The sequence below is a fragment of the Arthrobacter sp. D2-10 genome (genome assembly GCF_054161285.1).
This window is the reverse complement of the sequence record NZ_CP096431.1, coordinates 1,433,919-1,491,435: the sequence shown is the minus strand read 5'-3', so window position 1 is coordinate 1,491,435 and position 57,517 is coordinate 1,433,919. Positions and strand designations below refer to the sequence as shown.

Annotated in this window: 52 protein-coding genes and 1 tRNA gene (2 of these 53 only partly in view); 12 read left to right on the top strand and 41 right to left on the bottom strand. The window is 63.6% G+C overall.

The window, feature by feature from the left end; all coding sequences use genetic code 11:
- The 18 genes from M1D74_RS06945 to dinB form a co-directional block, all read right to left on the bottom strand.
- On the bottom strand, window positions 1-432 hold the 5' portion of the coding sequence (locus M1D74_RS06945; protein ID WP_309072164.1) for a cell division protein SepF. Its footprint begins 81 nt before the window's first position; 432 of the gene's 513 nt are visible here — the first part of the coding sequence; the start codon lies at window positions 430-432; the stop codon falls past the left edge of the window.
- Between the two features lie 87 nt (window positions 433-519).
- A complete protein-coding gene (locus M1D74_RS06940) occupies window positions 520-1,269 on the bottom strand; it encodes a YggS family pyridoxal phosphate-dependent enzyme (protein ID WP_458116945.1) in 750 nt (249 codons plus the stop codon).
- The gene (locus M1D74_RS06935) at window positions 1,262-1,978 is read right to left on the bottom strand and encodes a polyphenol oxidase family protein (protein ID WP_309072828.1); all 717 of its coding nucleotides are present in this window, start codon (window positions 1,976-1,978) and stop codon (window positions 1,262-1,264) included. Before M1D74_RS06935 ends, M1D74_RS06940 begins: the two co-directional genes overlap by 8 nt.
- A 3-nt stretch (window positions 1,979-1,981) precedes the next feature.
- On the bottom strand, window positions 1,982-3,178 hold the full coding sequence (gene ftsZ / locus M1D74_RS06930; RefSeq protein ID WP_309072829.1) for a cell division protein FtsZ: 1,197 nt from the start codon (window positions 3,176-3,178) through the stop codon (window positions 1,982-1,984).
- 181 nt (window positions 3,179-3,359) lie between these two features.
- Window positions 3,360-4,316 carry a cell division protein FtsQ/DivIB gene (locus M1D74_RS06925; protein ID WP_458116944.1) on the bottom strand — a complete coding sequence of 319 codons (957 nt, stop codon included), beginning with the start codon at window positions 4,314-4,316 and terminating at the stop codon, window positions 3,360-3,362.
- A complete protein-coding gene (gene murC, locus M1D74_RS06920) occupies window positions 4,313-5,716 on the bottom strand; it encodes a UDP-N-acetylmuramate--L-alanine ligase (protein WP_309123701.1) in 1,404 nt (467 codons plus the stop codon). Before murC ends, M1D74_RS06925 begins: the two co-directional genes overlap by 4 nt.
- Window positions 5,713-6,849: an undecaprenyldiphospho-muramoylpentapeptide beta-N-acetylglucosaminyltransferase gene (gene murG, locus M1D74_RS06915; protein ID WP_309072792.1), complete on the bottom strand. Its 1,137-nt coding sequence runs from the start codon at window positions 6,847-6,849 to the stop codon at window positions 5,713-5,715. Before murG ends, murC begins: the two co-directional genes overlap by 4 nt.
- Window positions 6,846-8,237: a putative lipid II flippase FtsW gene (gene ftsW, locus M1D74_RS06910; RefSeq protein ID WP_458116943.1), complete on the bottom strand. Its 1,392-nt coding sequence runs from the start codon at window positions 8,235-8,237 to the stop codon at window positions 6,846-6,848. Before ftsW ends, murG begins: the two co-directional genes overlap by 4 nt.
- A complete protein-coding gene (murD, locus tag M1D74_RS06905; RefSeq protein WP_458116942.1) occupies window positions 8,237-9,805 on the bottom strand; it encodes a UDP-N-acetylmuramoyl-L-alanine--D-glutamate ligase in 1,569 nt (522 codons plus the stop codon). Before murD ends, ftsW begins: the two co-directional genes overlap by 1 nt.
- Window positions 9,787-10,890, bottom strand: a complete 1,104-nt coding sequence (gene mraY / locus M1D74_RS06900; RefSeq protein WP_309070889.1) for a phospho-N-acetylmuramoyl-pentapeptide-transferase — start codon at window positions 10,888-10,890, stop codon at window positions 9,787-9,789. Before mraY ends, murD begins: the two co-directional genes overlap by 19 nt.
- On the bottom strand, window positions 10,887-12,410 hold the full coding sequence (locus M1D74_RS06895; RefSeq protein ID WP_309070888.1) for a UDP-N-acetylmuramoyl-tripeptide--D-alanyl-D-alanine ligase: 1,524 nt from the start codon (window positions 12,408-12,410) through the stop codon (window positions 10,887-10,889). The genes mraY and M1D74_RS06895 overlap by 4 nt, the downstream gene beginning before the upstream one ends.
- A 6-nt stretch (window positions 12,411-12,416) precedes the next feature.
- Window positions 12,417-14,018, bottom strand: a complete 1,602-nt coding sequence (locus M1D74_RS06890) for a UDP-N-acetylmuramoyl-L-alanyl-D-glutamate--2,6-diaminopimelate ligase (protein ID WP_458117154.1) — start codon at window positions 14,016-14,018, stop codon at window positions 12,417-12,419.
- Between the two features lie 58 nt (window positions 14,019-14,076).
- A complete protein-coding gene (locus tag M1D74_RS06885) occupies window positions 14,077-15,867 on the bottom strand; it encodes a peptidoglycan D,D-transpeptidase FtsI family protein (RefSeq protein WP_309070887.1) in 1,791 nt (596 codons plus the stop codon).
- 34 nt (window positions 15,868-15,901) lie between these two features.
- A complete protein-coding gene (locus tag M1D74_RS06880; protein WP_309070886.1) occupies window positions 15,902-16,567 on the bottom strand; it encodes a hypothetical protein in 666 nt (221 codons plus the stop codon).
- The gene (rsmH, locus tag M1D74_RS06875; protein WP_458116941.1) at window positions 16,564-17,553 is read right to left on the bottom strand and encodes a 16S rRNA (cytosine(1402)-N(4))-methyltransferase RsmH; all 990 of its coding nucleotides are present in this window, start codon (window positions 17,551-17,553) and stop codon (window positions 16,564-16,566) included. Before rsmH ends, M1D74_RS06880 begins: the two co-directional genes overlap by 4 nt.
- Window positions 17,554-17,783: 230 nt before the next feature.
- Complete coding sequence (mraZ, locus tag M1D74_RS06870; protein ID WP_309070884.1) at window positions 17,784-18,215, bottom strand: division/cell wall cluster transcriptional repressor MraZ; 432 nt, start codon at window positions 18,213-18,215, stop codon at window positions 17,784-17,786.
- A gap of 284 nt (window positions 18,216-18,499) precedes the next feature.
- A complete protein-coding gene (locus tag M1D74_RS06865; protein WP_458116940.1) occupies window positions 18,500-18,877 on the bottom strand; it encodes a DUF3040 domain-containing protein in 378 nt (125 codons plus the stop codon).
- 211 nt (window positions 18,878-19,088) lie between these two features.
- Window positions 19,089-20,333, bottom strand: coding sequence for a DNA polymerase IV (gene dinB, locus M1D74_RS06860; RefSeq protein ID WP_309070882.1), 1,245 nt, complete (start codon window positions 20,331-20,333; stop codon window positions 19,089-19,091).
- A gap of 93 nt (window positions 20,334-20,426) precedes the next feature.
- Here dinB and M1D74_RS06855 point away from each other — a divergent pair, with 93 nt between their 5' ends.
- Complete coding sequence (locus tag M1D74_RS06855) at window positions 20,427-21,536, top strand: polyprenyl synthetase family protein (protein ID WP_458116939.1); 1,110 nt, start codon at window positions 20,427-20,429, stop codon at window positions 21,534-21,536.
- A 29-nt stretch (window positions 21,537-21,565) separates the two neighbouring features.
- Here M1D74_RS06855 and M1D74_RS06850 read toward each other — a convergent pair whose 3' ends face one another.
- The gene (locus tag M1D74_RS06850; protein WP_309070880.1) at window positions 21,566-21,919 is read right to left on the bottom strand and encodes an Rv2175c family DNA-binding protein; all 354 of its coding nucleotides are present in this window, start codon (window positions 21,917-21,919) and stop codon (window positions 21,566-21,568) included.
- Between the two features lie 272 nt (window positions 21,920-22,191).
- On the opposite strand from M1D74_RS06850, the gene M1D74_RS06845 reads away from it, so the two are divergent.
- Window positions 22,192-23,733: a LysM peptidoglycan-binding domain-containing protein gene (locus tag M1D74_RS06845; RefSeq protein ID WP_309070879.1), complete on the top strand. Its 1,542-nt coding sequence runs from the start codon at window positions 22,192-22,194 to the stop codon at window positions 23,731-23,733.
- 123 nt (window positions 23,734-23,856) lie between these two features.
- On the top strand, window positions 23,857-25,929 hold the full coding sequence (locus M1D74_RS06840) for a protein kinase domain-containing protein (protein ID WP_458116938.1): 2,073 nt from the start codon (window positions 23,857-23,859) through the stop codon (window positions 25,927-25,929).
- Window positions 25,930-25,991: 62 nt separating this feature from the next.
- Here the strand turns inward: M1D74_RS06840 and M1D74_RS06835 are convergent, their stop codons facing one another.
- Both M1D74_RS06835 and M1D74_RS06830 read right to left on the bottom strand, forming a co-directional pair.
- Entirely contained in the window at window positions 25,992-27,362 is a 1,371-nt protein-coding gene (locus M1D74_RS06835) for a class II 3-deoxy-7-phosphoheptulonate synthase (RefSeq protein WP_458116937.1), read from the bottom strand.
- Between the two features lie 66 nt (window positions 27,363-27,428).
- A complete protein-coding gene (locus tag M1D74_RS06830; RefSeq protein WP_458116936.1) occupies window positions 27,429-28,382 on the bottom strand; it encodes a lysophospholipid acyltransferase family protein in 954 nt (317 codons plus the stop codon).
- A gap of 153 nt (window positions 28,383-28,535) precedes the next feature.
- On the opposite strand from M1D74_RS06830, the gene M1D74_RS06825 reads away from it, so the two are divergent.
- Together M1D74_RS06825 and M1D74_RS06820 are read left to right on the top strand one after the other, a co-directional pair.
- The gene (locus M1D74_RS06825; RefSeq protein WP_458116935.1) at window positions 28,536-29,300 is read left to right on the top strand and encodes an alpha/beta hydrolase; all 765 of its coding nucleotides are present in this window, start codon (window positions 28,536-28,538) and stop codon (window positions 29,298-29,300) included.
- Window positions 29,297-29,755: a hypothetical protein gene (locus M1D74_RS06820; protein WP_458116934.1), complete on the top strand. Its 459-nt coding sequence runs from the start codon at window positions 29,297-29,299 to the stop codon at window positions 29,753-29,755. Before M1D74_RS06825 ends, M1D74_RS06820 begins: the two co-directional genes overlap by 4 nt.
- Before the next feature lie 37 nt (window positions 29,756-29,792).
- Here the strand turns inward: M1D74_RS06820 and M1D74_RS06815 are convergent, their stop codons facing one another.
- Window positions 29,793-30,923, bottom strand: a complete 1,131-nt coding sequence (locus M1D74_RS06815) for an ROK family glucokinase (RefSeq protein ID WP_458116933.1) — start codon at window positions 30,921-30,923, stop codon at window positions 29,793-29,795.
- 155 nt (window positions 30,924-31,078) lie between these two features.
- Between M1D74_RS06815 and M1D74_RS06810 the strand changes: the two genes are divergently transcribed.
- Window positions 31,079-32,899 carry an AMP-dependent synthetase/ligase gene (locus M1D74_RS06810; RefSeq protein WP_458116932.1) on the top strand — a complete coding sequence of 607 codons (1,821 nt, stop codon included), beginning with the start codon at window positions 31,079-31,081 and terminating at the stop codon, window positions 32,897-32,899.
- A 1-nt stretch (window position 32,900) separates the two neighbouring features.
- On the opposite strand, the gene M1D74_RS06805 is transcribed toward M1D74_RS06810, so the two are convergent.
- The 3 genes from M1D74_RS06805 to M1D74_RS06795 all read right to left on the bottom strand — a co-directional run bounded on the left by M1D74_RS06805 (window position 32,901) and on the right by M1D74_RS06795 (window position 39,193).
- Complete coding sequence (locus M1D74_RS06805) at window positions 32,901-34,313, bottom strand: mycothione reductase (RefSeq protein WP_309070871.1); 1,413 nt, start codon at window positions 34,311-34,313, stop codon at window positions 32,901-32,903.
- Window positions 34,314-34,316: 3 nt separating this feature from the next.
- Entirely contained in the window at window positions 34,317-35,717 is a 1,401-nt protein-coding gene (locus M1D74_RS06800) for a MinD/ParA family ATP-binding protein (RefSeq protein WP_458116931.1), read from the bottom strand.
- Between the two features lie 74 nt (window positions 35,718-35,791).
- Window positions 35,792-39,193 (bottom strand): pyruvate carboxylase, encoded by a 3,402-nt coding sequence (locus M1D74_RS06795; RefSeq protein ID WP_458116930.1) that lies wholly within the window; start codon window positions 39,191-39,193, stop codon window positions 35,792-35,794.
- Window positions 39,194-39,431: 238 nt separating this feature from the next.
- Here M1D74_RS06795 and M1D74_RS06790 point away from each other — a divergent pair, with 238 nt between their 5' ends.
- Complete coding sequence (locus M1D74_RS06790) at window positions 39,432-40,259, top strand: ParA family protein (RefSeq protein ID WP_309123691.1); 828 nt, start codon at window positions 39,432-39,434, stop codon at window positions 40,257-40,259.
- 199 nt (window positions 40,260-40,458) lie between these two features.
- Here M1D74_RS06790 and M1D74_RS06785 read toward each other — a convergent pair whose 3' ends face one another.
- From M1D74_RS06785 to gcvH, 5 genes are all read right to left on the bottom strand, one after another.
- Window positions 40,459-41,052, bottom strand: coding sequence for a MerR family transcriptional regulator (locus tag M1D74_RS06785; protein WP_309072683.1), 594 nt, complete (start codon window positions 41,050-41,052; stop codon window positions 40,459-40,461).
- Between the two features lie 184 nt (window positions 41,053-41,236).
- The gene (locus M1D74_RS06780; protein ID WP_309072684.1) at window positions 41,237-41,746 is read right to left on the bottom strand and encodes a bifunctional nuclease family protein; all 510 of its coding nucleotides are present in this window, start codon (window positions 41,744-41,746) and stop codon (window positions 41,237-41,239) included.
- Window positions 41,747-41,755: 9 nt separating this feature from the next.
- Window positions 41,756-42,505 carry a transcriptional regulator FtsR gene (gene ftsR / locus M1D74_RS06775; protein WP_309072685.1) on the bottom strand — a complete coding sequence of 250 codons (750 nt, stop codon included), beginning with the start codon at window positions 42,503-42,505 and terminating at the stop codon, window positions 41,756-41,758.
- An 8-nt stretch (window positions 42,506-42,513) separates the two neighbouring features.
- Complete coding sequence (locus M1D74_RS06770) at window positions 42,514-42,993, bottom strand: FHA domain-containing protein (protein ID WP_309072686.1); 480 nt, start codon at window positions 42,991-42,993, stop codon at window positions 42,514-42,516.
- Window positions 42,994-43,070: 77 nt separating this feature from the next.
- Window positions 43,071-43,457 carry a glycine cleavage system protein GcvH gene (gene gcvH, locus M1D74_RS06765; protein WP_309072687.1) on the bottom strand — a complete coding sequence of 129 codons (387 nt, stop codon included), beginning with the start codon at window positions 43,455-43,457 and terminating at the stop codon, window positions 43,071-43,073.
- Window positions 43,458-43,670: 213 nt separating this feature from the next.
- Between gcvH and M1D74_RS06760 the strand changes: the two genes are divergently transcribed.
- The 3 genes from M1D74_RS06760 (at window position 43,671) to M1D74_RS06750 (ending at window position 46,415) form a co-directional block, all read left to right on the top strand.
- Window positions 43,671-44,720, top strand: coding sequence for an ATP-dependent DNA ligase (locus M1D74_RS06760; protein ID WP_458116929.1), 1,050 nt, complete (start codon window positions 43,671-43,673; stop codon window positions 44,718-44,720).
- A gap of 293 nt (window positions 44,721-45,013) precedes the next feature.
- The gene (locus M1D74_RS06755) at window positions 45,014-45,466 is read left to right on the top strand and encodes a DUF6318 family protein (protein ID WP_458116928.1); all 453 of its coding nucleotides are present in this window, start codon (window positions 45,014-45,016) and stop codon (window positions 45,464-45,466) included.
- A 151-nt stretch (window positions 45,467-45,617) separates the two neighbouring features.
- The gene (locus tag M1D74_RS06750; protein WP_458116927.1) at window positions 45,618-46,415 is read left to right on the top strand and encodes a hypothetical protein; all 798 of its coding nucleotides are present in this window, start codon (window positions 45,618-45,620) and stop codon (window positions 46,413-46,415) included.
- Between the two features lie 4 nt (window positions 46,416-46,419).
- Here the strand turns inward: M1D74_RS06750 and ligD are convergent, their stop codons facing one another.
- Together ligD and M1D74_RS06740 are read right to left on the bottom strand one after the other, a co-directional pair.
- The gene (gene ligD, locus M1D74_RS06745) at window positions 46,420-47,442 is read right to left on the bottom strand and encodes a non-homologous end-joining DNA ligase (protein ID WP_458116926.1); all 1,023 of its coding nucleotides are present in this window, start codon (window positions 47,440-47,442) and stop codon (window positions 46,420-46,422) included.
- A gap of 60 nt (window positions 47,443-47,502) precedes the next feature.
- Window positions 47,503-48,342 carry a siderophore-interacting protein gene (locus M1D74_RS06740; RefSeq protein WP_458116925.1) on the bottom strand — a complete coding sequence of 280 codons (840 nt, stop codon included), beginning with the start codon at window positions 48,340-48,342 and terminating at the stop codon, window positions 47,503-47,505.
- Window positions 48,343-48,435: 93 nt separating this feature from the next.
- Here M1D74_RS06740 and M1D74_RS06735 point away from each other — a divergent pair, with 93 nt between their 5' ends.
- Entirely contained in the window at window positions 48,436-48,948 is a 513-nt protein-coding gene (locus M1D74_RS06735; RefSeq protein WP_458116924.1) for a PadR family transcriptional regulator, read from the top strand.
- Entirely contained in the window at window positions 48,948-49,745 is a 798-nt protein-coding gene (locus M1D74_RS06730; protein WP_458116923.1) for an alpha/beta fold hydrolase, read from the top strand. The genes M1D74_RS06735 and M1D74_RS06730 overlap by 1 nt, the downstream gene beginning before the upstream one ends.
- A gap of 62 nt (window positions 49,746-49,807) precedes the next feature.
- On the opposite strand, the gene M1D74_RS06725 is transcribed toward M1D74_RS06730, so the two are convergent.
- From M1D74_RS06725 to M1D74_RS06685, 9 genes are all read right to left on the bottom strand, one after another.
- Window positions 49,808-49,881, bottom strand: a tRNA-Pro gene (locus M1D74_RS06725).
- A gap of 95 nt (window positions 49,882-49,976) precedes the next feature.
- Window positions 49,977-51,509, bottom strand: a complete 1,533-nt coding sequence (der, locus tag M1D74_RS06720) for a ribosome biogenesis GTPase Der (RefSeq protein WP_309071167.1) — start codon at window positions 51,507-51,509, stop codon at window positions 49,977-49,979.
- Between the two features lie 17 nt (window positions 51,510-51,526).
- Window positions 51,527-52,225 carry a (d)CMP kinase gene (cmk, locus tag M1D74_RS06715; protein WP_309071168.1) on the bottom strand — a complete coding sequence of 233 codons (699 nt, stop codon included), beginning with the start codon at window positions 52,223-52,225 and terminating at the stop codon, window positions 51,527-51,529.
- Window positions 52,222-53,334, bottom strand: a complete 1,113-nt coding sequence (locus tag M1D74_RS06710) for a prephenate dehydrogenase (protein WP_458116922.1) — start codon at window positions 53,332-53,334, stop codon at window positions 52,222-52,224. Before M1D74_RS06710 ends, cmk begins: the two co-directional genes overlap by 4 nt.
- A gap of 3 nt (window positions 53,335-53,337) precedes the next feature.
- Entirely contained in the window at window positions 53,338-54,378 is a 1,041-nt protein-coding gene (locus M1D74_RS06705; RefSeq protein ID WP_309071170.1) for a pseudouridine synthase, read from the bottom strand.
- A 23-nt stretch (window positions 54,379-54,401) separates the two neighbouring features.
- Complete coding sequence (gene scpB / locus M1D74_RS06700) at window positions 54,402-55,061, bottom strand: SMC-Scp complex subunit ScpB (protein WP_458116921.1); 660 nt, start codon at window positions 55,059-55,061, stop codon at window positions 54,402-54,404.
- Entirely contained in the window at window positions 55,045-55,971 is a 927-nt protein-coding gene (locus M1D74_RS06695; protein ID WP_458116920.1) for a segregation and condensation protein A, read from the bottom strand. Before M1D74_RS06695 ends, scpB begins: the two co-directional genes overlap by 17 nt.
- A 16-nt stretch (window positions 55,972-55,987) precedes the next feature.
- The gene (locus tag M1D74_RS06690; protein ID WP_204535418.1) at window positions 55,988-56,875 is read right to left on the bottom strand and encodes a ParA family protein; all 888 of its coding nucleotides are present in this window, start codon (window positions 56,873-56,875) and stop codon (window positions 55,988-55,990) included.
- Between the two features lie 252 nt (window positions 56,876-57,127).
- Window positions 57,128-57,517: the 3' portion of a cation:dicarboxylate symporter family transporter gene (locus M1D74_RS06685; RefSeq protein WP_309071172.1), read on the bottom strand. The gene runs 1,038 nt beyond the window's last position; 390 of the gene's 1,428 nt are visible here — the last part of the coding sequence; its start codon lies off the right edge, out of view — the gene reads right to left on this strand; its stop codon occupies window positions 57,128-57,130.

The window sequence follows — 57,517 nt, the reverse complement described above, 5'->3', positions numbered from 1 at the left end:
CAGGAAAACCTTGTTGGTGACACGCTCGATCGAGCCATGGAGTCCAAAGACAAGACCGGCGGAGAAGTCAACGAGGCGCTTGGCGTCAGCCTCGCCCATGTCGGTGACGTTCATGATGACGGGAATGCCGTCACGGAAGCTCTCACCGATGATCTTCGCGTCGTTGTACGAGCGCGGGTGCACCGTGGTGATCTGGCGGAGCGATGAGGAATCCTCACGGGCGGACTGTGCACGCTTGATGGGAGTAACCGGGGCGCGGTACTCCTCGGGAGCCGCTTTGGTCACCGGCGCAGCCTCCACATGGCGCTCGTCACGGTCGTAGTCCACGGAGTAGTCCTCATTCCTGTGAGATGTCTTGGGCTCGGGTTCATAGTGCTCGTCACCGTCGGCGAGCCCAAGGTAGATCATTGTCTTGCGCAGTGCGCCAGCCATGGTAGCTCCTGTCATTCCTTTGTCATGCATCCATCAGGCATGATGGTCCAGGACGCCCCCTTGACGCCCGCGGTTACAGCTTTGACGCTACCCCAAGGGAGGGCGAGCACCGAGGACATCTGAGCCGACTCGCAGGTGTGTCGCACCTGCCTCGATCGCCTGTTCAAGGTCCCCGCTCATACCGGCCGAGATGCCCGTCGCCTGGGGATAGCGCGCGACGACGTCCGCTGAGATCCCGGCCAGCCGGCTGAAGGCGCGGCGTGCGTCTACCCCAAGCGGCGCGACCGCCATGACGCCTGCCAGCCTCAAATGAACGGCGTCGTCAATCCGTGCGGCGACATCGAGCACGGCAGAAGGGGGGGCTCCCCCACGCCCGGCATCATCCCCGGACAGGTTCACCTGCACATAGCAGTCCAGCAGAGAAGGTGGGGCACCCGAAGCATGCTGCGGTGACGGGTCCAAGAGTTCAGCACGCCGGACCATCGCCTTCTCAAGTGCGTCAACCAGCGAAAGGCGATCGACGGAGTGTACCGAGTGCGCATAGTTGACCACGGATCGGGCCTTGTTTGTCTGCAGCTGGCCAATGAAGTGCCAGTGTAGCCGCGGGTCAGCGACTGCTAGCGCTTTAGCGGCTGCCTCCTGGTCCCGGTTCTCGCCGACGTCCAGGACTCCAAGCTCGGACAGCAGCACGACATCCTCGGGCGGGAAGAACTTGGTCACCACGATCAGCGTTGGCCGGTCCGTTCTGCCGCAGGCAACGGTCGCGCTCTCGATACGATCGTTGACCCGCCGCAGGTTGGATTCGAGTTCCGAGCGTCTGTCCGATGTCTCAGCCATGAGGCCACACCAGCCCTGCAAGTCGGCCAACCGGCCGACCCTGTGCGACCGCGCGGTGTGAGAACAGTTGCTCGTTCTCGAGGGTGCACCACGTGGCATCCCTGCCGGGTTCGCGCACCTCAGCTCCCGCCGCTTCGAGCTGCCCGCGAACTCCGGCCGGCAGGTCGAGGGCAGGCGTGCCCCAGCTTGTGATACTGGAAGTCGAGGGCACCTCCCGCGCAACCGAGTCGCGCATCTCCGCTGGAACTTCGTAGCACCGCCCGCAGACGGACGGTCCGATCCATGCGGCGATCGAGCCTGCCCCACGCCGACGAAGCTCTTCGACTGTCAACCCGACAATGTTTCCCTCTACGCCCTTACGCCCGGCATGCGCCACAGCTGTCGCTGCTTCGCCGTGTGGACCGCGGCCGACCAGTACCACCGGTACACAGTCTGCGACCAGCACGGCGAGGGCGTTGGTACCTGCAGGACTTACCAGTGCGTCTGCCTCCGGCGCGGGACTGTACCCAGCCTCAGCGATAACCGTTGAGTGAGTCTGGGTCATGAAGTGCAGAGCACCAGGAGCGACGCCGATTTCGGCCTCAAGAGCCCGCCTGGAAACAGCAGCGGCACCCGGGTCACCGCCGACCCGAGGAGCGAGATTACCCGCTCCTCGATCGGTGAAGGCAACCCGGATGCCGGGTGCTGCATCAAAGGTCCGGAAGAACACCGCTTACTTCAGGAAGTCCGGAACGTCCAGGTCATCCGAGCGCCCGGTGGAGTAATCAGGCTCCACGACCGCAGGCAGGTCCACATCGAAACCGGCATCTCCGGGAACATCATTGCGCCGTCCGTTAGCCGAATGCTGCGACCAAGCGCCGTAGCCCGCTCCCGCTGCCACGGTCTGCGGAGCAGGGGCTGACTCCCGTCCGATGGCGGGAGCAGACGCGGGCTTGGCAGCCGGGGCAGGCTGCGAGGTGGCATCCACCTGGTCGAAGCCCGCCGCAATAACGGTGACACGCGCTTCATCACCCAGGGCATCGTCAATGACAGCACCGAAGATGATGTTCGCCTCGGGGTGAGCCACTTCCTGGACCAGGCGAGCGGCCTCGTTGATCTCGAACAGCCCGAGATCGGAACCACCCTGGATGGAGAGCAGCACGCCATGGGCGCCGTCAATTGACGCTTCGAGGAGCGGTGATGCGATAGCCAACTCGGCGGCCTTCACAGCGCGGTCCTCGCCGCGGGCGGAACCGATACCCATCAGGGCTGACCCTGCACCCTGCATGACTGACTTGACGTCGGCGAAGTCGAGGTTGATCAGCCCGGGTGTGGTGATGAGGTCAGTGATGCCCTGGACGCCGGAGAGCAGCACCTGATCCGCCGAGCGGAAGGCATCCAGCATTGACACGTTACGGTCGCTGATCGAGAGCAGACGGTCATTCGGGATGACAATCAGGGTGTCCACTTCGTCTCGCAGGGTGTCGATCCCGGTTTCCGCCTGGTTTGACCGACGGCGCCCTTCGAAGGTGAACGGGCGGGTCACCACGCCAATGGTCAGCGCGCCAAGCGAACGAGCGATACGAGCGACGACGGGCGCGCCACCGGTACCCGTCCCACCGCCCTCACCGGCGGTGACGAAGACCATGTCCGCCCCGCGGAGGACCTCTTCGATCTCTTCTGCATGATCCTCGGCAGCCTTGCGGCCGACTTCCGGATCCGCTCCGGCGCCCAGGCCGCGGGTGAGCTCACGGCCGACGTCGAGCTTCACGTCGGCATCGCTCATGAGCAAAGCCTGCGCGTCCGTGTTGATGGCGATGAACTCCACGCCGCGCAGGCCGACCTCGATCATTCGGTTGACGGCGTTCACGCCACCGCCGCCGATGCCTACGACCTTGATGACGGCCAAGTAATTCTGCGGTGCTGCCACGTCCTGTGTCCCTTGTTCGATCTGTGCGCTGGTTGGGTCTTGTGGGCTGGAGGTTCCAACCTTCGACCTGACAAACATTCACCTTCAACTTGAGAGTTAATGTTATGTCAAGTAACTTCTACTGAGACGCTAGGTGCATGGTCTCCGGCATGCAACGACCGCTCCCGCGTGTCGGAAAACTTCACCTGGTAACCGGGCGGGACGGCGTGCTGACGTCGTACACATTCACCGGTGGGTCCTGGGCTTTCATGGTCAGCAGCGCGGCAACTACCCGGGCCTTCTCATTGTTCGACTCCGCGCTCCCCCAGAAGATTGTCTTGCCGTCCGTCAACTTCAACTCGACCGAATCGATTGACTTCGCGGAAGCATGCACCAGCCGCCCCCTGATGTCCGCAGGCAATGCGGCAAGTACGTCCGCGATCGAGGAAAAGACCTTGCTGTTGACGGCATCCGTGCCGCCGTCGATCAGCGGGAGTGCAACAGCTTCCCGGTCCGGCACGCTACTGAGCTGCCTGCCCTCGGAGTCGATCAGGACGAAGCGCCCGTCGTTCTCCAGGATTGCGACCGGCACTCGCTCCACTACTGTGACGCTGAGGGTGGAAGGCGGCGCGGCGGCCACTGACACATCTTCGATGGGTGGGAAGTCTGCGAGCAGCGCACGGACGTCGTCGTCGCCTATCTGGGTCAGTGAGATACCCATGAGCGGGGCAAGCGCCGCAGCTATCTGGTCCTCGGGGACCAATTGGTTTCCCTGGACCTCCAGGGTCCGTACGGCCAACGCAGGTGAGAACACCACGTAGGCGATCAGACCGCCGACGAGCAATACAGCGGAGATGATGGCAGTCAGCCACCATCTTCTCCGCTTACGTCGCGGCGGTTCCGGGAACGCTATGACAGTGCCGGCATCCAGCTCGCGGTCCAGGAGGGCGACCGGCGCCTCCTTCGATGCCGAGATGCGTTCCTCGCGCAGGGTGTCGATCTGCCGGGCGGGAACGTGTTTCTCGGCAGTGATGGACTTCTCGGCACTGATGGATTTCTCGTCAGCGATGGATTTCTCGGCAGTGATGGTGTCATCCGTCGAGAACCGGCGCTGCCGGGGCCGGGCAGGTCCAGGCTTGCGCGGAGGTCGGGGGGTCACTGGGAGTCTTCCTTACGCGCGAGGAGATCGACCAACAGCGGACCGAAGCGGGTTACGTCACCCGCCCCGACGGTCAGGATGATGTCGCCGCTCCTGGCCGACCCGACGATGTCCTGCATTGCTGCGTCGGCGCTCGGAGCGTACCCGCCGGGTACGGTCAGTCGGTCGCTGATCAACCGGCTGGTAACGCCCTCCACGGGATCCTCCCGGGCGGCATAGATATCGAGGACACGCACGGAATCGGCAAGTGACAGCGCAGCCGCGAACTCTTCGGCGAACTCCTGCGTGCGCGAAAACAAATGCGGTTGGAAGAGCACGTGCACGCGGTACTCCCCCGCGACAGTCCGGGCGGCACTGAGTGCGGCAGCAACTTCGGTGGGATGATGCGCGTAGTCGTCGAAAACCCGAACGCCGCCGGACTCCCCCTTCGCTTCGAAGCGTCTCGCTGCACCGGAGAAGGATGCCAGGCCTGCGGCAGCTGCGGCGGGATCCACACCCAGCTCGAGTCCCACAGCGAAAGCAGCGGCAGCATTGAGGACGTTGTGCCGGCCGGGGACCCCAAGTTGCAGCTCCTGCTGGCTGTCGAGTCCATCCACCGAGAAGGAGAGAACGCTGTTCGAGGTACTGCCCAGTGCCCGAGTGTTACTGATCCGAACGTCTGCACCTTCGTTGTATCCGTACGTCCTCACCCGACGCGAAGCGGCGGTTCGCTCAGCTAGTGCGGCAGCTCCGTCATCGTCATGACAGGCAACCAGCACGCCGTCCCCGGCAGGCAGCAACGCCGCAAACTGATCAAAAGAGCGGTACACCGCATCGGCTGACCCGTAGTGGTCCAGGTGATCGGCCTCAACGTTGGTGACCACGCCGATGTGCGGACGGTAATTGAGGAAGGAACCGTCGGACTCGTCCGCTTCGGCGACGAACACCTCCCCGTCCGCCCACTCGGCATTGACGCCCAAAGCGGCGACCTCACCGCCGATCGCGAAGGACGGATTTGCTCCGGCAGCCTGCAGCATGACGGTGATCATTGCCGTCGTCGTCGTCTTGCCGTGCGTGCCGGCAACGGCAACCACCGCGCGTCCGTCCATAGCGGCGGCCAGCGCCTCTGAGCGGTGAAGGATCCGTAGTTCCCTGGCTTCCGCCTCCACGAGTTCGGGGTTCGACCCGCGGATTGCGCTGGACACAACGACGGTGTCGGCGATTCCCAGATTCGCCCCGTCGTGGCCGACGTGCACACGTGCACCGAGCGCGGCGAGAGCCTGAAGACCACGTGAGTCGGCGGCGTCGGACCCTGAGACCTCGACACCACGGCCGAGGAGCACTCGCGCCACGGCCGACATTCCGGCTCCACCCAGCCCAATGAAATGGACGCGGCCCAGGTCCCTAACAGCAGTACTCATGAGCGGCCTCCGGCAGCATCGATAATCAGCTTCGCCATGCGCTCATCGGCGTCCCGCACGCCGAGCGGCGCAGCGGCCATGGACATGCTCTCGAGTCGCTCGGCGTCCTGTACCAGGGGCAGGGCTTCGGAGAGGAGCCATTCAGCACTCAGCTGCCGGTCCTCGACCATGAGCGCCCCTCCGGCAGCAACCAGTTCCGCGGCATTACGCCGCTGTTCCCCGTTGCCGTGCGGCAAGGGCACGAAGACAGCGGGCAGTCCAACGGCTGCAACTTCACAAACCGTCGCGGCCCCTGCGCGCGCCAGCAGCAGGTCGGCTGCTGCATAGACGTTCTCCATGCGATCCACGTACTCGATCTGGCGGTAGTTCCCAGTGGTGAGGAGCGCACCGTCGGTCCCGGTCACCTGCTTTCCGCGCCCGGTGATGTGAAGCACCTGAACCCGGTTGTCCGCTTCAACTACCTTCTGCGCGGCGGCAGCGACTGCGCGGTTGATGCTCGCTGCTCCCGAAGACCCGCCGGTAACGATCAGCGTGGGGCGGACAGGGTCCAGGCCGAGCTCCGCACGTGCTTCTGCGCGCTGTGCAGCGCGGTCAAGTGTCGAGATTTCCGGCCGCATCGGCATTCCAACCCACTGCTCGCCCGGCAGGCCTGTGCCTTTGAACGCCACCGCGACAGTGTGTGCGATGCGCGCCCCCAACCGGTTGGCCAGCCCTGGGTGCGCGTTCGCCTCGTGGATGACCACCGGGACGCGGCGGATCCTCGCTGCAAGGTAGAGGGGCGTGGACACGTATCCACCCACACCCACGACGACGTCGGCCCGCGCGGCGTCGACGATTTTCAGCGCCTGTTGCACGGCCCGGACCAGACGAACCGGAAGCTTCAGCAGGTCGATGCCCGGACGGCGGGGCATCGGAACGCGCTCGATGGTTTCGAGGCGGAATCCTGCGGCCGGCACCAGTCGCGTCTCCATGCCGGCAGCCGTACCGACGGCGACAACGCGGGCGTTCGGGCTTGCGGTGACGAGGGCACGGGCGATTGCGAGCAGGGGGCTGATGTGCCCGGCGGTACCCCCGCCGGCAAGGACGACCGACAGGGTGGCGTCTTCAGTCAATGGAGTCTCTTGATCTTTCATTTGCGGATCCCGGAGTCGGATTCGGGTTTCGTGACGCCTTCAGCGTCGCTCGCCGCGGGCGGCGGCATCCGCCGGGCGAAAGCAAGCAGCAGGCCGACGGCGGCAAGGGTGAAGGTGAGTGCGGAACCACCATAGGAGATGAACGGCAGCGGAACACCGATGACCGGCAGCACCCCGGTGACCATACCGATGTTCACGAAGGCCTGCCCTATCAGCCATACGAGGATGGAAGCCATGAGGATACGTACAAAAGGATCGGTATAACGCCGCGCCACCCGCAGGGTGGCCACCGCAAGGATGCCGAACAGCGCGATCACCACGAGGGTGCCGATCAGTCCGAACTCCTCACCGATGATGGCGAAGATGAAGTCGTTGTGGGCTTCCGGGATCCAGTTCCACTTCTGCCTGCTCTGGCCGATACCCACACCCCACCAGCCACCGGAGGCGAGGGCGAACAGACCCTGGTTGGACTGGAAGCAAGGGTCTGTTGCGGTGTCGCAGTTCAAGCGCAGCCAGGCCTGGATACGTGTACTTCGAGTGCTGTTAAGCAGGATCGCTCCGAAGGCGCCGGCGATCCCCACGAGCCCGGCGATGGTAAACATCTTCATCGGCGCTCCGGCAAAGAACAGGGCGGCGGCGAGGATCATGCCGAGGATGATCGCCGTGCCCAGGTCTCCGCCAAGCATGACCAGACCGACGATCAGGCCCCCGAACGGAAACAGGACGGGCACCAGTGCGTGCTTCCAACTCCTGATCAACCCGCGTTTCCGCTCCAGCACCGTTGCACACCACAGCGCAAGCGCAAGCTTTGCAGGTTCTGAGGGCTGCATCGTGAATCCGCCGACCTGGATCCAGTTCCGGTTCCCATTGATCTCCTGGCCGATCACCAGCACCAGGACGAGCAGGACCGCTGCGACGCCTAACCCGGGCCAGGCAAGCGCCTTGTACATTCGCGGGCCGAACCGCGACAGAATGAACATCAGGATGATGCCGCCCACCGCCCACATCCCCTGCTTGAGGAAGAGATCGAAGGCGGTAATCCCGTTGCTCACCTGCTCGCCCTCGGCGGCGGCTTTCGCGATGGTTTCCACCGACGACGCCGACAGCACCATCATGAGCCCGATGGCCGTCAGTGCCAGCGTGGCTCCGAGGATCATGTAGTAACTGGATCCGCTGGTCTGACGGTCCGACCCTTCGAGGAAAAGCCACAGACGGACGAAGGCGCTTCGAACGCCCCTGCGTGGTGGACCGACCGCCGTCGCGACAGTGGGCGAAGCGTCCTGAGAGATGAGGTTGTCGGGCCTGCTCCCGGAGGTGTTCCGGCTTGAGCTGGAGTGCTGTCGCACCGCCGGCTTCCGGCGCGGATGCCGGGTGGGCGTGCTGACCATTACAACTCCTTAGCGGTGAATCCCTGCCCCTCCACAATCCCGCGAACTGCCTCGATGAAGGCGGCCCCGCGGTGAGCGTAGGAAGGAAACTGGTCCATCGACGCGGCCGCCGGAGCCATGAGCACAGTATCGCCATCCGCAGCGATGCGCAGTGCCTCGGTGACTGCGGCGCGCATGACCTGGACGCCATCTGGACTCGATTGGGACGGCAACTCGTCCTTACCAGTGTGACCCGTGGCAAGGTTTATCACCGGAACATCCGGAGCGTGTCGGTGGAGAGCGGCCGCGAGATCCGTGCTGTCCCTTCCGATAAGCACTGCGGCCTTGAACCGGCCGGCGTTGTCGCGAACCAGGTCGTTGTAGTCCACGCCCTTCGAGAGTCCGCCCGCGATCCAGACAACACTGTGGAAGGAGGACAGGGCGGCGTGCGCCGCATGCGGATTGGTCGCCTTGGAGTCGTTGATCCAGAGCACACCGTCCCGGGCTGCGACCAGCTCGATACGATGCCCGGAGGGCTGGTAATTACGGATCCCGTCGCGTACCGCCCCCGCCGGCACTCCTGCTGCCCGCACCAGGGCAGCGGCCGCCAGAGCGTTGGCGACAAGGTGCCGCGGGGCCACCTCACCGAGGTCAGCCACGGCCGCCAGCTCCGCCGCCGAATCCTTGCGCTGTTCGATGTAGGCCCGGTCAACGAGCAGGCCATCCACGACGCCGAGCATGCTGATGGACGGAGTATTCGTGGTGAAACCGATGGCACGGCAGCCTTCCTGAACGTCGGCTTCCTCGACCATCCGCTCGGTGGCTGGAGATTCGACGTTGTAGACGCAGGCCACCCGGGTGTTTTCGTAGATCTTCGCCTTGTCTGCCCGATAGGCCTCGAAACCGCCGTGCCAGTCGACGTGGTCTTCTGCGAGGTTGAGGCAGACACTTGCCAGCGGGGCAAGGGTGTAACTCCAGTGCAGTTGGAAGCTGGAGAGTTCGACGGCGATCACGTCGTAACCCTGCGGATCCCGGATGGCGTCGAGCAGCGGAGTTCCGACGTTTCCTGCGGCAATGGCGCGCAGGCCCGCTGCACGGAGCATGGACTCGGCGAGCGTGACTGTGGTGGTCTTGCCGTTGGTTCCGGTGATGGTCAGCCATTCGGCGGTGGGACGTCCTGCCCGCTCCCGCACCCTCCACGCGAGTTCCACGTCACCCCAAATGGGGATCCCGTCTGCTGCAGCGGCTGCAAGCAGCGGCTGCGCTGGACTCCAGCCCGGGGAGGTAACCACGAGCTCGGGCGCCTCGCCGTCGATGAGCGGAAGCGATTGGGCCGTAGCCGGGCCGAGCAGCACGTCCACTGCTCCGACAATGCGTAGCGTGTCCGCCTTCGCCTGAGTCTCCTCGGAGTCGGTAGCGTCACAGACCACAACGCGAGCCCCAAGTTCGATGAGGGTGTCCGCTGCAGAGAATCCCGACAGCCCGATGCCTGTTACCAGCACCCTGAGCCCTGCCCAGTCAGCGTCCCAGGAAGTCAGCCCCTCAAGGCGGTTCGATGTTCCTGCCTCGCTCACAGCAGCACGACCCATTCAGCATAGAAAATACCGAGAGCCACGGCGACGAAGAGCCCGGCGAGGATCCAGAAGCGCACAACCACCGTTACTTCCTGCCAGCCCTTGAGCTCAAAGTGGTGCTGGAGGGGTGCCATTTTGAAAACCCGCTTGCCGCCTGACAGCTTGAAAAATCCAACCTGGATGATGACGGACAGGGTGATCATCACGAACAGTCCGGCCATGATGACGAGCAGGAGCTGAGTACGCGAGAGGATTGCGAAGCCGGCAATGGCCCCACCGATTGCGAGCGACCCTGTGTCACCCATGAAGATCTTGGCGGGCGATGTGTTCCACCAGAGGAAGCCGACCAAGGCACCGCACATGGCGCCTGCAATCAACGCGAGGTCCAGCGGATCGCGAACCTCATAACAGATGTTGGCGGGAACATCCGGCGACGCGCAGCGCTGGTTGAACTGCCAGATGCTCATGAGCATGTACGCGCCGAAGACAAAGACCGCAGCGCCGCTCGCCAGTCCATCCAGGCCGTCAGCCAGGTTCACGCCGTTGGTGGCTGCGGTGATGATGAGGTTCGACCAGAGAACGAACAGGATTGCCCCTATCAGGGAACCTGCGAAGGCCAGATCGAAAGCCGTATCGCGGACAAACGAGATGGCCGTCGATGCCGGCGTGCGGCCGTTCTCGTCGGGGAAGTTCAGGGCGAGGATGGCGAAAACCACACCGACGAGGGTCTGACCGATGATCTTCGCCGGCGCGCTGAGGCCGAGGCTGCGCTGTTTGGAGATCTTGATGTAGTCGTCGAAGAATCCGACCACGCCCATGCCCACTGTCACCATCAGCAGCAGAAGTCCGGAGACCGTTGGCCCCTGGGAGTCCCCCGCAGCGCTCATGATCAGATGGGTGGCGAAGTACGACAACACCACCGAGCCCACGATGACGGTACCGCCCATGGTGGGCGTACCGCGCTTGGTGTGGTGAGCCGTGGGACCGTCGTCGCGGATGAACTGCCCGTAACTCTTGCGCACGAGAAGCCTGATGAAAAGGGGCGTACCCACCAGCGCCAGCACAAGGGCTGACGCGGAGGCAATCAACAGCGAGATCACAGCGAGGGTCCCCCTGGGTTCGTTGGACCGGATTCACTCGACTCAACCTGTGTCCCCTGGTCAGATGCGGGCACCGCCGTCGGCGATTCCGTGGCCAATGCTAGCCGATCGCCCAGATGACGTAGCCCGGCGCCATTGGATGACTTCACCAGGACAAGGTCCCCGGGTTGCAGCTCGCTTGCCAGCACTGCCTCGGCCTCCGCCACGTCGTTCACGAAAATCGCTTCGTCTCCCCAGGATCCTTCCAGCACAGCACCCGTATGAAGCGCCTTGGCTCCTTCTCCGACAACGAGCAGCTTGGAGATGTTCAACCGCACCGCCACGCGCCCGAGGGCATCGTGTGCCGTGACGGAGTCTTCCCCCAGTTCGAGCATCTCACCCAGTACTGCCCAGGTGCGTCGTCCACGACCAAGTTCGGCGAGCGTGGCAAGGGCGGCGCGCATGGATTCAGGGTTGGCGTTGTACGCGTCGTTGATGACGGTTACGCCGTCCGGGCGGTCGGTGCGCTCCATGCGCCAACGGCTGACGGCACGCGCGTTGCATAGCCCGGACGCGATCCGCTCGCCCGGGATTCCAAGTGTGTGGGCAGCGGAGGCGGCCGCGAGGAGGTTGGCAACGTGATGCCGTCCGATCAGGAGCGGCCGCACCTCATGCCTGCTCCCGTCAGGAAGAACCAGGGTGAAGCAGGGGTTGCCTTCGACCGAGAGCGACACGTTCTCGGCCCGGACCGTGCCGCTGCCGGGACGGTCGAACGTTGGGTCTTCGGAAAAGAAGAGTATTCGTGCCTGCGTCTGCTCGGCCATCGCTGATACCCGGGCGTCGTCTCCATTGAGGATGGCCACACCGTCGGCAGCAAGCGACCTGGGCAGTTCTCCCTTGGCCTGGGCGATTTTCTCGACGCCACCGAATTCCCCCGCATGAGCCGAGCCCACGCACAGAACTATCCCGATGTCGGGCTTGACCATGGACGTGAGATATTCGATGTGCCCGACGCCGGTCGCCCCCATCTCGATGACCAGGTAGCGGGTGCCGTACTCGGCCGAGAAGATCGTGAGCGGAACGCCGATCTCACCGTTGTACGACCCGATCGGAGCGACGGTGGTGCCCTCTTCGCGCAGGATCTGCGCCAGTACGTCCTTGGTGGTGGTCTTGCCCGCCGAACCGGTGATGCCGATCACCGTCAGCGGTGAGTGGGCGCGGAGGCGGCGCACTGCTTCGGCAGCCAGCTTGCCCATGGCCTCGACCGCATCCGGCACCAAGACGGCAGGGAAGTCAATGCCGTCGTCGTTGGGGACGATCCGCTCCACGAGGGCGAGAACCGCCCCGTTGGCGAAAGCACTGGCGACAAAGTGGTGACCGTCGGTGGCCTCACCGGGTTTGGCGATGAAGAGACCGCCGGGGCGGCTCTCCCTGGAATCCGTGGTCGCTGAACGGACGACGAGGGACGGAGCCTTCTGGGCGGACTCCGAGAGCGTCCCGCCCGTTACTGCCGCGATGTCGGCTGCGCTGAATTCAATCATGACGATCTAGGACTCTATCCTGTTGCCTGAAAGCACAGAGAATCCATGCCGTGTCAATGCGGCGGCCAGTTCCACCCGGTCATCCAGCGGCAAATTCACGCCTTTGACCTCCTGCCACACCTCGTGGCCCCGTCCTGCGACAAGCACCACATCTTCGGGCTGAGCCAGCGAGACCGCTCTGTCGATAGCCTCTGCACGCGGGAAAACCTCCAGGATCTCGCAGGTCAGGTTCTCCGAACTCCTGGCAGCGTGGGCGCCCTCCAGCACGCCCGCCCGGATGACGGCTTCGTCCTCGTCATGAGGGTCATCGTCAGTGACGATCACGATGTCTGCCCGGCGAGCGGCCGTCGCACCCATGATCGGACGCTTTGACACATCGCGCTGCCCGGTGGCGCCGAACACAACCAGCACGCGGGAATCGGCGTCGGCCACCCGTACGGAGTCCAGCGTCAGGGCGAGCGCGTCGGGGTTGTGGGCGAAATCCACGATGGCTGCAGGACGCTCGCCGATCAATTGCATGCGGCCCGGCACCTGGGTTGTGAAGGGATCGTGTTCGTCCAGAGCGCGCTGCAGGTCGGATGCCTCCACCCCTGAGGCAAGGACCATGACGGCGGCCAGTGCAGCGTTCGCGATGTTGAAACTTCCGGGGAGGCCGCAGCGAAGCCTCAGCCGTGCCCCCTGTGGGCCGAGCAGGGTGAACGTGTGCCCGAGACCTGTCCGCTGTATCTGCGAAACGGTCCAGTCAGCCTTCACCTCACCCGTCGCCGACACAGTGGTCGTCTCCACCACTGTCTCGTCGGCAATCCGCCTCCCCCACTGGTCATCAATCAGAAGAACAGCGCGGCGCGTGCGCTCCGGCCGGAACAGCGCGGCTTTCGCGGCGAAGTACTCCTCCATACTTCCGTGCAGATCGAGGTGGTCCTGTGTCAGATTGGTGAAACCGGCGACGTCGAAGTGGACTCCGTCCACCCGCCGGTACTCGATGGCGTGGGAGGAGACCTCCATTGCTGCCGCGTCGATGCCGCGCTCACGCATCAGGGCCAGGAGGCCATGCACCTGGGGCGATTCCGGGGTGGTCAGAATTGACGGAATGACGGTTCCGCCGGCCCGGATCTCGATCGTGCCGATCAGCCCGGTGCTCCTCCCCAGCGCCGATTCGAGTGCGTTGAGGAAGTAGGTGGTGGTGGTCTTGCCATTGGTGCCGGTTACCCCGAAGAGGGTGGGGCGGCCGGAGACCGGCTGACTGTCGAAAACGACGGCGGCAAGCGGGCCCACATAGTCACGCACCGGAGCAGCCCGGTACAGGGGAACGTCGTGTCCGGCAAGTGCCGACTCAGCCGCGGCCACACCGGCATCGTCCGTCAGCACGGCAGCCGCGCCGGCCGCGATCGCCTGACCGGTGAAGTCCGCCCCATGGCGTCCTGTCCCGGGGACGGCAATGTAGAGGTCTCCCGGAACGACTTGCCGTGAATCGATCGTGACGCCCGTGATGGAAACGGGATCGCCGTCGTCGTTCCGGGTACCTACCCGCTCCACCGAGGTGAGATCCGCTGGAAGAGCGGATAACACCTCAGCCATGGTTCGGGGCACGACGACGTCGGGCCGCATGCGCGCGGCAGCAACGGACTGTTCATTTGTGGACACGTTTGGGGCCTGCTTACGCGGATCAGTACACGACCGGGTAAGTTTCGGGCTTACCGGTCGCGGGCGGGACGTTGTTCGAGTTCAGAACGTATTTCATGACCTTCTGGAAGGATTCCCCCGGAACCAGATAGTACAGGTCTCCCTGGGGCCGCTGCAGTGTCACCACCACCACGTATTCGGGGTCCTCCATTGGTGCCATGCCGGCGTACGACAGTGTGTATCCGTCGTAACCGCCCTGCGGACTCGGTGCTTCCGCGGTGCCGGTCTTGGATCCCACGCGGTATTCCTCGAGGGCACCGGACGCTCCGGACCCCTCAACGGTCACGGTTTCCAGCATGGTGTGAAGCTCGTCGGCCGTTTCCTCCGACACAACGCGCGTGCCCTCGGCCTGCGGCACCTTGTGCTCAGTGCCGTCGGGGTCAATGTAGGCGTCGATGAGCCGCGGCTGCAGGCGAACGCCGTCGTTGGCGACCGTCTGGTAGACCATGGCGGTGTGCAGGGCCGTCTGCGCGAGTCCCTGGCCGAAGAGCACAGTGTATTGCTGACGTTCGTCCCAGGTGTCCGGCGTGGGAAGGATGCCTGCTGTTTCTCCGTCAAGCCCCACGTTCAGGGGTTCACCGATACCGAACTTCCGCAGCCAGTCATAGCGCTCCTGCTTGCTCAGCTGTTCGCCGATCATGACCGTTCCGGTATTCATCGACTTGGCGAAGATTCCGGCGGCTGTCCGCTTCTCGGTCCCGTGCTCGAAAGCATCCTTGAAGGTCTGCCCGTCCACCGTGTAGGTGGGCGGTGTTTCGAACCTGCTGGTCGGCTCGATGATTCCTTCTTCCAGCGCAGCCGCCATGGTGATGAGTTTTGTGGTTGAGCCGGGTTCAAACGACGCGGTGACGGAGAGGGGTCCCAGGAATTTGGGATCCGTGGCTGCATAGTTGTTGGGATCCGGCGTGGTCGACTCGGCCATCGCCTTGATCGCCCCGGTCTTCGCCTCGACCACAACGATGTTCCCCCACTCGGCGTTGTAGTCCTCGACCTGCGCCGCAATGGTCTGCTGGGCGAAAAACTGCAGGTCCTGGTCGATGGTCAGCCGCACCGACTTACCGTCCTGCGCAGGCACGTCCTTATTGGTGGCGTAGGGAATGCGGATACCGTCGCCGCCGATTTCGTAGGTGCGGCTGCCGGGCGTACCGGTCAGATGCTCGTCCTGCGTCAACTCGATACCGCTCAGGGCCCGGCGATCCCCGCTCATGAAGCCGAGGATCGAGCCTGCGACCGCTCCCGACGGATAGGTACGCAGAGTAGTGGGATCGGCGTAAACCCCCGGCATTCCGACGGCGAGTACCTTGTTCCGTACCTCCGGCGTCACCGAGCGCGCGACGAAACCGAATGAGGCATCACCAAGGATGGATGACTTCAGCGTCGCGACGTCCTGGCCGAGGATTGCCGAGAGTTCCTCGAAGCCCTGCTCCATCGGGATGTCCTCGACCCGCTCATCTGTCTCCGGGTTGTATCGGTCGAATGTTTCGCCGCCGCTCAGCCGCTGGTCGACCACGATGTCGAACCGTTGGACCGTGTGCGCCAGTTCGTTTCCCTCATCGTCCAGGATGCTGCCGCGCAGCGCCGGCACCTCCTGCGTGACCAGACGCTTGTTCAGGCCGGCCTGGGCCATTCCATCGAAATCGAGTCCCTGCACCTGGAAGAGCCGAACGCCGAGCACAAGCAGCAGGATCAGGACGAAAGCCAGACCGACTCTCAGCCTCGCGGCTCCGAGCGCTACCCGTAGTGTTTCCTGTTGGGAGTTGTCGGCTGGTGCCACCGTGGTTCCTCGCTGCGTTGGTTACTGCGGTTGCTTATTGTCCGGGAGCGGCTTGTGCGGGTGCCGGGATGGTTCCGCCGCTCGCCGGCTCCGCGGTCGTGACCGGTTCCTCGACGGCGGGTTCCGCTGCTGGCTCCGCCTTTTCGACGGGCGCTGCAGGCGCGGCGGCCTCGCTCGGCATATTCACAGCGGGGGCCGGAACAAGGACCGGCGGTGCATCAGACCCGCTGGCTGGTTCCGGAGTTCCGCTGACTGCCAACGAATCTACATCAATGATTCCGAAAGTCGGGGAAGCCACCATGTCGAGTTCATGAGCCGCCGTTGCAAGGTTTTGGGGTGCCCTGAGGTTCTCGAGCTGTTGCGTCAAAGCCTGGTTCTGCTCAGCAAGGGCAACCTCCTGACCACGCAGTGAAACCAGCTTGTATTGACTGCTGGAGACGGAGATGTTCAGCATGAGGACGACCACCAGGGCGGCGATGAGCGCAGCCATCGAGAAGACGGCGAAAGGCACCCGACCACGCGTGGGAGCGGCGGGAACCACTGAAAGCGGGGTCCGCCGTCGTTCCCGTCCGGCCTGCGTCTCCGGGTTCGATATCGCAGGACTCTGCAGGGCGCGCGCAGTATTGCCTGCGACCATCGGCGCGGTTGCGTAAGCGCTGCGATGCACAGACGGCCTCTCCTGCACTGACTGGCTCATCATGCGTTCCTGTCTGTCGGGCTGGTTCTGGTCCGTTCAACTGCCCTGAGCTTGGCGGACGCGGCTCGCGGGTTGTCGGCGATCTCCTGCTCCGTGGGTGCTTCGGTACCCTTGGTCAAGGTTTTGAGATACGGCTTGTGCTCCTCGAGTTCCACCGGAAACCCGACGGGGGCCGAAGATCGGATTCCTGCGGTGAAAGCCGCTTTCACGATCTTGTCCTCGAGGGAGTGGTAGGACATGACCACTACCCTCCCCTGCACTGCGATCGAACCCAGCGCAGCCGGGATGGCCCGGGTGAGTACGGAGAGCTCCTCGTTGACCTCGATCCGCAGGGCCTGGAAGGTCCGTTTCGCTGGATGTCCGCCGGTTCTGGCGGCTCCTGCCGGAACCACAGACCGAATAACGTCGACCAGTTCACCGGTGGTGCCGAACGGTTTTGTTCCACGGGCGGCGACGATCGCGGAAGCGATGCGCCCTGCGAACTTCTCCTCCCCCCAGCTGCGGATGATTCGCCGCAGCTCCTCTTCGGAGTAGGTGTTCACGACGTCGGCGGCACTCTGCCCGGTACTCGTGTCCATCCTCATGTCGAGTGGTGCGTCGTAGGAGTAGGCGAACCCGCGATTACGCTCATCAAGCTGCAGCGAGGAGACACCCAGGTCGAACAGAATGCCGTGCACTTTGTCGAAGCCGAGGTCTTCGAGAACCGAGGGAATTTCGTCATACACGGCGTGCACGAGGTCGGTGCGGTTCCGGAAGGCAGCAAGCCTCTCTCCGGCGAGACGCAGGGCCTGCTGGTCGCGGTCTATGCCCACGAGGTGGAGTTTATTGAACCGCTGGAGCATGGCCTCGGAGTGGCCCCCCATGCCGAGGGTGGCGTCTACGACGACGGCGCCCTCACCGGCCGATTCAATAGCGGGAGCGAGGAGGTTGATGCACCGGTCCAGCAGAACGGGAATGTGCCGTTCCTCGGTAGGACGCTCCTCCCCCATATGCCCGCTCCTTCCTGCTGACTCATTCAGGCTGCGCACCTGTGCTGTGAACGCTGTGCTTGTTCTTCGATCAAATCCCCATCCGCTCCATGCGTCCGTCTGCCTGGCTCCGGGGAAGGTGAGTCAGGTGGGCGGCCGCTGGGCGGCTGGAGGTCTCATCCAAGAACCTTCGCAAGCGCGAATGCTCTGTTGTAGTTACTAAGGGTTGTGGTTACTCGGTGCAGCGACTGTCAGAAAATTCCCGGCAGTGCGTCTTCGTCAGTTTCGGAGAAGGCTGTTTCCTTCTCTTCGAGATAGTCATTCCACGCGGTCGCATCCCAGATCTCAGCGCGGCTTCCCGCTCCGATCACTGCAAGCTCCCGATCCAGCCCTGCATAGGTACGCAGGGCCTGCGGAATCGTCACCCTTCCCTGCTTATCCGGCACCTCATCTGATGCGCCGGACAGAAAAACGCGAATGTAATCACGAGCCTGGCGCGAGGAGAGCGGTGCCTCCCGCATCTGCTCGTGAACTTTCTCGAACTCCCGCTGACTAAAAACGTAGATGCAGCGCTCTTGGCCCCTGGTCAACACCAAACCGTCGCTCAGTTCGTCTCGAAACTTTGCCGGTAGGATCAACCGCCCCTTCTCGTCCAGCCGTGGCGAGTGTGTTCCGAGGAACATCCGCCACCACCTGTCCGATCGGGAGGGCCAAGCGTAACCACTACGCTCTTATGTCCCCCACTTTACTCCACAATCCTCCCCCGTCAACGCGACACCACGTGCGGTCGAACTGTTTCTTCCCGCTGATCGGCGCAGCCATGCGGATATCGCTAGGTGGAGGGCTGTGGAGGGGATATTGCGAATGTGGTGCTGCCAGGGGGCATCAACGTCGGTTTGTGGCGATTAAACGACACAGGGCCCGCCTTTGGCGGGCCCTGTGGGGGAAAGTGGAGGAGGTGGGGAGCTTAGGGTTGATCCCTTTTACGCTCGTCCCACTTTTCTTCGAGACTGCTGAGGAAACCGCCGCGCGGCGAGCTGGACGCCTTGGCCGTTTTGCCGGCTCCCGGGGCGGCGCCGTCCAGCTTGGTCTTGGTTGTTGCGTAGTAAACACCGGCGCCCATAATGAGGAAGCCCAGGACACCCACCGGTATGAATTGATTCCAGATGCCGAGTAGCAGGACCGCGATACCGGCAATGGTCACGAGCGAACCGAGCACGATACGGCGGGTGGACATCGAGCGAGTGGTACTCGACGCCATGGAGTGGGCGAATTTGGGATCGTCGGCGTGAAGCTGTTGTTCCAACTGGTCAAGCAGCCGCTGCTCGTGTTCCGAGAGTGCCATCACTGCCTCCTTGCTACTGGTACCGAAACCCTCAAACCCAAACAACGAGTTCAGCCGGGAACTAGTTCCCGGCTGCCACCGCAACGAGTTCGCTGCGGCTTGCTGATCTGAGTGGGTCAACACCTGGTCGATCCCTAGTAATAAGGATAGATTGCATTCACCCCGAGGGAAAGCCGCTCCCGGCCGCCGGAGACCCCTGCAAGGCCCGAAATCAGCCGTTCGACGGCTCGTTGGATGCTTCCCCGTTTGCTGTCCCGGACGGGGGTCTCAATAACCGGGCTGGGATAATCATCGAAGCGCCGAACTTGCCGTTCACGCGGTCGAGCGCCTGCTCAGCAAGACGCCAATTGTCGTCCTGGCGGTCGATCGTCAGCTGGTGCGCACTGCCGGCCGCAGATTCGAGTTTCTCCGCCCGTATTCCGATAAGTCGAACGCTCAGCGGACGTTCACCCAGCGACTCCAGCAGTTGGCACGCTGCGACGTAGACGGCGTGGGCACTGTCGGTAGGCTCCGCCAGCCGCCGCGACCGGGTGAGGGTGGAGAAGTCCGCATAGCGAAGCTTGAGGGAGATCCCAGAGGTGCGCAACTGCGCGGACCGAAGGCGGGAGGCCGTACGGTGCGACAGGCGAAGCAGTTCCGCGCGGAGAGTGTCGTCGTCAGCGATATCGGACGCGAAGGTCTCTTCGGCGCCAATACTCTTCTCCTGTCTGCTGACCGTCACCGGCCGGGGGTCCTTCCCCCAGGCAAGCCTGTGAACATGTGTGCCGGTGGCGCCTAGTGTGCGTTGCAGGACGGAAACGGGTGTCCGTGCAACATCTTCGACGGTCCTGATTCCGAGCCGCGCGAGAACCTCCTGTGTCTTCGTGCCCACCCCCCAGAGCGCTGACACCGGGAGTGTATGCAGGTATTCAACGGTCTGCGCTGCCGGAATCAGCAATAGCCCGTCCGGCTTGGCACGCGTTGACGCGATTTTCGCGACGAACTTGGTGGAGGCGATCCCGACGCTCGCAGTGATGCCGAGCTCACGTGCAATTGTGCTTCTGATGAGCTCACCGATGCGCCGGGGCGGCCCGAGACGGCGCAGGGATCCCGACACGTCAAGGAAGGCTTCGTCCACACTCAGCTGTTCAACGAGTGGTGTGATGGTGCCGAAGATCTCCATGACAGAGGCGGAGACCTCGGCATAGCGTTGATGGTGAGGTTCGAGGATCACCGCGTGGGGACAGAGCCGCATGGCAGTGGCCATCGGCATGGCGGATCGGACTCCGAACCGCCGCGCCTCGTAGGAGGCCGACAATACGACTGAACGGCCCGACGGCGACCCGGCGATCACTGCCTTCCCGCGGAGATCCGGGCGCGAGAGAAGCTCCACCGATACGTAGAAGGCGTCCATGTCCACGTGGAGGATGGTGCATTCGGCGTCCTCTGGTCCAGCGGAATCGGAGCGGATGGACATGGTGCTCATCCTAGTGCTGCCCACGGTCAATTCGACCGCTCCGGCGGTCACCGCAGCGGACAGCACCGGATGAGGAGCGCCTAGACTGGGCCTATGACCGACCGTATCGCTGCTTCTTCCACGCTTACCCAGGACGAGCAGGATCGCTTCCGTCAGTCACTTACTGGAGTCACCCGGGACTTCCTTTCCGCGCAGCGCACCCTATTGGAGTCCGTATCACCGGACAGCGCCGTCCTTGTTGACGCAATTGAACGGCTGGTCGCCGGCGGCAAGAAGATGCGGCCGCTGCTGTGCTACTGGGGATGGAGGGGAGCCGGAGGAGCAACGGACGACGACGGCATCGTCACCGCAGGGATGTCCCTCGAACTGTTTCAGGCGGCCGCGCTCGTGCACGACGACATCATCGACCGGTCGGACATCAGGCGTGGTGCGCCAAGCGTGCACAAGCAGTTCGAAGGCCGCCACGATAACGGGCGCTGGCATCTCGACGCAGCGCACTTCGGCACCGGTGCGGCCATCCTCGCGGGAGATCTTTGCCTGTCACTCAGTGAGGAGGCGTTCGCTTCCATCGCCGGGGCGCCAGAGACGCTTCGCACGGCGCGAGCGATCTTCAACCGGATGCGCACGGAAGTCATGGCTGGGCAGTACCTCGACCTGCTCGAGGAAGCTGTCGGACCGGATCGGGACCCCGCTGAGGCAGCCGAACGCGCACTGGGCATCGTGCGGTTCAAATCCGCCAGGTACTCGACCGAGCATCCGCTGTGTATCGGCGGCGCCCTTGCGGGGGCAACACCGGAAATGCTCGCCGGCTACTCGTCGTTCGCGCTTCCGCTGGGCGAGGCATTCCAGTTACGGGACGACCTGCTCGGGGTCTATGGCGACCCGGCTGTCACCGGTAAGCCCTCCGGGGATGATCTCCGCGAGGGCAAGCGGACCGTCCTGATAGCGAAGGCCTTGCAGGCCGGCAGCCCGGAGCAGAAGGACGCCCTGAATGCTGGGCTCGGGAGCACGGTGATGAGTCAGGAAGAGGTGTTCCAGCTGCAGGGAATTATCGATCAAACCGGTGCGCGAGAAGAAGTTGAAGCCCTCATAGCCGAGCGGGCGGCCACCAGCTTTCAGGCGCTGGAAGCGATACCCCTGGATGCGGTCTGCAGGGACGCACTCGGTTTCCTTGCCGAGGCCGCGGTCACGCGCACGGCCTGACGCAGCGGCCTCGCATGACGCGCAGGTGACTACCAGGCCATAGCTTGGGCACGACGGCGAATCTCCGTCTTTCGCCCTGCCTTCAGTGCATCAATGGGTCGACCCGGCAGGGACTCGTCTTCCGTGAAGAGCCAGCGGATGATCTCTTCGTCCGAGAAGCCTGAATCGCCCAGGACTGCAACGGTTCCCTTGAGGCTCTCGAGGACATGCCCATCGGTGATGAACTCTGCGGGCACAGAGCGGATGTTCCGGTCAGTGACGCGGACCGACACGAGCGCGCGCTCATTGATCAGGCCATGGACCTTGGTGATTGACAGGTCAAGCGCTTCCGCGACATCGGGAAGGGTGAGCCAATCGCCCACAAGGGTTTCCAGTGTATTCACGCCCTTAAGCGTGCCATGCCTCCGTGCTCCAACTCCACTCAGCGGCGGACCTCGGAGCGTCCAGTGGCAACACGCCAATGCTGCGCAAATACTGCGACTTTCTGAGGTGTTGTGCTACGTGGCTCATGGTGTAGATTCACATAAGTCACACAAGTAACAGTAACAACTTGTGTATCAACTGCACCAAAGGGTCTCGGGGATAACGGCGGCATCGGCTGGCGCTCCTTGCCCTGCCATGCGGGTAAGCCCGCCGATACAGATGAGGACAGACAATGACCGCCCAGCGCCCGTCATCGCCGCTGAACGTGCCAGCCGCCTGCACAACCCCGTTCAAGAACCGAGGATTAGGTATCGCGGTTTCCTCCGCCGCAATTCCGGCCGTCGTACTCTCCTCGGTTGCACTGGCGGCGCCAGCTGCAGCCGCGCCGGCCTCGAGCCACGTCGCATACCAGCCGCTGAAGACCATGCCGGCCACCAGCGCCAACTCCGCTGTGATCCCCGCTTCCCTGGTGGCAACACAGGTGCCGAAGCTTGTCCCCATGCAAAGCTCGCCCGCAACGTACGTCGTTCGCGCAGGCGACACGATCAGTGGCATTGCTGCCCGGCACGGACTCGCCATGCAGGCAGTCCTCAAGGCCAACGGTCTGACGGTCAACTCGCTCATCCACCCGGGCCAGAAGATCAAGCTCTCCGGTTCCACCGCAGCCCCTGCCAAGCAGGCAGCTCCTGTCAACCGCCAGTCGGCAGCCACCTACACCGTGAAGTCGGGCGACACACTTGGAGCGATCGCAGCCCGCCACGGAGTGAGCCTCGCGGCCGTGCTCAAGGCCAACGGGCTGTCAATGTCGTCCGTCATCCATCCCGGACAGAAGATCAAGCTCTCAGGGCCCGCCGCGGCCCCCGCGCCGAAGGCGTCCGCACCCAAGCCTGCACCCGCCTCCGGCGCCACCTATGTCGTGAAGGCCGGCGATACGCTGGGCGCCATTGCGGCCCGTCACAACGTGAGCCTAGGGTCCGTCCTCTCGGCTAACGGACTTTCGATGAACTCGATCATCCATCCAGGACAGCAGCTGAAGCTGGGCGGATCGAACGTGGCCGTTCAGACCGGCCCGAAGCCCGCAGCACCCAAGCCTGCTGCGCCGGCCGGAGGCGGGTCCTACACCATCAAGGCCGGCGACACCCTCGGCGCGATCGCAACCAGGCACGGGGTGAGCTTGAACGCGCTTCTTTCAGCGAACAAGCTGAGCGCTACAACGATCATCTATCCCGGCAAGAAGCTGACCATTCCGGGCGGAGCAAAGACACCCGCGCAACAGAAGCCCGCCGACCTTGTGCCGTCGACCTTCCTGCACTACACCTACCCGGACGCCGTGGTTGCGGAAGCCAACAAGAACAAGCACACCCTCAACAACCTTCCGGCGCCCTCACAGGCGGAGATGAAGGCGATCGTTGCAGATACTGCTCGAAAGATGGGTGTGGATCCCAGCCTGGCGCTGGCATTCTCCTACCAGGAGTCCGGCTTTAACCAGCGGGCAGTCTCCCCTGCGAACGCCATCGGCGCGATGCAGGTGATTCCGATGTCCGGCGAGTGGGCCTCCGACCTTGTCGGTCGGAAGCTGAACCTCCTGGACCCTTATGACAATGCGACCGCGGGTGTTGCGATCATCAAGGCGCTCCTGCGCAGCAGCCCAAACCAGGACATAGCCATCGCGTCCTACTACCAGGGCCAATACTCCGTCCAGACGCACGGCATGTTCTCGGACACCAAGAACTACGTCGCAGCAATCAAGGCGCACCAGAAGAACTTCCGCTAAATCCCGCCCGGGATCGCTGTTTCCAGACAGCGGCCGGCGCCCCTACCGATCTGTGTTGGTGCGGGCGCCGGCCGCTGTTTCACTTAGTATCGAAGGGTGCGGGAGAGGGCGAGAGACTCACTGGTGGACACCGTCGTGGACGGCCGTTACCTCGTGCGTTCCCGGATTGCGCGCGGCGGCATGTCCACTGTCTACCTGGCGACGGACCAGCGCCTTGAGCGGGATGTTGCGCTCAAGGTTCTTTACCCCCACCTTGCCGAGGACCAGCGCTTCCTTGAGCGGTTCGAGCGCGAAGCAAAATCTGCTGCGAGGCTGTCTCACCCGCATGTTGTGGGAGTTCTGGATCAAGGGGTGGAAGAAGGACCGGATCATGGAGTCGCCTACCTGGTCATGGAGTATGTTCCCGGCAGAACGCTCCGAGACCTTCTGAGAGAGCGCGGCCGTCTGACCCCGCGCCAGGCACTCGCCATGCTTGACCCCGTCATCGAGGGATTGGCCGCGGCCCACGACGCCGGGCTTATTCACCGGGACGTGAAGCCCGAGAATGTGCTGCTCGAGGAGCGCGGCGGGATCAAGATCGCCGATTTCGGGCTCGCCCGAGCAGTGTCCGCAGGAACCAATACCGGCACCCTCGTCGGCACGGCGGCGTACTTGCCGCCGGAATTGATGACCGGAGGGACAGCGGACGCCCGCAGCGACATCTATTCGGCCGGTATCATGCTTTTCGAACTTCTTACGGGCACGCAGCCTTACCAGGGAGATGCCCCCATTCGGGTTGCGTTCCAGCACGTGAACTCGCGAGTTCCAGCGCCTTCCACCAGAGTGCCTGGGCTGGCCGAAGACCTCGACGAACTGGTTCTCTGGTGCACCGCCGTCGACCCCGAGGAACGCCCCGTCGATGGACATTCCCTACTCGGCGAACTGCGCCATATCAGGACCACACTCACCGACGCCGAACTCGACCTGGGCAGCGAGCACCAGCATGAACCCGCAGCGTCCGGAAAGTTCTTGGATTCCGGCGGCGACGCTCACACGGAAGTCATTTCCGGTCCATACTCCGCCACTGAGGTAGTCGGACCCTCGCATCCCACTGAAGCCATTGGCGGATCAGGGTCCCCCACCACCGTGCTGGGCAAAGGCTCACACCCCACGACCGTATTCGATTCGGTTCCAGCCGCAGGCCCAAAGCCCGAACGGCAACCCGACCCGGCTGCTCGGGAGAAGCTTGCAGCCAGGGACTTCAAGGCGCACCAGAAAGAGCGGGCAAAAGCTGCACAGCGACCGCAGAAAGCATTGCGGCCGGGTAATGGTCGCCGTCGCAGCGCACTGCTGATCGCCTTTCTCGCCCTTCTGGCACTGCTGGCCGCCGCAGCCGGCTGGTTCCTCGGAACAGGTCCTGGCGCGCTCGTAACCGTACCGGACGTTTCCAACCGCCCGCTGAGCGTCGCGCAGGCCCTTCTTTCCCAGGTCGGCCTGTCCTCAAGGGCCGAGCAGGTCCACTCGGACGCAGTGGCTGAGGGACTCGTCATCACGAGTGAGCCGCAACCAGCAGCCGCAGTGCGGCCGTGGGAAGAGATCGCGCTGATCGTATCGCGGGGCCCAGAACTCTTCGCGGTTCCCGAGGTGTCCGGCCTCGCTGAGGCGACAGCAGCGGCTTCGCTCGTGGCTGCAGGTTTCGACGTCGGAGAGGTGACACGCCAGTTCAGCAGCTCCGTCGGCGAAGGGGAGGTCATCGCCACTACCCCGGCGGGAGGCGAGACAGTCCCGGCGGGCACCGCCATTGGCCTCGTCGTATCCCAGGGACCTGAACCGGTTGCGGTTCCCCCGGTGGTGGGTCTGCCTGAGGAAGAAGCCCTCAGCGCGCTGGAGGATGCAGGATTGGCCGGTGAGATCGCCCCGGAGGCAGTCAACGACGCAGAGGTACCGGCGGGTTCCGTCCTGTCGCAGAGTCCGTCCGACGGTCAGCTCCGGCCGGGAGAAACGGTCACGCTCACGCTATCCGCGGGTCCCCGGATCATCGAGGTTCCGGATGTCTTCTCCCAGCCGGAGGCAGAAGCGATTGCGGCGCTCGAGGAGGCCGGATTCACTGTCGAAGTGGACTACGCCTTTGGCAGGCCGGTTCTTGGACTGGTCGCCGGCCAGGACCTCGCGGGTGAACACCCTGAGGGTTCAACGGTCACCATAACGGTTACCTGACAGGAGCCAAACGGCTACAGCGGCGGCTTCTGCCGTTTGGCTCCTGTCACTGGAAGAGACCGTCAGCGCCGTGAGAGCGCGCCGGCCACGAGGAAGGCCATCTCCAGGGACTGCATGTGGTTCAACCGGGGATCGCACACCGACTCATACCGGTCGAGGAAGGCTTCCTGGTCGATCGGATCCGCCCCGCCCAGGCACTCGGCGACATCGTCACCTGTCATCTCCACGTGGAGCCCACCGGGGAAGGTGCCGAGCGCGTTGTGCACCTCGAAGAATCCCCGGACCTCGTCCATGACGTCGTCGAAGTTGCGGGTCTTGTACCCATTCGGGGAAGTGACCGTATTGCCGTGCATCGGGTCCGTCACCCACAGAACCTGGGCGCCGGACTCCGTGACCCGCGACACCAGGTTGGGAAGCTTCTCCCGGATGTTCTTGGCGCCCATGCGTGTGATGAAAGTGAGGCGGCCGGGCTCACGGTTCGGGTCCAGCTTGTCGATGAGCGCCAATGCGTCATCAGGGGACGTGCCGGGACCGAGCTTTACGCCGATCGGGTTGCGGACCCGTGAAAGGAAGTCGATGTGTGCGCCGTCGATGTCACGGGTGCGCTCCCCGATCCACAGGAAGTGTGCGGACGTGTCATAGGGCAGTCCCGTGCGGGAGTCCGTCCGTGTCAACGCACGTTCGTATTCGAGGAGCAGTGCCTCGTGGCTCGCAAAGAACTCGACGCGCGTCAGCGCGTCGAAGTCCGCGCCGCAGGCTTCCATGAAGCGGACAGCCCGGTCAATCTCGCGCGCGAGTGACTCATAGCGCGAATGCGCGGGGTTCGCGGTGAAGCCCTTGTTCCAATGATGAACAAGACGAAGATCCGCGAAACCTCCCTGCGTGAACGCCCGGATGAGGTTCAACGTCGATGCCGAGGTGTGGTAGGCGCGCACCATACGGGATGCGTCATGGCCCCGGCTCTCCGGAGTGAAGTCGTACCCGTTCACCATGTCGCCCCGATAGGCCGGCAGGGTTACGCCTTCGCGTGTTTCGTCATTCGAGGAACGCGGCTTGGCGAACTGCCCGGCCATGCGACCCATCTTGATGACAGGAAGTGACGCACCATAGGTAAGCACCACTGCCATCTGCAGAATGGTCTTCACACGCGCGCTGATCTTGTCCGCTGTAGCGCCGTCGAAGGTTTCCGCGCAGTCGCCTCCCTGCAGGAGGAACGCCTTCCCCTGGGCTGCCGCCGCCAGCCTTTCCCGAAGCACATCCACCTCGCCGGCGAAGACCAGTGGAGGCAGGGTGGACAGCTCATTCATCGCGGTCCGGTGCACCGCAGAGTCCTGCCAGCTGGGCTGCTGGGAGATGCTGAGCTCCCGCCACTTGTCCAGACCGTGGTCGGCTATTGCTGAAGGGGACGCTGAGGTCACGGTTGTTTCGGTCACTGCTTAAGCCTAATGGCTTCGCCGCACGACGGCGGACTCCCCTGTCATCCGGAGGCTTCAGTACCGTCACATAGCCCGGCTGCTCGAATCCCCTTCGTGCTTTGCCCTTGCTCTTTTGGCACGAGCAGGTGTCTTTGGAGGGTCGCCGGCTTCTCCAGCCTCACGCCCGATCGTGCGGACTTCGCCGGGTAAAGGGCTTTCGGCGCTCGGCGGCAGTGAGGTGTCCAACGGCGACGGCGCCGCCGGTGCGGGCACTGAACCTTCCAGACGAACGGCTGCCTGGCGGGACGGGTCTGCTGCACGTTCCGGCTTCTTTGCCGCCTTCTTGCCTGCGGTCTTCGCACTGGCAAGACGTTCCTTGACACTGCTGGCGTAAACGTCGACGTACTCCTGGCCGGAAAGCCTCATCAGGGCGTACATAATTTCGTCAGTGACGGAGCGCTGGATGAAACGGTCGTCTCCCATTCCGGCATAACGCCGGAAATCCATCGGCTCCCCGATGATGATTCCTACCCGGCGGATGTTCGGAAGACGCCGGCCGATGGGCTGGACTTTATCCGTACCGATCATCGCTACAGGAATGACTGGAACGCCGGTCGCAAGGATCAATTTGGCCACACCGGTCTTGCCCCGGTACAGCCTGCCATCCGGGCTGCGGGTGCCTTCCGGATAAATGCCGAGTATCCCGCCGGACTTCAGGATCTCCTCACCTGCGGAGAGCGACGTCGCTGACGCCGCACCGCCGGAGCGGTCCATCGGCAGCTGGTTGCTGAGCCGGAAGAACATGGCGGTGAGCTTGCCCTTCAGGCCTTTGCCGGTGAAGTACTCCGACTTGGCGAGGAAAACCACCGGCCGCGGCACAGCCAGGGGCAGGAAGATTGAGTCGGAGAAGGATAGATGGTTACTCACGATGACAGCGGCACCGGTAGCGGGAATGTTGTCCAGGCCCTTGACCCATGGCCTGAACAGGAGATTCACAATGGGACCTATAAAGATCCGCTTCATGATCCAGTAGAACACTCTGCCAGCCTTCCTGCGTGGATGTTCCGATTATCTGGAAACAGGCAATAACCATGCGTTCCGCAAACGGGCTTCTCGGAACACTACTCTACGGGCGGACGGTGTGCCGGGCGCCACTGGCAGTGGACCGGACACGGTGTCACCATTGGAATCATGACGATCGATACCGCACTTGCAGCGTACTCGTCTCCGGGTTCGGGCAGGAATGCGCGGATCGGAGTGATACTCAGCCATGGCTTTACGGGTTCGCCGGCGAGCATGATCGGGTGGGCGCAGCACCTGGCAAACCAGGGCTACGCAGTGAAGCTACCCCTGCTTGCGGGTCATGGCACCACTTGGCAGGAACTGGCCAGAACACCGTGGCAGCACTGGTATGAGGGCATTGATGCCGCTTACCGGGAACTCGCCCAGGACACCGACGCCGTAGTCGTAGCCGGCTTGTCCATGGGTGGGGCGCTCGCTCTGAGGCTGGCGGCGCTGGAGTCGGTGGCGGGCGTCGTCGTCGTCAATCCTGGGCTCACCATTGCCGACCCACGCGCCCGCTATGTGGGCGTGCTGAAGTATCTCCTTCGGTCTGTCCCATCCATCGGGAACGACATCAGAAAGGAAGGCATGGACGAGCGCGCTTACGCCCGGACTCCGGTTGCGGCCGTCCACCAGCTCGCGCGTCTCTTTCGTGACACCACCGAACGGCTCCCACAGGTTACGGCTCCGACTTTGGTGTTCCGGTCGAACATCGACCGGATTGTTCCCGAAAGCAGCCTGGAAGTTCTACAGCGGCGCATCGGGAGTGCAGACTTGGAGATAATACGGTTGGAGAACAGTTACCACGTGGCCACCATGGACCACGACCAGGAGCTCATCTTCGAACGCTCCGCAGCATTCATCAAGCACGTGACAGCAGGTATCACCGCATGAGTCCACGAGCCCAGGACCCTAACGAGTCTACTGACGACGCCGTGTGGCAAGACCTCGTCGCGCGGCTGGAAGAAACGCCGAGCAGCGAGTTGCCCGAGCGGCCCTCCTCCGACCCCGCGCCCTCGGCGGAGGAGCGCGTACGGGCGATCTTCGAGTCTCAGCGCACCCCGACTCCCGCAGGTCCCCGCGATCACACCGCGCCGGATGATGACGACGACGGATCATTCCGGCCGCCCGAACCTCCCGCCCTCGGCGTGGGAGATCCCTTGGTGGTGCTTGCCTGGGTGGGTGCCGTGGGCAGCCCCATAGCCCTGGTGCTGATTGCGATGTTCTGGCGTTCCGCCTCCAGCACCATGATGCTGGGTATCGTGGCGATTTTCATCGCAAGCGTCACCTTCCTGATCTTCCGCCTTCCGAAGACGCGAGATTACGACGACGACGGCGCCGAGGTCTAGCTTCGAGGTTCAGCTGCGAGGTCTGGCTGCGCCTTGCCTAGCGCCGCTCACTGGGGCGTCCTGAGGGCGGGGTTCCATATGCCCGGCCCAGCAGCGGGCGGTGCCGGATCCGGGAAAGATCAGCCGCGCCCACCAGGCCGGCCTCGGGGCCGAGGGCCGCCGCCGTGATTCGTGCAGCGGGACGAAACCCGCGTCCGGTGAGGTTGCGCTCGAATGCGCGCCGCGCCGGTTCGATCAGGAGCTGCCCGGCCGCCCCTAGCCCGCCGCCGATGACGAACGTCCCGGGATCGAGCGCCGCACCCAGGTTGGCGAGGCCGAGACCGAGCCACTGCCCGACGTCGTCGATCAGCTCACGGCACACAGGGTCGCCTTGCAGCGCCAGGCGGGTGACCACTGTGCCGGTGATGGCGTCGACGTTTCCGTTCACCTCATGCAGCAAGGTCTGCGCAACGGGAGAATTGGCGGTCGCAAGCTCGCGGGCTTCCCGCCCGAGCGCGTTGCCTGAGGCGTACTGTTCCCAGCAGCCCCTGTTGCCGCACTCGCAGCGATGCCCGTTGGGAACGATGATCTGATGACCGAATTCCCCCGCGACTCCGTGACGGCCTCGCTCGAGTACACCGTCCATGATCATCGCGCCACCGATTCCGGTACCGAGGGTGATGAGCACGAGCCGCGATTCGCCCCGGCCCGCGCCGAAACGCCATTCGGCCCACGCTGCCGCGTCCGCGTCATTGAGCACCGTAACGCGCCGTCGCAGGGCCTTCTCGAGATTCGCTCTCAACGGTTCGTTGCGCCACGCCAGATGAGGGCTGAACAGCACCGTTCCGTTGTCCAGATCCATCCAACCGGCCGCTCCGATACCCACCGAGCGGATGCGCCGACCTCGTCCGAGCTCGCGCACCAGGTCCACGATCACCGATTCGACCGCCCTCGGGTCCTGGCCGGGGGTTTCCCTGCGGGCGGAGGCGATGATTTCACCGGTGGGGTCGACGACGCCGGCAGCCACCTTGGTGCCGCCGATATCGATGCCTATGGCGAGCCCACGAGCGCGCAGCGGGCGGGCAGCGTAGCGAGTGCTCGCAGCCTGCGGCGCCCGAAGTGGGCGTCGCGTGCCGGCTCCGGCGCGAAATCGGTCGGCCAGGAGACCCTCTTCTGGTTCCGTCTGCATGGAGCCGGCCTCCCGCCGTCGTACTGGGACTGCGCCGTCCTGAACGCAAGCTTTACCGTTACCGTTTTGTACATTACTGGAGAGTAAGAACCCCTGCGGAAAAGCTATAGGCTAGGAACGTCTCACGGATGTGACGAAGATCAAAGGAGATTCCTGTGCGCGAATTCAGCGTTCCGGCCAAAGTGCAGGTCCCCCGGGACAGCAACACCACTCACCTGGTGATGAAGCAGGCTGAGAAGGCAAGCAATCCTGCCCTGTTTGCCACCAAGGATGCCTCCGGGCAGTGGTCCGATATCCGGGCAACGGACTTCCTCTCCGACGTCCGCCGAATTGCCAAGGGTCTGATGGCTTCAGGCGTCGGCGCCGGCGACCGCGTGGCCATCATGGCGCGCACGCGGTACGAATGGGCGCTGGTGGACTTCGCCGTGTGGTTTGCGGGCGGAGTGTCGGTGCCGGTCTACGAAACCTCCTCTCCGTCGCAGGTTGCGTGGATCCTTGGCGACTCAGGCGCCGTGGCCGCGTTTGTCGAGTCGGGGCGGCATGAGAACGTGGTCCGCCAGGCCGTCGCCTCGGCGAATCTCGAGGGATTCCGGGACGTGTGGCAGTTCGACGGTGGTGGCCTGGACACGCTCCGGGAGACTGGAACCGGCATTGACGACGCGGCGCTCGAGGAACGCCGCCTCATCGCGGGCCTGGACGACGTCGCAACCATCATCTACACCTCGGGGACCACTGGAAAGCCAAAGGGTTGCGAGCTGACGCACGGCAACTTCGTGGAGCTTTCCGAGAACGCCGCCGAGTCGCTGCCGGAGGTGGCCCACGAGGGCGCACAGACCATCATGTTTCTTCCCATGGCGCACGTCTTCGCCCGATTCATCTCCGTGCTGTGCGTGGCTGCAGGCGCCACCGTTGCCCACACTCCCGATGTGAAGAACCTGCTCCCGGATCTGCAGAGCTACAAGCCGAGCTTCATCCTCGCGGTCCCCCGCGTCTTCGAGAAGGTCTACAACAACTCGATGCTCAAGGCCGAGGACAGCGGGAAAGGCAAGATCTTCCACGCCGGTGCCGACGTCGCCATCGCCTGGTCAAAGGCGGATCAGGCGGGCAAGGTGGGCCTCGGGCTGAAGGTCAAGCATGCCATCTTCGACAAGCTACTCTACGGCAAGATCCGGACGGCCATGGGTGGGCGGGTGCAACACGCCGTGTCCGGCGGCGCACCTCTTGGCGACCGCCTCGGTCACTTCTTCCACGGCATCGGGCTCATGGTCCTTGAAGGATACGGACTGACCGAGACCACCGCACCGATCTCCGTGAACACGCCGCAGAAAATCAAGATCGGCACCGTCGGAGCTCCCCTCCCGGGCAACGCGGTCAAGATCGCTGATGACGGTGAGATCCTCGCCAAGGGCGTGTGCGTCTTGAAGGGTTACTTCAAGCGCCCTGACCTGACGGAGGAAGCCTTCACGGACGGCTGGTTCCATACCGGAGACATCGGCCAGCTCGACGACGACGGTTTCCTGAGCATCACCGGGCGCAAGAAGGAAATCATCGTGACCGCCGGTGGAAAGAACGTCATCCCCGCACAGTTGGAGGACACCATCCGTGCCAACGCCCTGGTCTCCCAGTGCGTTGTCGTCGGAGACCAGCGTCCGTTCATCTCCGCGCTGATCACGCTGGACGAGGAGGCGCTGCCCGGATGGCTGGAGCGGCACGACCTTCCGGCCAACACCACCATGGCCGAGGCTGCGCGCCATTCCGCGGTGCAGGCCGAGATTCAGTCCCTGGTTGATTCGGCGAACGAGTCGGTCTCGCAGGCTGAAGCCATCAAGGTGTTCCGCATTGTTGAGCAGGACTTCACGGAGGCGAGCGGCCATCTCACCCCGTCGATGAAGATCAAGCGAGCCCAGGTGCTCAAGGACTACTCCTCCGTGGTTGAGGAGATCTACTCCCAGCCGCGCGTGCAGCCCGCCGGATAGGTCAGGTGGAGGGCGCCTTCAGCGAGAGCAGGGCGTTCTCCACCACCTCGGTGAGGGCCGGATGTATCCAGTACTGGCCGCGGGCCATCGTGAAAGCGTCCAAACCGAAGTGCATCGCCTGGATGATGGGCTGAATCAGGTTTGACGCTTCGTGCCCCATAATGTGAGCGCCGAGGATCATGCCGGTGTCTTCCTCCGCCAGTATTTTCACAATCCCTGTTGTGTCTTCCATGGCCCAGCCGTAAGCGGTTGACCCGTACTGCTGAACCGCCACAGCAACCCGTGAACCGGTTTTCTCAGCCCGTTCCAGCGCCTGTTCCTCGGTAAGGCCCACAGTCGCGATCTGGGGGCGCGTGAACACAGCGGCCGGAACGTAGCGATGATCTGCAGCATGAAGCGCATCAGGGTGGAGCAGATTGTGCGAGACAACCCGGGCTTCGTGGTTCGCCACGTGCTTGAGCTGGAAGGCGCTGGAAATGTCTCCGAGCGCCCACACGCCCGCAACCGGCTCACCCTGGCGCAGCACCCGCTGGAATGCATCGACCGCGACCCGTCCGTCATCGGTCAGATCGAAACCAATATCCCCTGCTCCCACCCGGTCGCTGTTGGGTGTACGCCCGGTCGCAACAAGCACGACGTCGGCCTCCACCGCCGTCTCGGACCCATCCGGACGCGTCAGCGTCGCCGTCACGGATCTGTCACCGTTGCTGTCCACCCGCCGGACCTGGTGTTTGGTCAGAAGATCCCATTGGGATCGGGCGAGCTCTGTGAAGCGTTCAGAGATCGTATCGTCGAGGGCCCGGAGCATCCGGTCAGATCGCACAGCCAGGGTCACCTCGGTGCCGAGCGAGGAAAAGATATGCGCAAACTCCGCCCCAATGTAACCACCGCCGACGATGAGCATGCGCTGTGGTAGCTCGCTCAGCCGCATGACGGTGTCGGACGTGTGGATTTGCGGCAGGTCGAGTCCGGGAATGTCCGGCGTTACCGCGCGGGAGCCTGCTGCTATGACCACCTGGTCGGCCGTAACGACATCACCTGAATCGGTGACGAGGGTGCGGTCGTCGGTGAAACGGACGTCCTCCTCGATCAGGTCGACGTGGTCGAGTTCATCGGCCCTGTAGACCCTGCCCGCTTCCGAGATGCTGTCGATCCTGGTGAAGACCCGGTCGCGCAGGTCCGCCCACCTCGTCGCCGTGTGCTGAAGGTCGACGCCCAGCCGGGCGCCGTCGTCGGCTGCACGCGCGAGGTCTGCGGGATAAACGAGCATCTTCGTGGGGATGCATCCCACGTTCAGACACGTTCCACCGAACGTTCCGCCCTCGATGATCGCAATCTTCTTGTCATCCCATTCGGGAGTGATGATCGTGTTCCCGGAGCCGGAACCGATGATCGCCAGGTCGTAGTGAACCACGAATCAGTGCAACTGATCCACGACGAGCGCGGCGAGCTCCACCACGGCTTCCCGCGTCTTGGGCTGAAGTTTCGAGAGATCCACGCGAGAGCCCTCCGCAAGGTGACGGTCGTACGGGATGCGTACAACGGTGCTGACGCGGGAGCGGAAGTGCTCCTCGATCTCCTGCACATTGACGTCGGTGCGGTTCCCGGAGGACATATTGACGACGACGATCGCCTTCTCGACGAGGTCATGCCGACCATGAGCTTCAAGCCAGGACAGTGTCTCTGATGCCAGTCGCGCTTCGTCAACGCTGCCGCCGGACACGAGTACCACGGCGTCTGCCTTCTCCAGTGTTCCCTTCATGACCGAGTGGACCATGCCGGTGCCGGAGTCGGTTAGGACGATGGAGTAGTACCGGCCGAGAATATCGGTGACGGCGCGGTAATCGGCGTCATCAAAAGCCTGGGCGATCGCCGGGTCGGTGTCCGAGGCGAGCACGTGCAGCCGAGAGCCGTCCCGGGCAACGTAGCTCGACAGTTGGGCGAAGGAGTCCACCATGAACCGGTTCTGCACGAGCTGACGTGCGGTGAACTCTGCCTTGCCGGGTGACCGGTCGGAGAGGGTGCCGCGGTCCGGATTGGCGTCCATGGCGATGATGCGGTCCTCGCGGATGTCAGCGAGGGCCATGCCGAGCAGGGTGGTCACGGTGGTCTTACCGACTCCGCCCTTTCGGGAAAGCACGGGAACATACCGGGTCCGCTCCCCCAACCGCACGCTGACCCGGTGCTCGAGCGCGCGGTGGATGCGGACGGCGTCGGAATCGCCGACGTTCACGTAGCCGAAAGTCGCCTTGTACAGCCACAGCCGCCAGCCGCCGATCGGTGCGCGCTGCTGCGAGGTCAGCAACCGGTCAGCAGTCAGCGACGATGCCGGTTCCGGTCCTTCTTCCTTGTTCCTGCGTGCGCTACGGTCCGGGGCGGTCGGTTGCTCTTCCGCTGGAGCCGGCGATACCTCAGGTGCACGGCCCGTGGAGGGCATCCAGCCTGCAACGTCGTCGCCCTCGGAGAGGCGGATGTCGCTGTCCGCAATCGTCAGCGCCGAAGGGTCAGTGGGGTGCTGTCCCGGGAACTGGCCTTCCGTTGCGGGCGTGATCCCGATGTGGGGCAGGCGATCAGGCAGCGGGGCCTGGACCACAGCGGGACCGGGCAGCTCGGCGCTGCCCGGCTCCGCGGCGTCGTCCTCTGAACTGAGCGTGAGCTCTTCCGCAGCTTCCGCGGCGTCTGCGCTGGAACCGCTCGGGGCTTCCGTCCCGGCCATTCCGGCTTCCGCCTGGTCCTGACCGGTCACGGTTTGACCGGGCTCCTGGGGAACCAAGGGCTCCTCCGTGGACTGTTCTGCCGGCTTCTTCTCGTTCGCCATGGTTCCTCACGCTTGGATGTCGCCCGTAGCTGGTGCTGCAGGTGGATTCTGCATCACCTTAGCGTAGGCCCGATTCAGGCGGGGTCGATCACCAGCAAGAGATCTCCGCCCTGCACCTGTTCGATGGCGCCGATTGCCACCCGCTTGACTGTTCCGCCCACGCTGGTGGTGATCCCGGCCTCCATCTTCATCGCTTCGATGGTCGCTACGGTGTCGCCGGCCTGGACAGTATCGCCCTCGGCAACGCCGAGGGTCACGGCACCGGCGAACGGGGCGGCGACATGGCCCGGCTGCGACGGATCGGCCTTCTCGGCCGCCTTGACGTCGGTGTGGACGCTGCGATCGCGGACGACGACGGGACGCATCTGCCCGTTCAGCGTGCACATCACGGTGCGCATGCCCTTCTCGTCGACGTCGGAGACGGCTTCGAGCGTAGCGATCAGACGGACGCCCTTCTCCAGCTGGATGACGTGCTCGCTGCCCTGCTGAAGCCCGTACAGGTAGTCGCGGGTGTCCAGGACAGAGACGTCGCCGAAGGTGTTCCGCGTGGTCTGGAAGTCCTTGGTAGGCCCGGCGAACAGGAGCCGGTTCAGCGTGGCACGCCGGGTTGCTGAATCGGCGGCCAAAGCCTCCTGGTCCTCGTAGGCTAGGTCAACGTCGCGGACCTTGACCGTGCGGCCCTGAAGCGCCTTGGTCCGGAAGGGCTCAGGCCAGCCTCCGGGCGGGTCGCCAAGTTCGCCGCTGAGGAAGCCGATGACCGAGTCCGGGATGTCGTAGTTCTGCGGGTTCTCCTCGAACGCTTTCGGGTCCACGTTGGATCCCACGAGCTGGAGGGCCAGATCGCCCACAACCTTAGACGACGGAGTGACCTTCACGAGCCTGCCGAGCATGCGGTCGGCCGCCGTGTACATGTCTTCGACGGCTTCGAACCGCTCACCAAGACCGAGGGCAATGGCCTGCTGGCGGAGGTTGGAGAGCTGGCCCCCGGGGATCTCGTGGCGGTAGACGCGGCCTGTCGGCCCGGGCAGGCCGGACTCAAACGGTGCGTAAACCCGGCGCACGGCCTCCCAGTACGGCTCAAGCGAGCTGACGTCCTCCAGCGACATTCCGGTGTCGCGTTCAGTGTGCGCAAGGGCCGCGACCAGCGCCGACGCGGAAGGCTGGCTGGTGGTCCCGGCGAGGGAGGCGCTTGCGACGTCGACGGCGTCGACTCCCGCATCCGAGGCCGCCAGCAACGTGGCCAGCTGGCCGCCTGCGGTGTCGTGGGTGTGCAGGTGAACCGGCAGGTCGAACCGCTCGCGCAGAGCGGTCACGAGCTTCGCGGCTGCCGCAGGACGCAGCAGGCCCGCCATGTCCTTGATGGCAAGGATGTGGGCGCCGGCGTCGACGATGCGCTGCGCCAACTCCAGGTAGTAATCCAGCGTGTAGAGCTTCTCGGCCGGATCCAGCATGTCCGAGGTGTAGCACAGGGCTACCTCGGCGACGGCGGTTCCCGTTGCGCGGACGGCGCGGATGGCCGGCTCCATCTGGGAGACATCGTTAAGCGCATCGAAGATGCGGAAGATGTCGATACCAGTGGCAGCGGCTTCCTGCACGAAAGCTTCGGTGACCGCTTCGGGGTACGGGGTGTAGCCCACCGTGTTGCGGCCACGCAGCAGCATCTGCAGACAGATGTTCGGCATTTCCTTACGGAGCGCGGCCAGGCGCTCCCAAGGGTCTTCGCCCAGGAAACGAAGGGCGACGTCGTACGTGGCACCGCCCCAGGCCTCCACCGACAGAAGCCCCGGCATCTTGGCCGAGACAGCCTTGCCCGCCGCCACAAGATCACGGGTCCGGACCCGTGTCGCCAAGAGGGACTGGTGGGCATCGCGGAAGGTCGTGTCGGTGACAGCGAGGGCGTTCTGCGCACGCAGCTCGGCCGCGAAACCCTCCGGGCCCAGCTCCTGGAGCCGCTGACGCGATCCCGGTCGCTGCTCCAATTCGGCGACGACAGGCAGCTTCTCAGCCGGGTCGAGCTCCACCGTGAGCTCCCCGTTCGGCTTGTTGACCGTGACGTCGGCCAGCCAGTTCAGCAGCTTGGTGCCACGGTCCGCAGGTACGCGGGCGGTCAGCAGTTCGGGGCGCTCATCAATGAAGGAGGTAGCGACGTCGCCGGCGATGAACGCCGGATCGTCCAGAACCGACTGAAGGAAGGAGATGTTCGTGGATACGCCCCGCACGCGGAACTCGGCAAGGGCACGACGTGCCCTGCGGACCGCGGACTCGTAGTCGCGGCCACGGCACGTGAGCTTGACCAGCATCGAGTCGAAGTGAGGACTGATTTCAGCACCCGCGTACACGGTTCCACCATCCAGTCGCACACCCGCACCGCCGGCGGACCGGTATGCGGTGATTTTCCCGACGTCAGGACGGAACCCGTTCGCCGGGTCCTCCGTGGTGATCCGGGACTGCAGAGCGGCACCCCGCAACCGCACGCTTCCCTGCGACAGACCCAGGTCGGCCAGGGTCTCCCCCGCCGCGATGCGCAGCTGCGACTGGACAAGGTCGACGTCGGTGACTTCCTCGGTCACGGTGTGCTCGACCTGGATGCGGGGATTCATCTCGATGAAAACGTGCTGTCCTGCGCGTTCACCGACGGTGTCGACGAGGAATTCGACCGTGCCGGCGTTGACGTAGTTAAGTTCCTTCGCGAACGCTACGGCGTCGCGGTAGAGCGCCTGGCGGATGTTCTCGTCCAGGTTCGGTGCCGGCGCAATCTCGATGACCTTCTGGTGGCGGCGCTGCAGGGAACAGTCACGTTCGAAGAGGTGCATGACGTTGCCCTCGGCGTCAGCCAGGATCTGGACCTCGATGTGGCGGGGACGCAGCACGGCCTGCTCAAGGAACATGGTCGGGTCACCGAACGCCGAGTCCGCCTCACGCATCGCCGACTCAAGCGCTTCACGAAGGTTCTCGCGGTTGTCGACGCGGCGCATGCCGCGACCTCCACCGCCTGCAACGGCCTTCGCGAAAATCGGGAACCCGATCTCATCAGCCGCCGCAACCAGTTCCTCAAGATCGGAACTCGGCTTCGAGGACTTCAGAACGGGAATGCCTGCCTTGCGCGCCGCTTCCAGGGCACGGACCTTGTTCCCGGCAAGTTCCAGCACTTCGGCCGGAGGACCGACGAACGTGATGCCGGCGTCGGCGGCCGCGCGCGCCAGGTTCGGGTTCTCCGAAAGGAATCCATATCCCGGATAGATGGCGTCGCAGCCGGCGTCCTTGGCAACACGGACAATCTCGTCGACATCGAGGTAGGCACGAACCGGGTGGCCTTCCTCGCCTATCAGGTACGCCTCGTCGGCCTTTTGCCGGTGAATAGAATTGCGGTCCTCGTGCGGAAACACGGCGACGGTTTTGGCGCCGATCTCATAACCCGCCCTGAATGCGCGAATGGCGATTTCGCCGCGGTTAGCTACCAGAATCTTCGAGAACATTGGTCTCCTGCGTCCTTGCGGGTCGATGGAACGACGACTAGCGTGCTTAGCCTACATTTGGTCTTTCTGGTCACCACAATTTGTGTTGCGCCCGCTGGTAATGCATCGGGACGGTGCTACCGCCGAGTCGGGTTCGTTCATACTGCCGGTCCACCTATGATGAATAGGTGCGCGGGGCGGAAGATCCTGCGAATCCTGCGATCTGTGGCATCTCAAACGTTAGGTATTGGTTCAACAAGTGCAAGTTGTGAGCATCAGCAGCCTCAAAGGTGGGGTCGGCAAGACCTCGGTCACTCTGGGACTGGCATCGGCGGCACTGTCCGCCGGGATTCCCACACTTGTTGTCGACCTCGACCCGCACGCTGACGCAACAACCGGCCTCGGGGTTCAAGCCAATGACCAGACAGATATCGGTCGTCTCCTGAAGAACGCCCGGCGGGGAGATCTCGCGGCAAACGTTGTGCCGAGCGGTTGGGTCAGCAATGCAATCAAGCGCAATTCGAGCAACGGAACGCCGGTGCTTGATGTGGCGATGGGATCTGCCTACTCGGGCATCTATGACCGACCCGACCTGGGTAAGCGCGACCTGCGCCGCCTTGCCACCCTGCTGGACCGGGTTGAGGGGTACCGGCTGGTCCTCGTCGATTGCCCGCCGTCCCTGAACGGACTGACCCGCATGGCCTGGACGGCGAGCAACAGAGTCCTCCTTGTTGCCGAGCCCGGCCTGTTCTCCGTCGCCGGCACCGAGCGCACCATGCGCGCCATCGAACTGTTCAAGAACGAATTCGCGCCGAACCTGACGCCTGCCGGAATTGTGGCGAACCGGGTACGCACCGGTTCCAATGAACACACATTCCGTTTGAATGAAATGAAGCAGATGTTCGGCGACCTGCTCTTGACCCCCACCATCGCAGAGCAGGCCAACTGGCAACAGATCCAGGGCGCAGCACATGCGGTACACCACTGGCCGGGCGAGTCGGCCAAGCAGGCTGCAGGATACTTCGACGATCTGCTGCGCGCGCTGCTGGACTCCGGTCGCATGCGTAACCGGGTCGCCCGCCGCTAGGCGCTCAACCGCTATGACGCTCCGCCGGTAGGAGGCTCAGTCCGCTATGACGCTCCGCCGGTAGGAGACTCAGTCCGCTATGAGGCTCAGTCCGCTAGCGGGTTCAGTTCGCGCCGTCGTCATGCTCAACCGACAGCGTTGCAATCATCTCCGGACACCAAAATGCCCCGCTCGCGGCGGGGCATCGTGTTGAGCAGGGTCAGCTGATCTTGCGCGCTGCCCGTCGCTTGCTGAGTTCGTCATCGGGAAAATCCTGGTCCACGGCGTGCTCACTCGGCAACGCTGCAAGGCTTCCTTCGACTTCCCGCCACACACGCCCGACGGCGATACCAAATACTCCCTGTCCGCCCTGGACAAGGTCGATGACTTCATCGGCAGAGGTGCATTCATAGACGCTGGCGCCGTCGCTCATCAGGGTGATCTGGGCAAGGTCCTCCACTCCGCGCTCCCGCAGGTGTTCCACTGCACTGCGGATCTGCTGAAGGGAAACGCCGGTGTCCAGCAACCGTTTCACTACCTTGAGTACCAGGATGTCCCGGAATCCATAGAGACGCTGTGAACCGGAGCCGGAAGCACCGCGAACGGCCGGTTCCACGAGGCCGGTGCGAGCCCAGTAGTCGAGCTGGCGGTAGGTGATGCCCGCAGCCTTGCATGCTGTCGGTCCGCGATAGCCCGCGTCCTCATCGAGCACAGGAAGGTCTTCGGTGAAGAGCAGGCCCTGTGCGCTGGCGGGTATAGCTGCACCCGTAGCGGCTGCGTTGGAACCCGTGCCGGCGTCGCCTTTCGGACTCACGTGTTGCCTCCTCGTTCTGGTTCCCGGGGGGAAGTGGCACAAGCCGAGGTCCACAGGGGGATTAAATGGATGTCTGCCCTGAGTTTACAGCTAGTGCAATGGGAACTGTATGCTTCGACGTTAGATCCCCGGGTGACCGAGGTCAAAGATGCCGCGCATAACAATCTCAGCGTGTCGCTTTCGGCTACTTCTCAAAATCTTCAGGCTCGACATCCGCAAGAAACTCCCGGAACTGCTTGAGCTCGCGCTCCGCGTTGGCCTGGCCCTCCTCGGATGAGTCTTCGTCTCCGTCGCTGTCGGCCTCGGTGATCTCAACGCCGGTGTCCTGCATCACCTGCGGTGCACAATAGATCGGGCAGGGTACGCGCAGGGCGATGGCTATGGCATCGGAGGCCCGGGAGTTCACTGTTGTGCCGTCCTCGAAGACAACCTCGGCGTGGAAAACGGTGTCTTCCACCCGCACGATCCGGACCTCTGTCACTGCGTGATTGAGGGCAGCGACGATGCTCACGAGAAGATCATGTGTCATTGGCCGCGGCGGAATGATGCCCTGCTGCACGAAGGCAATGGCGCTAGCCTCGGGCGCACCGATCCAGATCGGGATGTGGCGGGGACCTCCCGCTTCCTTAAGAAGGACGAGCGGCTGATTGGACGGTAGCTCGATGCGAACGCCTACTACATCCATCTCGATCATGTCTGCCTCCTAGTTTTCCATCCGTGCGATCTGGCCTTGGACGAGGGCACTGTGGAGGTTGAGGCAGAGCTCGCTGATTTCACGGGCAGTTTCCGCCGCCCGGGCCTTCGATGCGACATCGCGGCGTGAGGCGACCGGGGCGACGACGCGCTCAACGAGACCCAGTTCGCGATCTGCTGCTGCTCGGAAAGGACGGAGGTGCCGAGGCTCGATTCCATGTGATTCCAGCTGGACGCAGGCACGGGTGATCTTCAGTGCGTGCTCGTCGAAGCGGCCTTCGACTTCTGAGATGAGCCCGAAAGCCATGAGGTCCCGAATGAGTTCCGGCCGGGCGTTCGCTTCCGCGGCGAGGGTTTCCCGGGTCAGTCGGCGGGCGTGTGACCCGAGCTCACGGGCAAGCTGGTCGGAGACCATCCGAGGAGCGAGGGTAAGGCCCCCGGGCAGGCTCTCCGGCTTCTCTCCCCGATCAATCGCGTCCAGATAGTCCTTGATGACCTTGAGCGGAAGGTACTGGTCGCGCTGCAGTGCAAGAACAAAGCGCAGACGTTCGACGTCGACCGGTGTGTATTTCCGGTAGCCTGCGCGCGTGCGCTGCGGAGTAATGAGGCCTTTTTCTTCCAGGAATCGAATCTTGGATGCACTGATCTGTGGAAAGTCCCCAGCCAGTTCGGTGAGGACCTCCCCTATATTCAGGACGTTCCCGCTCACACGCTCCGGGGCGATACCCACAGGTCGCCGGGACGGCTGGGAGGAGGGCATGAAAGTCCCTAGACCCGACCCTGCGACTGCGACACGCTCCCGGCGGCGTAGAAGGTAAGGCGGAACTTGCCAATCTGAACTTCATGACCGTTCCGCAGCACAACACTGTCAACGCGGTCATTGTTCACGTAGGTGCCGTTCAGGCTGCGCGAGTCAACAACCCGGAAACCTTCCGGACCACGGCGGAACTCCGCATGCTTACGGGACACCGTGACATCGTCAAGAAAAATGTCGGCGTTTGGGTGGCGCCCAGCGGTGGTGACGTCCTCGTCCAGGAGGAATCGTGCCCCGGCATTAGGACCTGTGTGGGCAATCAGCAGCGCGGACCCGGCGGGAAGTGCCGCAACAGCGGAACGTTCCTCGCTGGTGAGACGCGGTTCAACGGTAGGTGATGCAGACTGCGGAGGCAGCCCGATGGTGGTTGTCTCAGGCGAAGGCATATGCGATCCCGAAGCGTCCTCTGCGGCTGCGTTGTTATCGCGTACCATTTGAAAAATCCTTCCCCAAAACACGTGGCCAACCGGTCTCCCGGCTGGCCACATTACATTTGTCCCAGCCGGTGACTCTAGCCTACCTGCTGTGAGTATTCCGAAGAACTGAGAAGTTCCTCAACCACCGAGCGGTCCTCAACCTTGATTTCCAGCAGCCAGCCATCACCGTACGGATCGGAGTTGATCAGGGCAGGATCGCCGTCGAGCGCTTCATTGCGCGTGACGACTTCGCCGCTCACCGGCGCATAGATATCGCTCACGCTCTTGGTGGATTCAACCTCGCCGACGACGTCGGACGCCCCGATCTTCGAGCCGGCCTCCGGCATCTGGACATAGACGACATCCCCAAGCGCGTCTTGGGCGAAATCGGTAATGCCGACACGGACAACTCCATTGTCGTCGGGTGTGGTGACCCATTCGTGTTCGGCGGTGTAGTAAAGGTCTTCGGGAATGTTGCTCATTGTCGGCCTTTCATGGGCACCGGACGAATAATTTGTGCAAAGCGATGGAATAAGCGGCGGCCCCTTCTCATTCGATCCGGGGCCTCAGGATCGAGTATAGGCACAGTGACAGTGCCGCGCGTCACCCTCTGCCCCAGGTCCGCTCGGCATCCTCCGGCACGTGCGTGCGTGGCGTCCATGGCGTTTGAAGTGTGCATGCGACAGGATCGACCTATGACTGATTTGCCCTTTCCGATTCAGCCAATGCTCGCCAAAGCCGTCGATGCTGTGCCGGATGCCGACAGCGTGCCCGGAGGCCTGAGTTACGAGCCGAAGTGGGACGGCTTTCGGGCCGTGATACACGTCGAGGACGGCAAGTGCGAGATTGGTAGTCGCGGCTCAAAGACGCTCACCCGTTACTTTCCGGAGCTGGTTGATGCGCTGCTCGAGAACCTTCCCGAGAAGTGCGTGGTCGACGGCGAGATAGTGGTGCGTCGGGGAAAGGCCGGCGCCGAGCGGCTGGACTGGGAAGCGTTGTCGCAGCGCATTCATCCGGCGGACAGCAGGGTGAAGCTCCTCGCGAAGGAGACGCCGGCGTCGTTCATTGCGTTTGACCTGCTAGGGATCGACGATCACAACCTGTTGGACGTCCCCTTCGCGGAACGACGGAAGGCTCTGGAGGGCATCGCTGAGACATTCTCCGAGCCTGTGCACCTCTCGCAGGTAACGGACGACGTCGAACTGGCGCGGCGCTGGCTTGTTGAGTTCGAGGGAGCCGGACTGGACGGTGTGGTGGCCAAGCCGCTGAGCGCCGGGTACGAACAGAACAAGCGCCGCATGCTGAAGGTGAAGCATCACAGAAGTGCTGATGCGGTGGTGCTCGGTTATCGGGTCCACAAGAGCGGCCAGGGTGTTGGTTCACTCCTTCTTGGGCTCTACGACAACAATGGCGAGTTGCGAAACGTCGGCGGTGCATCTGCCTTCTCGGACAAGCGCCGACTTGAGTTGATCGATGAGCTGGAGCCGGACGTCATGCGTGACGATGACGGTGAGATCATCCGCGGGGAAACGGATCGCAGCCGTTTCGCTTCGGCGAAGGACGTCTCCTACGTACGGCTGCATCCGCGGCGGGTGGTTGAGGTCCGCTATGACCAGATGGAGGGCGACCGGTTCCGCCACACAGCGCAGTTTGAGCGATGGCGGCTCGACCGCGAGGCGCGCAGCTGCACTTTCGAGCAGCTGGAAATTCCGGCTGCTTACGACCTGAGCAAGGTGCTCGCCTAGCTTCATTACACCCGCTTGTGGATAACGCGTGGGGTGTGAGCGGCTCTGGTTAGGATGGGTTGCAGCTCACACGTTTACATATGGTCGGGGAATTCATGGTTCAGTCTCACGTGGCGTGCGCCCTAGCTGGTGCTGCCCTTTCAGTACTTGTTCTTACCGGATGTCAGAGCAGCCCCGGCGTAGCACAGACGCCTACGGACTCTGGATCTCCGTCGGCGTCAGCCACTGCATCCGAGTCGCCGTCCGCTGCTCCAACTCCAACGCCATCCCTCGCCTCGGCCGAGGGGCCGGCCGTGAACATTCCCGTTCCGGAGAAGCCCGCACTAGCCGACGAGAACTCCGTCGAAGGCCTGGAGGCGTTCACCGAGTGGTGGTTCGAGCTAGCAAGTTATGGATACGTAATGAATGATGTTGAACCATTGAAGGCAGTGACCGACCCTGGGTGCCGCACTTGCAAGAACATAGAAAGGTCAATCGCCGAGGTATATGCAGAGGGCGGATGGATGAGCGGCGGAAACCTTACAGTCGACACCTTCGACACGAAGTTCGAGGTGAATCTACATGGCGCGGTAGATGCATACGTCTCCAACCGCCAAGCACCGATCAAGGTATACAGTGCTTCCGGCAGCCTGATCAATGAGATCGATGAACACATCGACAAAGAAGCTAACCTGTTTCGCGCGACTTTCGAAGATGGTGCCTGGGTGACGGTTGACTACGGTTCGATCGAGATCGCAGATGAGTGAAAGCACGTACCGACTCAGTCTTTGTCTCGCCACTACGCTCGTCATATCTGCCTCACCTCTGACCGTGTCTGCCCTTGCTAACTCTGGTGCACCGAGCCCCGGCATCGCAGACGATCGAGTTGAGGTGACCAATCCAGGGACGACTACCGACTTGGATTCAGACGAGAACGCAGCTCCCATCGAAGCAACTCCAACGGAAGCTAGCCCAGAACCGTCATCCAGCGTCACCTACACCTACGAGCGCGTTTGTTTGCAGGGAGTGGGCGACTTCCTTGACCCGGCGGTATGCGTGGCAATTGATGCACAGTGTGATGCCGAACCAGACGGAGCGATGGTCGAATGGATCGCCATAGACAGTTCGACTACTCCCCCAACTGAAACAAAGACCGGCGAGCGATCCTGCCTCTACCCAGGATCCCCCGCGCCCGAACCTCCCAACGGCGGAGAGGCAACGGAACCCGAGGTGGTGATTACGCTCGAGGATTTCCAGAGCCAACCAATCATCGCTGCCACGATCGTGTCCGAGCCGAACAACTTCGGACTCCTCGGAGGAAACAACAACGTCTGGGCGGATGTCGAGGATCAGGAGTTCACCTTCGAAACCCTTGGTGACAGCGTACGTATCCGGGCCTGGCCTGTAGCTTACGACTGGAACTACGGGGACGGCACCACCAAAACCACGCAGACGGCAGGTAACTCAGTGCCCGAAGCCGACTGGCTTCTCGTAGAAACTCCCACAAGCCACGTCTACGGCGCGACCGGGGACTATAACGTCGTTCTCACCACCCGGTTCAACGGTGACTACTCGGTCAACGGTGGTCCCTGGATCCCCATCGCCGGGCAAGCCGCAGTCCAGTCGGAACCGCACTTGATCAGTATCTGGCGTTCCGACAACCGGTTGGTGGACGGCACCTGCGCTGACAACCCGAGCGCCTGGGGCTGCAAGTAGCCGGCTACTTGTCCTTCTTCGCCCGGCTGGGCTGAACCCTCGGCGGCTCCCCCGGCATCTTCGGGTAGTCGGGCGGGAACGGCAACTCGCCGAGCCCCGAATCCAGGTCACGCTGCCACCAATCCAACAGCGTGTCGATCGTGCCGGGCTTCTCATGGAAGGATGCCCACGGGTCGCCGACCGTCCTCAGCCTCTCGGGCACCGTCAGGATCGTGAAGTCCTTCGGATGCACCCTCTCCAGCTCGTCCCAGGTGATGGGGCAGGACACAGGTGCATGCGCCAAAGCCCTCGGACTATACGCACCCGCTATAGTCCGGTCCCGGTTCGCCTGGTTGAAGTCAACGAATACCCGCTCCCCACGCTCCTCCTTCCACCAGGACGTGGTGACCTTGTCGGGCATCCGACGTTCCAGCTCACGCGCGGCAGCAATAACAGCATGCCGCACGTCGAGGAATTCGCGTACAGGCTCAATTGGAGCGTAGACGTGGATCCCACGGTTTCCGGACGTCTTCAGGAACGCGGTAAGGCCCGCTTCTTCGAGCACCTTCCGCAACTCGATCGCTGCGGGCACGGCGTCGTCGAAATCCGTTCCGGGCTGCGGATCCAGATCGATGCGCAGTTGATCCGGATTGTCCGAATTGTCAGCTCTTGATGGCCACGGGTGAAACACGACCGTATTCATCTGGGCCGCCCAGACCGCCGCAGCTGGCTCATCGATCACCAGCTGCGGGTGGGACCGCGCACTTGGGTATTCGACCTTCACCGACCGGATGTAGTCCGGCGCACCCTTGGGAGGGTTCTTTGAGAAGAACTGCTCGCCGTCGATGTTGTCACCAAAACGCTGAAGGGCCAGCGGGCGGTCCCCGTTCGCGGCGATGAACGCATCGCCCACGTCTATCAGGTACTGCGCCAAGTCGAGCTTCGTCAGGCCTAGCGCGGGCCACATGACGCGGCTGGGACTGGAAATCCGCACTTCACGCGTGCCGTGCGGACCTTCAACAGATAGGACTGTCGCTTCGGATGCCATGGGTCCAACATACTCCGGAAGGCTGCGTGCACGGCCGGCGCGGCACGCCGTCGTCGTTCGTCACGCTGGGAGGATTACACCGATGGGTTCACGCTTCTCGGCCTGGAACCTGTCCTCCGTCCGGCCTGCCGCCCAGTAGCCGGAAAGCGACAACTGTTCCTTAAGGAGTCCGCGCTCTTTCAGGAAGACATCCCGCAGGGCTTTCATCGACTCACGCTCCCCGTGCGCGAAAACCTGCACTCGCCCAGCGGGCCACGGGTATGCGGACACTGCGTTGGCGAGCAGGAACTTCGTCGCATCGTCCCGCGCGTCCCGGCGTACCCACACGACCTCCACCCCGCGCGGTGTGGCCAGCTCGATCATGTCCTCAGAGCTGCCGCATTCCAGAAAGACGACGCCGGCCGCGTCCTCCGGTAGCGCCTCGAGGGTCGCTGCTATCGCCGGCGTCGCCGACTCATCCCCCACAAGCAGGTGCCAGTCGGCTGTAGTGTCCGGATCGTAGGCTCCGCCGGGCCCCATCAACGCGATCTGATCTCCCGGCTTCGCCCTTGCTGCCCAGGGACCGGCAAGACCCTCATCGCCATGAACTACGAAGTCGACGTCAATGGTCCGATCCGCGGGGTTGATGCGACGAACGGTGTAGGTGCGGGTGACCGGAACATCCTCGGGCGGAAGCTGCTCCCGGAGGCCGGCGAGATCGTACGGCGGTGTAAGACCCAGCTCCGGCTTAGCGAACAACAGCTTCACGTAGCTGTCCGTCACATCCTTCGGCTGAAATTCGTCAAAGGCCGGTCCGCCCAGCGTCACCCGGACCATATGCGGTGTCACCCAGGCGGTGGCGAGGACATCGAAGACAAGTTGCGGGCGCGGCGGCCGGCTGGGACGAGGGGGCGTATCCATACATCCAATTTCTCACGAGCTGCCCTCTTTCGAGGAAACCATGTGATGTGCTGACGCTTGCCACATCAATATCTGCGTGATCATATATATGACATGTCTCTTATGCACTCGATTCTCGGTCTGTTGGACGTGCGACCGATGACCGGCTATGACCTCAAAAAGGCCTTCGACGGCTCAGTCGGGCATTTCTGGAACGCTGACCAGGCGCAGATCTACCGGACGCTATCGAAGCTGAGTTCCGACGGGCTCGTTCACGTCAGTGTTATTGCACAGGAGGGTCGCCCCGATCGAAAGGAGCACCGGCTCACCCAGGCCGGGCGCGAGGAGCTTTCCCGGTGGTTACGCTCCCCCATCCCCGAGGAACCCTCCCGTGAACCGTTCCTTGCGCGAATCTTCTTCGCAGGGAGTGAGCAGGACCCTGAGCTGATCCGCGCAATCATCGGCGCGCGGCGCACGGCAGCGCACCAACAGTTGCAGTCACTGACCGCAGTCGAGACATCCCGCGCATCGCTAGCGGATCGATTGCGCGCTGCCACCCTCAACAACGGCATACAGCACATCAAGACCGAGCTCTCATGGCTCGATGAATTGGAGGAGGCACTCTGATGCACGTCGCTGAATACGCCCGGGCTTCAGAAGAGAGTGTCCTGTTCCTCCACGGCGGCAACGTGGCGGGCTGGATGTGGCATGAACAAGCGCTCGCACTTCCGCAGCACCACAGTCTTGTGCCGGATCTTCCGGGTTTCGGTGCCTCAAACCTTCTGCCCTGGACAACGCTCGAGGAGGTGGTGGATGCCCTGGCTCGCGTCGTAACCGAACGAGCACATGGCGGTCGGGCACACGTCGTCGGGTTGTCCTTGGGCGGTGTTCTCGGCGTTCTGTTCACGGCACGGTATCCGGAGCTGGCGAAAAGTACTTTCGTCAGCGGTGCCGCCATCAATGGTGTCAAGGGCATCACGCGAGCCTTGGGCCTGGGGCAGGTTCGGCTGTGGGGGTCACCGCTCTACTGGAACGGCCTTGCCAGGGCCTTTCGACTGCCCGGGGACTCAGTGGCACAGTTCGTCGTCACCGGCACAGGCATAGACCGTTTGTCAGCTCTGCGCATGATGACGCAGGTCTACGACGGCCTATCTGACACCGACATCGCAGGACTCAGCAGGGCCAGCTTCCCTATCCTCGCCGTTGCCGGCGAACGTGAGCCCAAACTCGTCAAGGACTCCCTCACCCGCATCACCGACTGCGCACCAGGCGCAGCTGCCCGTCTGGCACCCCGCATGCATCATGTGTGGAGCGCTGAGGACCCGGAGCTTTTCCACCGGGTTCTGCTTCATTGGCTTACCCGCGCTGAGGCATCCGAGGAGCTTCTGCCCCTGGCACTGGATTCTCCTGCCCCCACGCCGTAGTTCCCAACTCCTGAAACGACAAAACGCTTGGTGGAACCATTGGTTCCGCCAAGCGTTATCTGTCGGGATGACAGGATTTGAACCTGCGACCCCTTGACCCCCAGTCAAGTGCGCTACCAAGCTGCGCCACATCCCGATCGGCGCGGACATCCGTCCGAACCACCTGAAGAATCCTATCCTATCGTTGCCCCGACAGACGAACCGACGCTCCCCGGATAGGTCCTCAGACGTCTACTTCTTACGGCCGCGCTTCTCGCGAACGCGCATGCTGACCTCAATGGGTGTTCCTTCAAACCCGAACGTCTCCCGCAGACGGCGGGTGATGAACCGGCGGTACCCCGGATCGAGGAACCCCGTGGTGAAGAGAACAAAGCGCGGGGGACGGGAGGAAGCCTGTGTGCCGAAGAGGATGCGAGGCTGCTTACCTCCGCGTACCGGGTGGGGATGCGCGGCAACGAGTTCTCCGAGGAAGGCGTTCAGCTTGCCCGTCGGAATGCGCTTGTCCCAAGACTCCAGCGCACGGTCAAGAGCGGGCACCAGACGGTCCTTGTGCCAGCCGGTCTTCGCCGAGATGTTCACGCGGGGTGCCCACTCGACGTGCGCCAGGTCCTGCTCGATTTCCCGTTCCAGGTAACGACGGCGTTCGTCGTCGAGCAGGTCCCACTTGTTGAAAGCGAGAACCAGCGCGCGACCGGATTCAATCGCGAGGTTCAGGATGCGCACATCCTGCTCGCTCAGCACCTCGTCAACAGCAAGGAGGACGACGGCGACCTCCGCCTTCTCCAGCGCGGACTGGGTCCGCAGCGAAGCGTAGAAGTCCGCGCCCTGCTGCATGTGCACGCGACGGCGGATGCCGGCCGTGTCGACGAAGCGCCACACCCGTCCACCGAGCTCGATCATCTCGTCGACGGGGTCGCGGGTGGTGCCGGCCAGCGGGTCGACGACGACACGCTCGGACCCAGCCAGCTTGTTCAGCAGCGACGACTTGCCGACGTTCGGGCGGCCAATCAGCGCGACGCGGCGCGGACCGCCTGAGCGCTCCAACCCGCCGTGCTCAGAGAACTCGGGCATGATCTCAACGGCTTTGTCCAGCATGTCCGCCGTACCGCGGCCGTGCAGTGCCGAGACCGGCATCGGCTCACCGAGACCAAGTGCCCACAGCGCAGCGGCGTCTGCTTCGTTCTGGATGTCGTCGACCTTGTTCGCCACAAGGATCACGGGCTTCTTCTTGCGCCGCAGCATCCGCACCACGGCTTCATCGGTAGCTGTCGCGCCAACAGTTGCGTCCACGACCAGCAGCACAGCATCCGCCAGATCGACGGCGGCCTCGGCCTGGTCGGCAACGCGCGCATGGATGCCGCGGGCGTCGTGCTCCCAACCACCGGTGTCGACAAGCGTGAAGTTGGTGCCGTTCCAGGTTGCCGAGTACATGACGCGGTCACGGGTGACGCCCGGGGTATCCTCTACGACAGCCTCGCGACGCCCCAGGATGCGGTTCACCAGCGTGGACTTGCCCACGTTCGGCCGACCGACGATTGCGAGGACCGGATCGAGCCGGACCGGGGCGTCGTCGTCGTAATCTCCCAACTCCTGCGCCAGGAGGGCGGCGTCCTCCTCGTCCAGTTCATAGTCCTCCAGACCGGCGCGCAGCGACGCTGCGCGGCGCTCAGCCTCAGCGTCATCCAGGGCATGGATGTGCTCGGCTACGGAGTCTTCGCCGGTGGGCTCGTACTCTTCCTCAAGTCCGGTCTGGTTTTCGCTCATATTCGCGATCCTTCGTTTTATTGGTGGGCGACGGTGCGAACTACGTCAAGCACCGCCGTCACTGTCTGCTCGAAATCCAGGTCCGACGAGTCCACGGTTACTACGCCGTTGGCGGCCTGCTGAAAATTGACCACGGACGAGTCCTTGGCATCGCGTGCCAGGACCTGCTGCTTGAGCTGCTCCGCAGTCTGGCTACCGCCGAGCTGGTCCCCGCGCCGCCGCAGCCGTGCTTCCTCGCTTGCGGTCAGGAGGATGCGCACCTCGGCGTCGGGCGCGACGACGGTGGTGATGTCCCTGCCCTCGGCCACAATGCGGTGGTGCGAGTCAGAGATGATCTGCCGCTGCCGGCGGATGAGCTCGCTTCGGGCTCCAAGGGTTGTGGCGACCGCGCTGACGGCCTGCGTGACACGCGGTTCCCGGATTGCATCGGTGACGTCAATCCCGCTGATCAGCACCGATTCGGTGTCCGGGCGGGTGCTGATGGACAGGTCCAGCTCGCGCGAGGCACGCTCCACTGCACCGGCGTCGGACAGGTCCACGCCCTTCTCGAGGCAATGCAGGGTCACCGCGCGGTACATGGCTCCGGTGTCCAGGTACGCCGCATGGAGCTGGCGGGCAGTCTCCCGACTGACGCTGGACTTACCCGAACCGGACGGCCCGTCGATGGCCACGACCAGGGACTTCCCCAGTCGGAAGTGGGCGAGAGATGCGGTCACTGAACTACCTTCCATCCGCGGTTGGTGAGGAACTCAGTCAGCTCGTGCCGCTTGCCGGGCAGCACGGATATCTCAGCCAACCCCACCTGCCGCTCGGGCGAATGTTCCAGCCTCAGGTCCTCAAGGTTGATGCCGGTGTCACCGATCTCGGTGAGCAGCCGGGCAATCTGCCCCGGAATGTCATCCACCAGCACGGTGAGCCTGGCGAACGCTTCCGGCGGCGTGCCGTGCTTCCCGGGGATGCGCGCCTGCCCGATGTTGCCCTCGGCCATCAGCTGCGCCATGTCCAGCCGTGCGCCTTCACCCAGCGGGTTCTCAAGAGTGCCGATCAGCCGGTTGAGGTCTTCACGAACTCCATACAGGATGTCCACCAGGCGGCTCGCGTTGGCGGACAGGATCTGCACCCACAACCGGGGATCGCTGGCGGCAATCCGGGTCACGTCCCGCAGGCCGTTTCCGGCCAGCGAAAGGGCATTGGCGGGGGTGTCCTGCAGCCGGCTCGCCAGCAGGGACGACAGCACCTGGGGCAGGTGCGAGATGACCGCTACTGACTGGTCATGTTCCTCCGCGGACATGCGGGAGACGACCGCGCCGAGGTCGATCGCCAGCGCCTCGGCGATGCGCACCGCCTCCGGGTCGCTCAGCGGAGAAGCGCAGATCACCCATGGCATGGAGGTGAACAGCTCGGCGCGGGCAGCTACCGGCCCCGACTTCTCCCGCCCCGCCATGGGATGGGTGCCTACGTAGCGCGGGAGGGCGACGTCGTCGACTGTTTCTGCTACTGATTTCAGCACTGCGTCCTTGACGCTTGCGATGTCGACGACGACGGCGGCCGGGTAGGCTGCCAGAGCCTCAGAGACCAGCGCGCCGGTTACGTCCGGCGGCGCGGCGACCACTACAAGCTGCGGCGAAAACGTCGAATCGGCCGGGTCGAGCGGACGGCCGGCGCCGATGTCCTGTGCAACAGCTTGCGTGGACGGCGAGATGTCGGAGAGCACGACGTCGATCCCCCGCGCGCGCAGACCAAGCCCGATGCTGGCGCCGAGCAAACCTGTGCCGATGACCAGCACAGGCCCGGACAGGTGTGTGCCGCCGTTTGTCACGGTCATCCGCTACATCTCCACGGCGGCCAGGAGGTGCCCGACTTCCTGGCGGCCGAGAACGCGGATGCTTCCCTGGCGCTGATCGCCTACACGGATAGGACCGAACTGCGTACGAACCAGACGCTCGACCGGGTGGCCGACGGCGTCGAACAAGCGACGGACCACGCGGTTGCGGCCGGAGTGGAGCACGACCTCGACGAGTACGTGCCCGGGGGTGGAATCGACCAGGCGGAACGAGTCAACCTTCGCGATACCGTCCTCCAGCTCGATGCCCTGCTTCATCTGTGCGCCGATGCCGTGCGCCATGGGTCCGCGGACCTGCACCAGGTAGGTTTTGGGAACCTCGAAGGAAGGGTGCGTGAGGCGGTTGGTCAGCTCGCCGTCGTTGGTCAGCAGCAGCAAGCCTTCAGTGGCGGCGTCCAGACGACCGATGTGGAAGAGACGCTCACCCTTGCGGTTTTTCAGGTAGTCGCTGATGCATGGTCGGCCCTCCGGGTCCTCCATGGTGGAGACAACACCCTTGGGCTTGTTGAATGCGTAGTAGACCATGGTCTCGTTCAGCTGCAGACGGATGCCGTCGACGTGGATCACAGCGCTCGACGCGTCCACGCGGACTCCCAGGTCCGTCACGATGCTGCCGTCGACCTCAACACGGCCGTCCCGGATCATGTCCTCGCACACACGGCGCGATGCGACGCCGGCCGAGGCCATGACCTTCTGCAGACGGACACCATCGGGATCGTGCACGTCGAGGCGGTCAACCGGCGGAGCCTTGGGACGCCGCGGACGGTGCACGGCGCCAAGGTTGCGGCCGAACCGTTCCTTGCCGAAGGGTGCAGCACCGGCGGATGCGCCCTTCTGACCGCTCCGCGCTGCCTTGGGCGCACCTCCCTTGCCTGCACCAGCGGCACCCTTGGCGCCGGCGGTACCCTTTCCGGCACGCGAAGGCTTTCCGGCACCGGCGTCTCTGCCTGTCTTTCCCGCAGGGTCAGAGGCAGGGTTACGGCCGGCGCGGTTCCTTCCGGATCCGGAGCGAGGCGCCTGTGTCATTGAAAATCCTTAGCTGTTGTACATCAGTACGTGGTGTCGTCGAAGTCCTGGAGGTTTTCCAGTCCGGGCAGGTGCGGAGAAAGCTTGGGCAGGTCGGCAACGGTGCCAATACCCAATCTTTCCAGAAAAAGCGGTGTAGTTCCGTAGAGCACCGCTCCGGTCTCGGGATCGGTGGCCACGTCGGAGATGAGTCCGCGTTGAACAAGGGTGCGAACCACCGAGTCAACGTTCACTCCGCGGATCGCTGAGACCCGCGAGCGTGCAACCGGCTGCCGGTAAGCGATGACTGCGAGAGTCTCCAGCGCGGCCTGGGAAAGCCGGGCGCTTTGACCGTCAAGGACAAACCGTCCGACGACGGCCGCGAACTCGCTCCGTGTGTAGAACCGCCACCCGCCGGCGACATTTCGGAGCTCGATACCCCGACGCCGGGTTGGACCGGTATCCGGGCCCTGACCAGTATAGCCGTCATACTCGTCCTTCAGTTCCGCGAGCGCTTCCCGCACCTTATCCACGGGGACCTGCAAGGCGGTAGCCAGCTCCAGATCGGTCGCCGGTTCCTCGACGACGAGGAGCACGGCTTCCAACGCCGCAGGCACTCCCCCAGGAAGTGAGTCGACGTCCGGACCCTGCGGTTCTTCCGCCGCTGCAGCGTCTCCGGGGGGTTCCTCAGTGTGCTCGCTCACGGTCTCCTCCTTCAGCGTCTTCTTCTGCAACGGGCAGGACAGCTTGATCCTGATCGTCCCTGTCGTATTCCTCGCTGATGCTCACCGCTGACCACTCACGTTCACCGGCGGACCAACGGACTGTCAGCTCTCCCAGCGGCGCCGCCTGATCCATGGTGATCACCATGTCGCGGAACATCTCGAGCAGGGCGAGGAACCGGGCCACAACGACAAGAAGGGAGTCCGCGTCGTCGGTGAGCTGTCGAAACGACAGCACGCCCTGTTCCTGCAGCCGCCGCCCGATGATGTCTGCCTGCTCGCGGACGCTGACGGCCGGTGCATGCAGGTGGCCTATCCCGACTTCCGTCGGGGCCGGTTCCCGGGGCTCCAACGCCTTCGCTGCCACTGCCGCAAAGTCCGACGGCGACATCCGCCACGTCAGTTCAGGCATCATCGCTGCGAACTGAGGCTCCAGAGCCACCTGCCGCGGGAAGCGGGCGCCCTCGTCGGCCAGACGCGTTCCGAGTTGGCGGGCGATCTCTTTGAAGGCCTTGTACTGCAGGAGCCGCGCGAACAGGAGATCCCGCGCTTCAAGCAGCGCGATGTCCTCCTCATCCTCAACTTCACCCGAGGGCAGCAGCCGTGCCGCTTTGAGATCAAGGAGCGTTGCGGCTATCACCAGGAATTCACTGGCTTCGTCGAGGGAGAAGCTGTCCCCGGCCGCGCTGAAGGCACGGATGTAACCAATGAACTCGTCGGTGACCTTCGCGAGGGCGATCTCCGTGATGTTCAACTCATGTTTGGAGATAAGGCTCAGCAGCAGATCGAACGGACCGTTGAAATTCTCGAGCCGGACTTCGAACCGCCCTGCCTTCTCCGTTCCAGGCAGCGCGGCTGGGGCGCCGCCGTCGTCGTAAGCGTCCTGCGCCATCGGGCGGAGGAGCGGACTACGGTGCGCCGCCGCGGGAAATCAGTTCCCGGGCGAGGTTGCGGTACGCGTCCGCTCCGGAGTGATTGCCGGCGTAGGTGGTGATCGGCTCGGCGGCAACTGTGGCGTCGGCGAATTTGATGGTGCGCTTGATCACCGTCTCGAAGACCTTGTCACCGAATGCCTCAACGAGGCGCGCGATCACTTCACGGCTGTGAAGGGTCCGGGCGTCATACATGGTCGCCAGGACGCCGTCCACCTGCAGGCGCGGGTTCAGGCGGTCCTGGACTTTCTCGATGGTCTCGACCAGCAGCGCAACGGCACGCAGGGCGAAGAACTCACAGATCAGCGGGATGATGACGCCGTGGGCAGCGGTCAGCGCATTCACTGTCAGCAGGCCGAGCGAGGGCTGGCAGTCGATGAGAATGACGTCATAGTTATCCTCGACCTTCCGCAGTGCGCGGTCCAGGACCTGCTCGCGGGCCACTTCGTTGACAAGCTGCACTTCAGCGGCCGACAGGTCGATGTTCGCGGGCAGAAGGTCGATGTTCTCGACGCCGGTGTGCTGGATGGCGTCTTCAATATTGACCTTGCGGTCCATCAGGACGTTGTAGACGGTGACATCAAGCTCGTGCGGGTTGGTGCCCAGCCCTGCAGAGAGCGCACCCTGGGGGTCAAAGTCCACGAGGAGGACGCGGCGGCCTGCTTCGGCGAGCGCAGCGCCAAGGTTGATAGTCGACGTGGTCTTGCCGACGCCGCCCTTCTGGTTCACCATGGCGATGACACGGGCCGGCCCGTGGGAGGCCAGGACCGGTGGTTCGGGGAATTCTGTGACCGGACGTCCGGTGGGGCCAATCTCTGAGTCGGTTGCGTCCTTCAGAGTTGTGGAACCCTGTTCGCTACTCACGTATCTATCCACGCTTCCGTCTAGTGCTTGTCCAGTAACTGGTACTGCTCGCTTGCTTCACCACGTTACAACCGGTGTTCGATTGATCAGTGGAAATACCCGGTGGCCGAACCGCGAGCCTTTAGTCTCAACCTGAGCTTCAACGTTGAGGGTTCTACCCCGCAGAATGACTTGGCAGGACACTCCCCTCTTGATGGTGCATCAGGGGTGTGTCCTGCCAAGTCATGGATGTGTCGACTCGTGCCGGGAAGGTCAGCGGGTGGCTGCTACCTTGTCTCCGTCGCGTCCGGCGAGGTGGCCCTCCGCAATGTCGGTCCTGGTCTCGGCGCCGTCTTCGACAGTGTCAGCGTGATCGTCCTCGAAGTGTCCGGCGCTCATGGTCGCTTCGTCGAACGGCAGACGGCCGGCGAGTACCTCGTCCACCTGACCGCGCTCGATCTCCTTGGTCCAGGTACCGATCAGCAGGGTGGCAACGGCGTTGCCCGTGAAGTTGGTCAGGGCGCGTGCTTCCGACATGAAGCGGTCGATGCCGACGATGAGGCCGACGCCGTCCACGAGGTCGGGGCGGTGTGACTGAAGGCCGCCTGCCAGGGTAGCCAGGCCGGCGCCTGTGACGCCGGCAGCGCCCTTTGAAGCGATGAT

Excerpts from the sequence above, each read along its gene's own strand:
- M1D74_RS06800 (WP_458116931.1), bottom strand. The coding sequence starts at position 35,717 with ATGGCGAACGAGAAGAAGCCGGCAGAACAGTCCACGGAGGAGCCCTTG.
- M1D74_RS06820 (WP_458116934.1), top strand. The coding sequence starts at position 29,297 with ATGAGTCCACGAGCCCAGGACCCTAACGAGTCTACTGACGACGCCGTG.
- M1D74_RS06740 (WP_458116925.1), bottom strand. The coding sequence starts at position 48,342 with ATGGATACGCCCCCTCGTCCCAGCCGGCCGCCGCGCCCGCAACTTGTC.
- M1D74_RS06880 (WP_309070886.1), bottom strand. The coding sequence starts at position 16,567 with ATGATGAGCCAGTCAGTGCAGGAGAGGCCGTCTGTGCATCGCAGCGCT.
- M1D74_RS06795 (WP_458116930.1), bottom strand. The coding sequence starts at position 39,193 with ATGTTCTCGAAGATTCTGGTAGCTAACCGCGGCGAAATCGCCATTCGC.
- M1D74_RS06710 (WP_458116922.1), bottom strand. The coding sequence starts at position 53,334 with ATGACCGTGACAAACGGCGGCACACACCTGTCCGGGCCTGTGCTGGTC.
- mraZ (WP_309070884.1), bottom strand. The coding sequence starts at position 18,215 with ATGTTCCTCGGAACACACTCGCCACGGCTGGACGAGAAGGGGCGGTTG.
- M1D74_RS06855 (WP_458116939.1), top strand. The coding sequence starts at position 20,427 with ATGACCGACCGTATCGCTGCTTCTTCCACGCTTACCCAGGACGAGCAG.
- M1D74_RS06730 (WP_458116923.1), top strand. The coding sequence starts at position 48,948 with ATGCACGTCGCTGAATACGCCCGGGCTTCAGAAGAGAGTGTCCTGTTC.
- murD (WP_458116942.1), bottom strand. The coding sequence starts at position 9,805 with ATGGGTCGTGCTGCTGTGAGCGAGGCAGGAACATCGAACCGCCTTGAG.
- M1D74_RS06780 (WP_309072684.1), bottom strand. The coding sequence starts at position 41,746 with ATGATCGAGATGGATGTAGTAGGCGTTCGCATCGAGCTACCGTCCAAT.
- M1D74_RS06760 (WP_458116929.1), top strand. The coding sequence starts at position 43,671 with ATGACTGATTTGCCCTTTCCGATTCAGCCAATGCTCGCCAAAGCCGTC.
- rsmH (WP_458116941.1), bottom strand. The coding sequence starts at position 17,553 with ATGGGGGAGGAGCGTCCTACCGAGGAACGGCACATTCCCGTTCTGCTG.
- M1D74_RS06815 (WP_458116933.1), bottom strand. The coding sequence starts at position 30,923 with ATGCAGACGGAACCAGAAGAGGGTCTCCTGGCCGACCGATTTCGCGCC.
- ftsW (WP_458116943.1), bottom strand. The coding sequence starts at position 8,237 with ATGGTCAGCACGCCCACCCGGCATCCGCGCCGGAAGCCGGCGGTGCGA.
- M1D74_RS06695 (WP_458116920.1), bottom strand. The coding sequence starts at position 55,971 with ATGGCGCAGGACGCTTACGACGACGGCGGCGCCCCAGCCGCGCTGCCT.
- M1D74_RS06940 (WP_458116945.1), bottom strand. The coding sequence starts at position 1,269 with ATGGCTGAGACATCGGACAGACGCTCGGAACTCGAATCCAACCTGCGG.
- M1D74_RS06895 (WP_309070888.1), bottom strand. The coding sequence starts at position 12,410 with ATGATTGAATTCAGCGCAGCCGACATCGCGGCAGTAACGGGCGGGACG.
- M1D74_RS06705 (WP_309071170.1), bottom strand. The coding sequence starts at position 54,378 with ATGACACAGGCGCCTCGCTCCGGATCCGGAAGGAACCGCGCCGGCCGT.
- M1D74_RS06865 (WP_458116940.1), bottom strand. The coding sequence starts at position 18,877 with ATGGCACTCTCGGAACACGAGCAGCGGCTGCTTGACCAGTTGGAACAA.
- ligD (WP_458116926.1), bottom strand. The coding sequence starts at position 47,442 with ATGGCATCCGAAGCGACAGTCCTATCTGTTGAAGGTCCGCACGGCACG.
- M1D74_RS06770 (WP_309072686.1), bottom strand. The coding sequence starts at position 42,993 with ATGGTACGCGATAACAACGCAGCCGCAGAGGACGCTTCGGGATCGCAT.
- M1D74_RS06890 (WP_458117154.1), bottom strand. The coding sequence starts at position 14,018 with ATGCGGCCCGACGTCGTCGTGCCCCGAACCATGGCTGAGGTGTTATCC.
- M1D74_RS06825 (WP_458116935.1), top strand. The coding sequence starts at position 28,536 with ATGACGATCGATACCGCACTTGCAGCGTACTCGTCTCCGGGTTCGGGC.
- murG (WP_309072792.1), bottom strand. The coding sequence starts at position 6,849 with ATGAAAGATCAAGAGACTCCATTGACTGAAGACGCCACCCTGTCGGTC.
- der (WP_309071167.1), bottom strand. The coding sequence starts at position 51,509 with ATGAGCGAAAACCAGACCGGACTTGAGGAAGAGTACGAGCCCACCGGC.
- M1D74_RS06845 (WP_309070879.1), top strand. The coding sequence starts at position 22,192 with ATGACCGCCCAGCGCCCGTCATCGCCGCTGAACGTGCCAGCCGCCTGC.
- murC (WP_309123701.1), bottom strand. The coding sequence starts at position 5,716 with ATGAGTACTGCTGTTAGGGACCTGGGCCGCGTCCATTTCATTGGGCTG.
- ftsR (WP_309072685.1), bottom strand. The coding sequence starts at position 42,505 with ATGCCCTCCTCCCAGCCGTCCCGGCGACCTGTGGGTATCGCCCCGGAG.
- M1D74_RS06735 (WP_458116924.1), top strand. The coding sequence starts at position 48,436 with ATGTCTCTTATGCACTCGATTCTCGGTCTGTTGGACGTGCGACCGATG.
- gcvH (WP_309072687.1), bottom strand. The coding sequence starts at position 43,457 with ATGAGCAACATTCCCGAAGACCTTTACTACACCGCCGAACACGAATGG.
- dinB (WP_309070882.1), bottom strand. The coding sequence starts at position 20,333 with ATGTCCATCCGCTCCGATTCCGCTGGACCAGAGGACGCCGAATGCACC.